Genomic DNA, 55,033 nt, shown 5'->3' on the forward strand with positions numbered 1-55,033 from the left:
GTTCTACTTCCGCACGACCGACGTGACCGGCGCTTGCCAGTTGCCGGACGGTGTGGAGATGGTGATGCCGGGCGACAACGTGAAGATGGTGGTGAGCCTGATCCACCCGATCGCGATGGACGAAGGCTTGCGTTTCGCCATCCGCGAAGGCGGCCGCACCGTCGGCGCCGGCGTGGTGGCCAAGGTCATCAAGTAAGAACCGTTATCCCGGCAGCGAGCTGCCGGGATAACTTCCGCCGTTGATCCGACCTGATGCTCGGATAACGCCGGAGGGGTGGCACGTGGTTTTGCCACCGAACCACTTCCCTGTCGGGAAATTAGCAGATATACTTTGCAGCTCACTTGTCGATCAAAGCTTCGCTTTGACCGATCTACCGCGAAATGAGGCGCAGGACGTGCTTCGAGTTCGCGGGCCGGGATGGCCCATCGCAATGGAACATTTCGCAGGTCCTGCCTGCCGACAATGTCTCGTTGCGCGATGCAGATTCTGTCCAGGCGAGCCGAATAGTGCTCGCCTGGTCTTTTCGAATTGGGGTCGGGAATTTTCACGGCTGCCGATGTGGTGCAAAGGGTTGTGCGAGGCGGTGAGAAGCCGTTTCGTTTCACATTACGTTCTTTAGACAACAGGACACGGTTATGGCGAACCAGAAGATTCGGATTCGGCTGAAGGCGTACGATCATCGATTGATCGACCGCTCGGCCAGCGAGATCGTCGAAACGGCAAAGCGCACGGGTGCCACGGTACTCGGCCCGATTCCGCTTCCGACCAAGATCGAGCGTTACACCATCCTGACGTCGCCGCACGTCGACAAGGATGCACGCGACCAGTACGAGACCCGTACGCACAAGCGTGTGCTCGACATCATCGACCCGAACGACAAGACCGTGGACGCGCTCATGAAGCTTGATCTCGCCGCTGGCGTCGATGTTCAGATCAAGCTCGGTTGAGCGACAGACAGGATACGAAAATGAGTATCGGATTGGTTGGCCGCAAATGCGGCATGAGCCGACTCTTCACTGAAGATGGCCGCTCGATTCCGGTGACGCTGATTGAAGCGACGCCGAATCGCGTGACCCAGTTGAAGACGGACGACAACGATGGCTACAGCGCCGTCCAGGTTTCCGCGGGCAGCAAGCGCGCCAACCTGCTGACGCAGCCGCTGAAAGGCCACTACGCGAAGGCCAAGGTCGAGCCGGGTCGCGGCTTGTGGGAATTCCGCGTGGCTGCCGAGGATCTCGGCAAATACGAAGTGGGCAGCGAGATCAAGGCGGACGACGTGTTCACCGTCGGTCAGATCGTCGATGTCGCCGGCGTGTCGAAGGGCAAGGGCTTCCAGGGCACGATCAAGCGCTGGAATTTCAAGATGGGTGATGCCACCCACGGCAACTCGCTGTCGCATCGTGCGCCGGGCTCCATCGGCCAGCGCCAGACTCCGGGTCGCGTGTTCCCCGGCAAGAAGATGTCCGGCCACATGGGTGCGGTCAACCGCACGCAGCAGGGTCTGGAAGTGGTCAAGGTCGACGCCGAGCGTCATCTGATCGCGGTGAAGGGTGCGGTGCCGGGTGCTACCGGTGGCGACGTCATCATCCGCCCGACGACGAAGAGCTGAGGAGAGACGCCATGGAACTCAATGTTATTGGCGCCAAGTCACTCAACGTGTCGGACGAAGTGTTCGGCGGTGAGTACAAGAAGGCCCTGGTTCACCAGATCGTGGTTGCCTACCAGGCGGCCGGTCGCGCCGGCACCCAGTCGCAGCTGACGCGCGGCGAGATGTCCGGTACCACCAAGAAATTCAAGAAGCAGAAGGGCGGCGGCGCTCGTCACGGTGACTACCGTGCACCGATCTTTGTCGGTGGTGGTCGCGCCTTTGCGGCCAAGCCGCGCAACTACGAACAGAAGGTCAACCGCAAGGCTTACCGTGTCGCGATCCGTTCGATCTTCTCCGAACTGGTTCGCCAGGATCGCCTGAAGATCGTCGAGAGCTTCGGCATCGAGACGCCGAAGACTTCCGCGATGGTCGCCAAGCTGGCCGAGCTGGAAGTGTCCGGTCGCGTGCTGCTGGTGTCGGAAGATGCTTCGGAGTCGGTATTCCTGGCCGCCCGCAACATCCCGTACATCCATGTGCTGGACGTGATGGGCCTGAACCCGGTCAGCCTGGTCGGTTCCGATCATGTGGTGATGACGGTTGACGCCGTGAAGAAAGTCGAGGAGTGGCTGGCATGAACAACGAACGCATTCTCGACACGCTGCGCGCGCCGCACATCTCCGAGAAGTCCGCCCGTCTGGCCGAGCACAACCAGTACGTATTCGTGGTCGCCCCCGCGGCGACCAAGGCCGATGTCCGTGCTGCCGTGGAGAAGCTGTTCGACGTGAAAGTCGAGCAGGTGAACCTCGTCAACACCAAGGGCAAGGTCAAGTCCTTCCGTTTCCGCGCTGGCAGTCGCCAGGGCAAGCGCAAGGCCTATGTGCGTCTTGCCGATGGCCAGACCATCGACGTGTCCGCCAAGGCCTGAGCCAGGAGTTTTGTGAAATGGCATTAATCAACCACAAGCCGACCTCGCCGGGCCGTCGCGACGCCGTCAGCGTTCGCACGGAGGGCCTGCACAAGGGCGCTCCGTACGCGCCGCTGACCGAGTCGCAGTCCCGCACTGGCGGTCGCAATCATCATGGCCGCATCACCGTGCGTCATCGCGGCGGCGGTCACAAGCAGCAGTACCGCATCATCGATTTCAAGCGCGACAAGGAAGGCATCGCCGCCCGTGTCGAGCGCATCGAATACGATCCGAACCGCACCGCCCATATCGCATTGCTGTGCTATGCCGATGGCGAGCGCCGCTACATCATCGCGCCGAAGGGCGTGCAGGTGGACGATCGCCTGCTGTCCGGCCGTGACGCGCCGATCAAGGCCGGCAACTGCCTGCAGCTGCGCAACATCCCGATGGGCAGCACGATCCACTGCATCGAGCTGCGTCCGGGCAAGGGTGCGCAGATCGCCCGCAGCGCAGGCGCTTCGGTGCAGCTGGTGGCGCGCGAGTCCGGCTACGCCACGTTGCGTCTTCGCTCCGGCGAGATGCGCCGCGTCTCGGTTGATTGCCGCGCCACCATCGGCGAAGTCGGCAACGGCGAGCACAGCCTGAAGAAGCTCGGCAAGGCCGGCGCCAAGCGCTGGCTGGGTATTCGCCCGACCGTTCGCGGTGTGGTGATGAACCCGGTCGACCATCCGCACGGCGGTGGTGAAGGCAAGACCTCTGGCGGTCGTCATCCGGTCAGCCCGTGGGGCACGCCGGCGAAGGGTTACAAGACCCGTAACAACAAGCGCACGCAGCAGTTCATCGTGCGTCGTCGTACCAAGTAACAGGAAGCCGACATGCCTCGCTCTTTGAAGAAAGGTCCGTTCGTCGACCTTCACCTCGTAAAGAAGGTGGAAGCTGCGGTTTCCGCCAACAACAAGCGCCCGATCAAGACCTGGTCGCGCCGCTCGATGATCCTGCCGGAAATGGTCGGCTTGACCATCGCCATTCACAACGGCCGTCAGCACGTACCCGTACTGATCAACGAGAACATGGTCGGGCACAAGCTCGGCGAGTTCGCGGTGACTCGTACGTTCAAGGGCCATGTCGGCGACAAGAAGGGCAAGTGATGAGCACTGAAGCCAAAGCGATCCTGCGCGGCGCCCGCATCTCGGCGCAAAAGGCACGCCTGGTGGCTGACCTCGTTCGCGGACTTCCCGTGGGCCGGGCCAGCGACGTGCTCACCTATACCAACAAGAAGGCTGCGCACCTTGTCCGCAAGGTGCTGCTGTCGGCCGTCGCCAACGCCGAGAACAATCTCGGTGCCGATGTCGACGAACTGAAAGTGGCCAGCATCTTCGTCGACGAAGGTCCGGCGATGAAGCGCATGCATGCCCGCGCCAAAGGCCGCGGTTCGCGCATCCTGAAACGCACCAGCCACATCACTGTGGTTGTCGGCAACTGACTGGGGACGTAGACGATGGGTCATAAAGTTCATCCCACCGGTATCCGCCTCGGCATTGCCAAGGACTGGAACTCGAAGTGGTTCGCCAACAAGGGCGATTACGCGAAGTATCTCGTGGCCGACATCAAGGTCCGCGACATGCTGAAGAAGAAGCTCGCTGCAGCCGGCATCTCGAAGATCCAGATCGAGCGTCCGGCCAAGACCGCACGCGTGACGATCCACACCGCCCGTCCGGGCGTGGTGATCGGCAAGAAGGGCGAGGATATCGAGAAGCTGCGCAAGGAAGTCAGCGACATGATGGGCGTTCCGACGCACATCAACGTCAGTGAAGTGCGCAAGCCGGAGCTCGACGCGCAGCTGGTAGCTGAATCGATCGCGCAGCAGCTGGAGCGCCGCATCATGTTCCGCCGCGCGATGAAGCGCTCGGTCGGCAACGCGATGCGCCTGGGCGCGCTGGGCATCAAGATCAACGTGTCCGGTCGTCTGAACGGTGCGGAGATCGCCCGCTCCGAGTGGAGCCGCGAAGGTCGCGTGCCGCTGCATACGCTGCGTGCCGACATCGACTACGGCTTCGCCGAAGCGAGTACCACCTACGGCATCATCGGCATCAAGGTGTGGATCTACAAGGGCGAGATCTTCGATTTGGCTGCAGCCAGCCAGGAGTCGAAGGACGAGCCGTCGCAGCCGCGCCGCGAAGGTGGCGAAGGTCGTCGTAATGATTCGCGTCGCGAGGCCGGTGACGGCCGCCGCGAGCGGACTGCGAAGTAAGGAGAGTTGCCATGTTGCAACCCAAGCGAACCAAATACCGCAAGCAGTTCAAGGGCCGTAACGACGGTCTGGCGCAGTGCTCCAACCTCGTCAGCTTTGGCGAGTATGGCCTGAAGGCGACGACACACGGTGCGCTCACCGCGCGTCAGATCGAAGCCGCACGTCGTTGCATTACCCGCTTCGTCAAGCGTGGCGGCAAGTTGTGGATCCGCGTGTTCCCGGACAAGCCGATCACCAAGAAGCCGATCGAAGTCCGCATGGGCGCGGGCAAGGGCAGTGTCGAGTTCTGGGTCGCTCCGATCCAGCCTGGTCGCATGCTCTATGAAATCGAGGGCGTCGACGAGACGACGGCACGCGAGGCGTTTCGCCTGGCTGCCGCCAAGCTCTCGGTGCAGACCCAGTTTGTTACCCGGGCGGTGATGTGATGGCCAGCAAAGATATCAACAACCAGTCGGCCGATGAGCTGAACCAGCATCTGCTGGATCTGCGCAAGGAGCAGTTCAATCTGCGCATGCAGAAGGGCTCCAGCCAGCTCACCCAGCCGCACCAGCTTCGCCGCGTTCGGCGTGACATCGCCCGCACGAAGTTCGTGCTCGGCAGCAAGAAGTAAGGGACGGCCGACATGAGCGACACTCAGATTCAAGAACAGAAGCAGGCGCGTACCCTCGAGGGCCGCGTCACCAGCAACAAGATGGACAAGACGGTCACCGTGCTGGTCGAGCGCCAGGTCCAGCATTGGCTGCTCGGCAAGATCATCCGCCGTTCGACCAAGCTGCATGCGCAGGACGACCTGGGTGCGAACGAGGGCGACCTCGTGCGTATCGCCGAATGCCGTCCGTTGTCCAAGACCAAACATCACCGCGTGGTTGAAATCATCACGCGCGCCAACGTCTAAGGGAGGGTGCAGCCATGATCCAGATGCAAAGCACGCTTTCCGCAGCGGACAACAGCGGCGCGAAGGAACTGATGTGCATCAAGGTGCTCGGCGGCTCCAAGCGCCGTTACGCCGCGATCGGTGACGTCATCAAGGTCACCGTGAAGGATGCGATTCCCCGCGGCAAGGTCAAGAAGGGCGAGGTGTACAACGCCGTGGTGGTTCGTACCGCCAAGGGTGTGCGCCGTCCCGATGGTTCGCTGATCCGTTTCGACGGCAATGCAGCGGTCCTCCTCAACAACAAGCTCGAGCCGATCGGTACCCGTATTTTCGGGCCGGTTACCCGCGAGCTGCGCAGCGAGAAGTTCATGAAGATCGTCTCGCTCGCACCCGAAGTGCTCTGAGCGGAGATCACAAAATGAACCGTATCCGTAAGGGTGATCAGGTGCTCGTGATCACCGGCAAGAACAAGGGTCAACGCGGCGACGTGCTGCGTGTTGCAGGCGAGCGCGTGTTCGTCTCCAACGTGAATCTGGTGAAGCGTCACACCAAGCCGAACCCGCAGGCCAACCAGGCTGGCGGTATCGTCGAGCGTGAAGCCTCGATCCATCTCTCCAATGTGCAGCTGTTCAACCCCGCCACGAACAAGGGTGAACGCGTCGGCACCAAAACGCTCGAAGATGGGCGCAAGGTCCGCGTGTTCCGTTCGACTGGCGAGGTCGTGGACGCGTAAGGAACACGATCATGACGCGCCTTGAAAATTTTTATAAAGAGCAGGTAGTCGCCAAGCTCACCGAGCAATTCGGCTACCAGAACGTGATGCAGGTTCCCCGCATCACCAAGATCACGCTAAACATGGGCGTGGGCGAAGCTGCGGGCAACAAGAAAGTGCTCGAGAACGCCGTGGCCGACATGGCCAAGATCGCGGGCCAGAAGCCGATCACGACCAAGGCGCGCGTTTCCGTGGCCTCGTTCAAGATCCGCGACGGTTGGCCGATCGGCTGCAAGGTCACCTTGCGCCGTGCCCAGATGTGGGAGTTCATGGACCGCCTGATCAACATCTCGCTGCCGCGCGTGCGCGACTTCCGCGGTGTGTCCGGCAAGGCGTTCGATGGCCGCGGCAACTACAACTTCGGTATCAAGGAACAGATCATCTTCCCTGAAATCGACTTCGACCAGGTTGATGCGCTGCGTGGCATGGATATCTCCATCACCACGACCGCCAAGACCGACGAAGAGGCGAAAGCCTTGCTGGCAGCATTCAGCTTCCCGTTCCGTAACTGATAGGCGTTATCCATGGCCAAGACATCAATGGTGAACCGCGATATCAAGCGGACCAAACTCGTCAAGAAGTACGCCGCCAAGCGTGCCGAACTGAAGGCGATCGTGCTGAGCTCCACTGCTTCCTACGAGGAGAAGATGGGCGCGCAGACCAAGCTGCAGAAGCTTCCGCGTGATGCGAGCCCGTCGCGTCAGCGCACGCGTTGTGCGTTGACCGGTCGCCCGCGTGCGGTCTATGCCAAATTCGGTCTGGGCCGCAACAAGCTGCGTGAAGCCACCATGCGCGGCGACGTGCCGGGTCTGCGCAAGGCCAGCTGGTAATACAAGAACCGGAGTCGTTCCGCGGGGCGCAAGCGCCACGGACGATTCACCAGGTGGCTCCCACGAGCTGCCGTTGATGCGACTACCGCGTCGACATTCGCTAAAACCTGAAAAGGCTGATATAGTCAGCGGTCTGCGCAAGGCAGGCCGATGTTTCTTGTCGGCTCACAATCTGATTGATTTCCGGTTTTATCGGATATCGGTGCACTCTGAAGGATGTTTTCATGAGCATGACTGATCCCATCGCCGATCTGTTCACGCGCGTCCGCAATGCCCAAGCCATGGGCAAGCCGACCGTGCGTATGCCGTCGTCGAAACTGAAGGTGGCGATCGCCGACCTTCTCAAGAACGAGGGCTACATCCTCGACGCCAAGACTTCCGCCGAGGAAGGCAAGCCGGTGCTCGAGATCAAGCTCAAGTATTTCGAGGGCCAGCCGGCCATCGAGCGTATCTCCCGTGTCAGCCGTTCCGGCCTGCGCGTCTATCGCGGCAAGGACGAGTTGCCGAAGGTCCTTGGTGGCCTGGGTATCTCGATCATCTCGACTTCCGCTGGTCTGTTGACCGATGCGCAGGCCCGTGCCAAGGGTCTGGGCGGCGAAGTCATCGGCCAAGTGGCATAAGGAGTCTTTCGATGTCACGTGTAGCCAAACAACCCATTTCCCTGCCGAAGGGCGTCGAGCTGACCGTCAATGACGACCGGATCTCGGTGAAAGGCCCCAAGGGCACCTTGTCCGTGCATCACCTGCCGGGCGTCACCGTTGCGGTCGAGAACGGTGTGGCGAACATCACGCTGGAAGAGGGGTCCGACGACAAGTTCGGCGGCACCGCCCGCGCGCTGCTGGCCAACATGGTCACCGGCGTTTCCACGGGTTACGAGCGCAAGCTCGAGCTGGTCGGCGTCGGTTACCGCGTTTCCATGCAGGGCAAGTCGCTGAACCTGAGCCTGGGCTTCTCGCATCCCGTGGTGTTCGAGGCGCCGGAAGGCATCAGCATCGAAACCCCGACGCAGACCGAGGTCCTTATCAAGGGCGCGGACAAGCAGGCGGTAGGTCAGGTGGCGGCCAAGATTCGCGGTTTCCGTCCGCCGGAACCCTACAAGGGCAAAGGCGTGCGCTATGCCGGCGAGAAGATCACGATGAAGGAAGCCAAGAAGGCTTAATGCGGGTCCCTCCGCGAAGACCGGCCATCCATGGCCGGACTTCGAAAGAGCCCCAGACACAAGTCGATCCGCTTTCAAGGAACTAACGATGAACAAGAACGAAAATCGCCTGCGCCGCGCCAAGTCCACCCGCTCGCATATCCGCAAGCTGGCCGTGGCCCGCCTGTCGGTGCATCGCACCGGTCAGCACATCTACGCGCAGGTGTTCGATGCCTCCGGCGTGAACGTGGTGGCTGCGGCTTCCACCGTGCAGAAGTCGGTCGCCGAAGGCCTCAAGGGCACCAAGAACCTGGCGGCTGCTGCGGCAGTCGGCAAGGCGGTCGCCGAGCGTGCGAAGGCTGCGGGTATCGAGTCGGTGGCATTTGACCGCTCGGGTTTCCGCTACCACGGCCGCATCAAGGCACTGGCCGATGCAGCGCGTGAGGCTGGTCTGAAATTCTGAGCATTACCCGGGTCGGGGCGTTGTCCTGATTCCACAGCGTCACCTACAACTCCAAGCGGCTCAGCCGCAAGCAAAGTCCCGGTTTGCCGGGCACATGGAAAAGAACATGTCTTCTACCGATCGCGAAAATTCCGACGGCCTGCTGGAAAAGTTGATTGCCGTCAACCGTGTGGCCAAGACCGTCAAGGGCGGCCGCCAGATGAGCTTCACTGCACTGACTGTCGTCGGTGATGGCGAGGGCAAGGTCGGCTTTGGTTATGGCAAGGCGCGTGAAGTGCCGGTGGCCATCTCCAAGGCGATGGAGCGTGCCCGCCGCCAGATGGTGAACATCGAACTGAACAACGGCACCCTGTGGTACGCCATCAAGGCGAACCACGGTGCAGCCCGCGTCTACATGCAGCCCGCTTCCGAGGGTACCGGCGTGATTGCCGGCGGTGCCATGCGTGCCGTGCTGGAAGTGGTCGGCGTCAAGAACGTGCTGGCCAAGGCGGTCGGCTCGCGCAACCCGATCAACCTGGTGCGCGCCACCATCAAGGGCCTGCAGGCGGTTGCCTCGCCCAAGAAGATCGCCGCCAAGCGTGGCAAGTCCCTGGAAGAGGTGCTCGGCAATGGCTAAGTCCCAACAAACCGCCGACAAGACCGTGCGCGTGCGCCTGGTCAAGGGCCTGCGCGGCGTGCAGGCGCGTCATCGCCTCAGCGTCAAGGCGCTGGGTCTGGGCAAGATCAACGACGTCCGTGAATTGAAGGACAGCCCGCAGGTTCGTGGCCTGATCAACACGGTCTATTACCTGGTCCGGGTCGAGGAGTAAGCATCATGCGTTTGAATACACTTAAGCCGAACGACGGCTCGCACAAGACGCGTCTGCGCGTCGGCCGCGGTATCGGTTCGGGCATGGGCAAGACGGCGGGCCGCGGACACAAGGGTCAGCATGCTCGCGCCGGTGGTACCCACAAGTTCGGTTTCGAAGGCGGCCAGATGCCGCTGAATCGCCGGATGCCGAAGGTCGGTTTCCGCTCGAAGCTGAAGGTCGGCAGCCAGGAAGTGTTCCTCTACCAGCTGGCCAACCTCAAGGCTGACGTGATCGACGTCGTCGTGCTGCATCAGGCTGGCCTGATCGACAGCCGTGCGAAGAAGGTCAAGGTGGTTCTCAAGGGTGAAATCGGTCGCGCGGTGAAGTTGTCGGGTCTGCTGGCTACCGCCGGCGCCAAGGCAGCCATCGAGGCTGCCGGCGGCAGCGTGGAGTAATCAGGTGGCAGCAGCCAAGGGCAATGCACTCGGCAAGCTCGGCAAGCTGACGGAGCTCCGGCAGCGCATCTTCTTCGTGATCGGTGCGCTGGTGGTGTTCCGGCTTGGTTCGTTCATTCCGGTACCTGGCGTCAATCCGGAGGCGATGACCAGCCTGGTCAACGGCAATGGCCTGATGGACATGTTCAACATGTTCTCGGGTGGCGCGCTGGCACGGTTCTCGGTGTTCGCGCTTGGCGTGATCCCGTACATCTCGGCGTCGATCGTGTTCCAGATGATGGGCTCGGTGGTGCCGAGCCTGCAGGGCCTGCGCAAGGAAGGCGAGGCCGGCAAGCGCAAGATGACGATGTATACGCGCTATGCCACGGTGGCCTTGGCAGCGTTCCAGTCGTTCGGTATTGCGGTGGCGCTGCAGAACCAGGTCGCCGCGGGTGGCGCGCCGGTGGTCTACACGCCGGGCTTCGGTTTCATCATGTCATCCGTGGTCGGGCTTACCGCCGGCACGATGTTCCTGATGTGGCTGGGCGAGCAGATGACCGAGCGTGGCATCGGCAACGGTATTTCGCTGCTGATCTTCGCCGGTATCGTCGCCGGTCTGCCGGGCGCGGTGGTTCACACGCTGGGCATGGCCAACAATGGCGAGTTGACGCTGATCATGTTGCTGATGGTGTTTGGTCTGACACTGGCAGTGACCGCGTTTGTGGTGTTCATGGAACGCGCCCAGCGGCGCATCACGGTGAACTACGCGAGGCGGTCGGGTGGGCAGAAGGCCTACATGAACCAGAGTTCGAACCTGCCGCTGAAGATCAACATGTCGGGCGTGATCCCGCCGATTTTCGCGTCCAGCCTGCTGATGTTCCCGGCAACGGCGATCAGCTGGTTCAGTACCGGTCAGCAGTCGCGCTGGTTGCAGGACTTGACGCAGTCGCTGAGTCCGGGCAATCCGCTTTACGAGATCGTGTTTTCGGTGTTGGTGATCGGTTTTGCATTCTTCTATACGGCGATCGTGTTCAACGCCGACGAAACCGCCGACAACCTCAAGCGGTCGGGTGCGCTGATTCCGGGCATTCGTCCGGGCAAGGCGACGGCCAGCTACATCGATGCGGTGATGACACGTCTGACCGGTGTCGGTGCGTTGTATCTGGTGCTGGTGTGTCTGGTGCCATCGTTCATGCAGCAGGCCTGGCACGTGCCGTTCTATTTCGGTGGCACGTCGCTGCTGATCGTGGTGGTGGTGGTGATGGATTTCACGGCTCAGGTGCAGGCGCATCTGGTCAGTCACCAGTACGAAAGTCTGCTCAAGAAGGCCAATCTCCGTCGCAGCTGAGGCTGTGGTCGATAGGTCACAAGTCGGGGAGTGGCGACACCGCGGTGTCGCAGGGCTTTCCAGTTCGGGTAATTCAGGTTAAAATTGCGCGTTTACCGCGCACGAAACGCATCGGAGAAAGTACATCATGGCGCGCATCGCGGGTGTCAATTTGCCGGTCCAGAAACATGTCTGGGTCGGTCTGCAGAGCATTTACGGTATCGGCCGCAGCCGTGCCAGGAAAGTCTGCGTGGATGCTGGCGTGGTTCCGACCACCCAGATCAAGTCCCTCAGTGAAGGCGAGGTGGAGAAGATCCGCCACGAAATCGGCAAGTACATCGTCGAGGGTGATCTTCGCCGTGAGGTGGGCATGGCCATCAAGCGTTTGATGGACCTGGGTTGCTACCGTGGCTTGCGCCATCGTCGTGGCCTGCCGGTGCGCGGCCAGCGCACGCGTACCAACGCACGTACCCGCAAGGGTCCCCGTCGCGCGATCAAGAAGTAACGGATTCCGAATATGGCTAAGCCGGTTAAAGCAAAGAAGAAGATCAAGCGCGTTGTCACGGATGCCGTGGCCCACGTGCAGGCCTCCTTCAACAACACCATCGTCACCATCACCGATCGTCAGGGCAATGCCTTGTCGTGGGCTACCGCCGGCGGCGCCGGTTTCCGTGGCTCACGCAAGTCGACCCCGTTCGCCGCCCAGGTCGCCGCCGAAAAGGCTGGCCGCGCCGCAGGCGACTACGGCGTGAAGACGGTCGAAGTGCGTATCAAGGGCCCCGGCCCGGGTCGCGAATCGGCCGTGCGCTCGCTGAATGCGCTGGGCTACAAGGTGCTCAACATCATCGACGTCACGCCGATTCCGCACAACGGTTGCCGTCCCCCCAAGAAGCGTCGAGTCTAAGGAGCATACCCATGGCCCGTTATCGTGGAGCTACCTGCAAACTCGCCCGCCGCGAGGGTGCAGATCTCAGCCTGAAGAGCCCGGCGCGCGCGCTGGATTCCAAGTGCAAGCTGGAAAACAAGCCCGGCCAGCATGGCGCGAACAAGCGCATGCGCATGTCCGACTACGCCGTGCAGTTGCGCGAGAAGCAGAAGGTCAAGCGCATCTATGGTGTGCTTGAGCGCCAGTTCAGCAACTACTACACCAAGGCGTCGACCCTCAAGGGCAACACCGGTGAAAACCTGTTGCGCCTGCTCGAGAGCCGCCTGGACAACGTCGTCTATCGCATGGGCTTTGCGGTCACCCGCGCCCAGGCTCGCCAGCTGGTTGCCCACAAGGCGATCCTGGTGAACGGCAAGAAGGTGAACATTCCTTCGTATCAGGTTCGCCCAGGCGACGCGATCGCGCTGACCGAAAAGGCCCGCGCCCAGTTGCGCGTGCAGGAAGCGGCGACCGTGTTCGACACCATGGACCTGCGTCCGATCTGGGTCGAAGTGGATTCCAAGAAGTTCGAAGGTACGTTCAAGTCGGTGCCGGATCGCGGTGATCTGCCGTCCGACATCAATGAAGCATTGATCATCGAGCTTTACTCGAAGTAATTACCGGAGCTCTGCATGGCAGTTTCGTCAACTAGTGTGCTGCGGCCTCGGGGCCTCAGCGTCGAACAGCTCGGAGCCAACCGCGCCAAGGTGGTGGTCGAGCCGCTCGAGCGTGGCTTCGGCCATACCCTGGGCAACGCGCTGCGTCGCGTGCTGCTCTCCTCGATCCCTGGCAGTGCCATCGTCGAGGTTGAAATCGATGGCGTGTTGCATGAATACACCACCCTGGAAGGCCTGCAGGAGGACGTCATCGAAGTCCTGCTCAACCTCAAGGACGTGGCGATTCGTCAGCACACCGGCGATGAAGTCACCCTGACCTTGTCCAAGAAGGGCAAGGGCGTGGTCACGGCCGGCGACATCGTGGTCGACCACTCGGTGGAAATCATCAACCCCGAGCACGTGATCTGCCACCTTACCAAGGACATCGCGCTCAACATGCGCCTGAAGGTGCGTCGTGGCGTCGGCTACCAGCCGGCCAGCACGCGGCAGCATCCGGATGACGAGGCACGTCCGATTGGCCGCTTGCAGCTGGACGCGTCGTTCGCGCCGGTGCTGCGCGTGGCCTACGAAGTGGACGCCGCTCGTGTCGAGCAGCGCACCAACCTCGACAAGCTGGTGCTGGACATCGAGACCAACGGCACCATCGGCGCCGAGGACGCGGTCCGCAAGGCGGCCGAGATCATCAACGACCAGTTGTCGGTGTTCGGTGACTTCTCGCGTCGCGAGAGTGCCACCGACAAGGCGGAGAAGAGCGGTTTCGACCCGTTGCTGCTGCGTCCGATCGACGATCTGGAGCTCACCGTGCGTTCGGCGAACTGCCTGAAGGCCGAGAGCATCTACTACATCGGCGATCTGGTGCAGAAGACCGAAGTCGAGCTGCTGAAGACGCCGAACCTCGGCAAGAAGTCGCTGACGGAAATCAAGGACGTGCTGGGCGGGCGTGGTCTCGCGCTGGGCATGAAGCTTGAGAACTGGCCGCCGCCGGGTCTGTCGCACGGCATGCAGCTGGGTTGATTGCGGTTTCGCGATCACCCGTGATCGCGAGTGGTACCGGTGCACTGGCGAGGTTGAGTTTCGGCTCTCTCGCCAGGCGCCACCAGCGGCCATCATGGTCGCGTTGTTTTTTTTGCGGTCCCTTTTGATCGCTGTGACATTCGGTTGGGCGAGTACGGGTCTGCCTGCTGCGCCAGCCGCCAAAGACGGTCGTCAACGACCGTACTTTCAAACAAGAGTCCGATACAAAAGGCTCCTCATAGCGGGTAACCGCGGGAATCCGGACATACGCGCCGGCTTTTCATAACAACAGACATCCAAAGAGTATCCAGTCATGCGCCATCAAAAATCCGGACGCAAACTCAATCGCACCAGCTCGCATCGCGAAGCCATGTTCAAGAACATGGCCTCGTCGTTGATCAAGCACGAGCTGATCCGTACCACCCTGCCCAAGGCGAAGGAACTTCGTCGTGTGGCGGAGCCGCTGATCACGCTGGGCAAGGTCGATGGCGTTGCCAATCGTCGCCTCGCTTTTGCGCGCCTGCGCGACAGCGAAGCGGTAGGCAAGCTGTTCGTCGAACTGGGGCCCCGTTACAAGGAGCGCCCTGGTGGTTACCTGCGCATCCTCAAGTGCGGCTTCCGCCCGGGCGACAACGCGCCGATGGCGTACGTCGAGCTGGTGGGGCGCCCGCAGGTCGAGGCGGTCGACGCCGAGTAGGGTCGCAACCGGTCTGGTTTTCCATCGCCTCGAAACAGGCGTCCAGACGCCCAGACACAGAAACCCGGCCGGGCAACCTGCCGGGTTTCTGCTTTTTGGCACGGCTCGGGCGGAATGATTTCGCATGGAATGCGATGCGCCTGCTGACAGCGCGCCAGCGAGCAGGTAAGGTCATTGTTCCGCAACGCAGCAATTCGCCATGAATCCATTCCGCTGGTCGTATCGTGTCGGTTTTTTCGTCGGTTTCCTCGTCTGTATCGGCCTGCTCGGGTTTGCCCTGTATGCCGAGTACGAGCTCGGCATGACGCCGTGCCCGTTGTGCATTTTTCAGCGCATCGCATTCCTGGTCATGGGCCTGTTCTTTCTGCTGGGCGCTTTGCATGCACCGCGCTGGCAAGGGCGCTGGGTGTACACGGGCCTGGTTCTGGCCGGCGCCGCAGGTGGGATAGTCACTGCCACGCGCCACTTGTGGCTGCAGACGTTGCCTCCCGACCAGGTGCCGTCGTGCGGCCCGGGGCTTGGCTACATGCTGGACGCGTTTCCGTTCGCGAAGATGCTGAAACTGGTCTTCACCGGCTCCGGCGAATGCGCCAAGGTCGAGCCGATCCTCGGTCTGCCGATGCCGGCCTGGAGCCTGCTCTGGTTTGTCCTGCTGGCCGGATTGGCGATCGTGGTGACGCGCCGCAACGCCCGCACGAATTGAACGCAATCACTGCCATCAAGGCTGCACGATGAACCCCGCTTTGTCCAAGCTTCCCGTTTCCGATTCCTGGGCTCCCGATTCCTGGCAGCAGCGCGTGGCGCTGCAGCAGCCGCGGTACGACGATGCGAGCGAACTGGCCGAGGCCGGCGCGCACCTCGCCCAGCTGCCGCCGCTGGTGACCTCGTGGGAAGTCCTGGCATTGAAGCAGTCCCTGGCCGATGCGCAGGAGGGGCGACGCTTCCTGTTGCAGGGTGGCGATTGCGCGGAGAGTTTTGCCGACTGCACCAGTCCGGTGATCTCCAATCGACTGAAAGTGCTGTTGCAGATGAGCCTGGTGCTGGTGCACGGCATGAAGAAGCCGGTGCTGCGGGTCGGTCGTTTTGCCGGGCAGTACGCGAAGCCGCGTTCTGCCGACAACGAGACGCGCAACGGCGTCAGCCTGCCGAGTTTTCGCGGCGACCTGGTCAACAGCCCGGAATTTACGCCCGCCGCGCGCCGGCCAGATCCACAGCGGATGATCCAGGCGCACGCCCATTCGGCGCTGACGATGAACTTCGTGCGCGCGCTGATCGATGGCGGCTTCGCCGACCTGCATCATCCGGAATACTGGGATCTGGCCTGGGTCGAGCATTCACCGCTGGCAGCGGAATATCGGCAGATGGTTGCCGGCATCGGCGATTCGCTGCGCTTCATGGAAACGCTGGCCGGCCCGATCGCCGGGTTCTCGAAGGTGGATTTCTTCACTTCGCACGAAGCGCTGCTGCTGCACTACGAGCAGGCGCTGACCCGCCAGGTGCCGCGCCATCCCGGCTGGTTCAACCTGTCCACCCACTTCCCCTGGATCGGCATGCGCACGGCGGCGCTGGACGGTGCGCATGTGGAATATTTCCGCGGCATCCGCAACCCGATCGCGGTGAAGGTGGGGCCGACGGTGAACCCGGACCAATTGCTGCCGTTGATCGATGCGCTGAACCCTGACGACGAGCCGGGCCGGCTGACCCTGATCCATCGCATGGGCAACGCCAAGATTGCCGCGGCCTTGCCGCCGTTGCTGGAGGCGGTGAAACGCGAGGGTCGGCGCGTCCTGTGGGTCGCCGATCCGATGCATGGCAACACCGAGAGCACCTCCAACGGCTACAAGACCCGTCGCTTCGACAACATCAGCGGCGAGCTCGACCAGGCGTTCGATATCCACGCCTCGGTCGGTACCCGGCTTGGTGGCGTGCACCTGGAATTGACCGGCGAGGACGTCACCGAATGCATGGGCGGTGCGCGAGACCTGTCCGAGACCGATCTCGATCGGGCCTACAAGTCGATGGTCGATCCGCGACTCAACTATGAGCAGTCGCTGGAATTGGCCATGCTCATCGTGCGCAAGTCCGGTGGCATGGCTTGAACTTGCGCGCGCAGATGTGAGATCGCCCCGATGCCGTGCGGCAGGTTGTCGCGCCGGCATCCAGGGCCGCATCGCGGCGGGACGAAAGGCAGTGGCGGTTCTATAATCGGCGGATGATCACGTCAGCCATGCGGAACCGGCGTTCGCGCCTGCGTGCGGTGCGGTGCCTGGGTTCGTTGCTCGCGCTAAGTCTGGTTGGCTTCGTCGCGATGGCCGCCGACCAGCCATCGACACCCGCCCATCCAGCCATTCCCGACACCTTGCAGCAGCGCATCATCGCCTGCACCACCTGCCACGGCGTACATGGTGAAGGCACGCCGGGCAGCGGTTATTTTCCGCGTCTGGCCGGCAAACCGGCGGCTTATCTGGCGCGCCAGATGCAGGATTTCCAGAATGGCCTGCGCAAGTACGCGCCGATGGAATACACCGTGCGCCAACTCAGTCCCGCCTACATGCAGGAAATCGCCGAGTACTTCGCGACACAACAAGTGCCCTACAGTCGCTCGCCATTGCCGCCGGTTCCCGCGACGGCGTTGCAACGCGGCGAACAGCTGATCAGCAAGGGCGATCCCGCGCGCAGGATCCCCGCCTGCGCCAGTTGCCACGGCAACCAGCTCACCGGCGTGGAGCCATCCACGCCGGGCCTCGTCGGCTTGCCGTATGACTACATCAGCGCGCAACTGGGCTCGTGGCGGACGCATACCCGTGCGACGCTGGCACCCGACTGCATGGCTGTCGTCGCCAATCGGTTGACCGATTCGGACATCACGGCAGTGGCCGCGGCGCTGGCCAGTCGCCAGTTGCCGGCCGACACGCACGCGCAGGCCGCAGGATCGGTGACGCCACCGTTGCCTTGCGGCGTACTGGGTGCGACGGGAGATACACCATGAAATGGTTGCGTCGGCTGTCGCTGCTGATCGTGGTGCTGATCGTGCTGGTGCTGGGCTGGGTGCTGTTCGGTCGCAGCGGCCGTGAACCCACCCCTCCCGGCACGAGCAAGGTCACCGCCACCACCCTGCACGATCCGGCACTGATCGCCAAGGGTGAATACCTGGCGACGGTCGGCGACTGCGCCGGCTGCCACACCGCGCAAGGTGGCGCGCGTTACGCCGGCGGTCGTTCGCTGGCTACGCCATTCGGCGACATTCCCGTACCCAACATCACGCCCGATCGCGAAACCGGCCTGGGCGACTGGAGCTTCGAGAACTTCTGGCAGGCGCTGCATGCCGGCAAGGGCCGTCACGGCGAGTTGCTGTATCCGGCGTTCTCGTACACCTCGTATACCAAGGTCGACCACGACGATGCGCTGGCGATTTTCGCCTTCCTGCAATCGTTGCCGCCGGTGCACCAGCCGGCCAAGCCCACCTTGTTGAAATTTCCTTACAGCGTGCGCAAGAGCCTGGTGGCATGGCGCGCGCTGTATTTCACGGAAGGCGAATTCCAGCCGGACCCGGCACAGTCGCCGCAATGGAATCGCGGTGCCTACCTGGTACAGGGGCTGGGCCATTGCAATGAGTGTCACGCTGCACGCGATTCGCTCGGCGGAACCCCGCCGGATGTGCACCTGACCGGTGGTCAGATCCCGATGCAGAACTGGTACGCGCCGGACCTGAGTACCCGCCAGAACGGCGGTCTGCAGGGCTGGCGCGAACAGGACATCGTCGATCTTCTGAAAACCGGTCAGTCGGCCAGGGGTGTGGCGTTCGGCCCGATGGCCGGGGTGGTGGCCAACAGCACCCAGCACATGACCGATGACGACCTGCGGGCGATCGCGACCTACCTGGGCTCGCTGCCGCCGCGCGCATTGCCGGTGGCAGAAACCCAGCTGTTCAATGCCGACGCGATCGTCCGCGGCGGCGGGAAGATCTACGCGCAGCATTGCGAGCAATGCCATGGCAAGGACGGCAACGGCGTCGCCGGCGTGTATCCACCGCTCAACGGCAACAGCTCGGTGACCGAACCGACCGGCATCAATGCGACCCGGATGATCCTGCTGGGCGGATTTGCCCCGCTTACCGCCAGCCATCCGCGCCCGTACTCGATGCCGCCGTTCGCGCAGCAGCTGAGCGACGTCGAGGTGTCGGCCGTGGCCAGCTACATCCGGCGGTCGTGGGCGAACCAGGCTTCCGTCGTGCGCCCGGACGACGTCAGCAAGTACAGGCATACGCCGATCGATTGATCGGGATTCGGGATTCGGGATTCGCGGCGGTGTCGCCCGCCGGTGCGGTACCTACCTGTCGCGGGTAGCGATGCGATACAGCTCGGCCAGTGCCAGCCACGGCGCGAGGTTCCAGTGCCCGCGGGCCTGCCCCGATGGCGACGGCAGCACGAACAGCTGCGTGTCGCCAATGGCGCTGTCCTGCAGGCCGTAATTCACCGGGTGGCCGATCGCGATGCGCGCTGCGTTCTTGCTGGTAAAGGCGAGCAGGCGCGGACCATGCCGTTCGATCCTCGCGATCAGGGCGGCTGCGTCGAAGGCTTGGCGCGGCAGCTCGCGGTCGTTGCCGCTGTGATGCTTGGCCAGGTCGGTGAGGCCGATCCCGTAGCTGGGCAGTTGCGGAAATTCCGCCGGCGTCAGCTGGCGCGGAGTCAGGCCGGCCTCGAACAGCGCACGCCAGAACAGGTTGCCGGGATGGGCGTAGTAGGCGCGCTCGGCGGCCGAACGCTTGCCCGCGGCGGTGCCGCAGAACACCAGGGCGAGGCCGGGTTGCAGCACGTCGGGCAGGATGTGGGCCTCAGTGTGAGGCGGCATGGTCGTCCAGCAGGAAATCGGTGAACTGGAAACGTCCTTCGCGCAAGACCGATTCGCCGCGCCGCAGTTTCAACGGCTGGCGGAACAACGGGCCGGCATGGCTCAGGGTGTGGAACTCGCCGCGTTCGCCGCAGGGGTCGACGCCCGCCGGCAGCGCGTCGAGCAGGGCGGCGTCATAGTCGCGGCCGCAATAGTCGGCGTCGAGTTGCTGGGTGTCGACGCAGCAAAGCACGGCGCGATGGCCTTCGCTGACAAAGCGGCGTGAAAGTGCCGCGGTGTCCTCGCCCCACAGCGGGAACACCGCGCGCCAGTTTTCGCGGCCAAGCTGGCGCACGCGGTAATCGCGCACGTCCTCCAGGAACAGGTCGCCGAACGCGCAGTGGCGAATCCCCGGCCAACGCATCCGTGCCTCGACCAGCGCCTGCGCGTGGGCCGCCTCATAGGCCTCGTTGCTGCCGGGCCAGTCCAGCATCACCTCGACCAGCGGCAGCTCCAGCGCGGCGGCCTGCGCCAGCAGCACGTCGCGCGGCGTGCCGTGCATGGCTACGCGCTGGTAGTTGCGGTTGACCGTGGTGAGCAGGCCGACGACCTGCCATTGCGGGTCGGCGAGCAGGCGCTGCAGTGCCAGCAGGCAATCCTTGCCGCCGCTCCAGGCCAGCAAAATCGGGTTGGTCATTCAGGTACCTGTGGTGTCATTCGATCCGTTCACGATAACGCGGCCGCTGGCCGTGGCCCGCAGCTTGCCGGTTTGGGCGTCGCCAGTCACCTGTGGCGGCCGGTGAAATCCATGTGCGCCGCCCGGCGACCTTCGCGCCGACGCAGCCAGGGATGTGATCCCGCGAAATGCTTCATCGACAGGTCGCGCCTGCAGCCGCTATAAAGATGGTTAATTTCGGGGGGCAGGCAGTGAGCGAAGAAATCCTGATCAACGTAACCCCGCGCGAGACGCGGGTGGGCGTGGTCGAGAACGGCATGTTGCAAGAGGTGCATGTCGAGCGGGCCTCCCGGCGTGGCTATGTGGGCAACGTCTACAAGGGCCGGGTGCAGCGCGTGATGCCCGGCATGCAGGCAGTGTTCGTGGAGATCGGGCTGGAGCGCGCGGCTTTCCTGCATGCCTCGGACATCGTGCGGCCACCATCGGCGGAGGCCGCCGAATCGAATGGCAACGGCCACGGCAACGGGCATGTTCCCTCGATCAGCGAACTGGTCCACGAAGGCCAGGAAATCGTGGTGCAGGTGGTCAAGGACCCGATCAGCACCAAGGGTGCGCGGCTGTCGGCGCACCTGTCGATTCCCTCGCGCTACCTGGTGCTGTTGCCGTACGCGCGCACCCTGGGCATTTCCGCGCGGATCGAGGACGAGGTCGAGCGCCAGCGGCTGAAAGACGTGCTGACCCCGCTGATCGGCGATGACGTACCTGGCAGCAGCCGGCTCGGCTACATCGTGCGCACCAACGCCGAAGGCCAGAGCGCCGAGGCGCTGGCGTTCGACGTCGCCTATCTGACCAAGGTGTGGCGCGTGGTGCAGGAAAACATCGCCAAATCGAAAGTGGGCGAGCGCGTCTACGAGGAATTGTCGCTGCCGTTGCGCAGCCTGCGCGACATGCTCAACGACGACATCGAGAAGGTGCGGGTGGATTCACGCGAGACTTTCGAGCAAGTCACGAAATTCGTGCACAAGTTCATGCCGCAGCTGGACGATCGCATCGAGCACTACGATGGCGAGCGGCCGATCTTCGATCTGTACGGGGTCGAGGACGAGATGCAGCGCGCGCTCAGGAAAGAGGTGCCGCTGAAATCCGGTGGCTACCTGATCGTCGACCAGACCGAGGCAATGACCACGATCGACGTCAACACCGGCGCCTACCTCGGCACCCGCAACCTGGAGGAAACGGTCTACCGCACCAACCTGGAGGCGGCCCAGGCGGCGGCGCGCCAGCTGCGCCTGCGCAACCTCGGCGGCATCATCATCATCGACTTCATCGACATGAACGATGAGGAGCACAAGCGCCAGGTCTTGCGCATGCTGAACAAGGGCCTGGCGCGCGATCACGCCAAGACCACGGTGTACCCGTTGTCGGCGCTGGGGCTGGTCGAGATGACCCGCAAGCGCACCACCGAAAGCCTCGCGCGCCAGTTGTGCGAACCGTGCGCGACCTGCAACGGTCGTGGCGTGCTGAAGACCGCGGAAACGGTGACCTACGAGATCTTCCGCGAGATCACCCGCGCGGTACGCCAGTTCAACGCCGAGAAGTTGCTGGTGATGGCGAACCCGCTGGTGGTCAACCGCATCCTGGAAGAGGAATCCGGTGCGGTCGCCGAACTGGAAGAGTTCATCTCCAAAAGCATACGCTTCCAAGCTGAAGAGCATTATTCGCAGGAACAGTTCGATGTCGTCTTGCTGTAAGCCCGGCCTGGATCGCCGCGCGTGAACATGGTGTGGCAGCGCAGGTTGCATCGTTGCGCCCGCGCATCGGGCTGGACGGCCGGCGTACTGGTGATCCTGCTCGCCGTGATGGCGGCACTGGCCCAGTTGCTGCTGCCGTTGCTGGCGCGCCATCCGGCCTGGATCGCCGCGCAGCTCAGCCAGCGTTTGCAGCGACCGGTCAGCTTCGACTCGATGGAGGGGCGCTGGACCACCTCCGGGCCGTTGTTCGTGATGCACGGGGTGGCCATCGGCGCGGCGGCCGGGGAAAGCGGCACCGTGCTGCAGTTGCCCGAGTCCGAGCTGAAGCTCGACTTCGGCGGCTGGCTGCTGCCGTCGCGGCACCTGCTCAACCTGCACGTGCGCGGCCTGCAGCTGGATCTGCTGCACGACGCCGGTGGCTGGCACGTCAACGGCATCGGCACGGCCGGCGGCAACGCGCGGCAACCGTTGTCGCTGGGCCGGCTGTCGGCCGATCTGTGGCTGGAAGACCTGCGTGTGGTGGTTACCGACGCCACCTTGGGCAAGCGTTACGCGCTGCTGTCCAGACAGTTGCGGCTGAGCCACCAGAGTGGCCGGATCCGTTTCGGCGGCATGCTGCAGCGCGAAGGCGCAAGCGCTGCCGTGCGCATGGCCGGCCGCTTCCGCGATGACGGCAGCGCGGGCCAGGTATGGGTCAGCGTCGATGGCGCCGAACTGAAGCCGCTGCTCGACGGCATCGATATGGGCGGCTATACGGTCGGCAACGGCAGTGGCCAGCTGAGCGCCTGGCTGGACTGGCGCAAAGGTCGGCTGACCCGCAGCCTGGTCCATGTCGACCTGGACACGCTTTCGGTGAGCGCACCCGCTGGCGGTACAGCTACGGTGGCGGCGCTGCACGGGCTGGCCGGGGTGCGGCAGATTCCCGACGGCTACGACGTGCGCTGGGCCGGCGACGATGGCAGCGCACTGGCGCTGAGCCTGCATCGCCCGGGCACACCCCGGGCAAGCGTGGGCGTCGCTGCACGCGAGTTGCAACTGGCACCGCTGCTGCCATGGCTGGCGCTGAAGCCGGATCTGTCGCCAGCGCTGGCGCAATGGCTGGGCAGCGGACATCCGCGCGGCGACCTGAGCCGGGTCGCGCTGCGGTGGAGCCGTGCCGAAGGCCTCCAGTCCGTCGATGTGGCTTTCGATGGTCTGGCAATCGACCCGATCGGCAAGCTGCCCGGCGTGAACAGCCTGCATGGCGAGTTGCGCGGCGATGCCGAAGCGCTGTCGCTGGAGCTGCCGGCGCAAGCCGCCACGCTGCAATTCCCGCGCGCGTTCCGGCAGCCGTTCGTGCTGTCGAAACTGGCCGGCATGCTGGCGTTCTGGCCGCAAGACGGCGACTGGCACATCGGCGTGGACACGCTGGACTTTGCCGGTGCCGGCTATGCCGGCCAGACCCGCGGTGAGGTGGTACTGCCCGCCCAGGGCGGACATCCGTTCGTGGACATGTACGCCTCGCTCGACCATGCCGACGTGGTCGCCGCCAAGCTGTTCTGGCCGATCGGTTCGATGTCGCCGGCCACCATCGCCTGGCTGGACCGCAGTTTGGTGGCCGGCCAGCTCGACCAGGCGCAAGTGCTGGTGCGTGGCGACCTCGGCGACTGGCCGTTCCGGCACAACGAAGGCCGCTTCGAGGCGCGCGCGGCGATCAGCGGCCTCACCCTGGACTACGGCAAGGACTGGCCGCAAGCCACGGGGATCGACGCGGTGGCCAGCTTCGTCGACAACGGCATGCTGGTCGAGGCCAGCGGTGGCCAGTCGCTGGGCGTGAAGGTGGACAAGGCGGTGGCGCTGATCCCGGATTTCCACGACAGCCTGCTCGACATCAACGTGCAAGGCGCCGGCAGTGGCGCGAGCCTGCTGGAGTTTGCGCGCAACAGCCCGGTCGCCAGCCACGTGGCCGACACACTGGCCAAGCTGAAGCTTGGCGGCAACGGCACGTTCGAGTTCCATCTGGCGCTGCCGCTGAAGGACGCCCGCGACGCGCAGCTGAGTGGCAGCGCCACGCTGAAAGACGCCGACCTCAGCGCGCCGGCCTGGAACCTCCAGCTCGACAAGCTCAACGGCCCGCTGCAGTTCGACCTGCACGGCCTGCGGGCGGGCCCGCTCGATGCGGGCTTCCGCGGCCAGCCGTCGAAGCTGCAACTGGCGATCGCCGGCGCCACCGGCGACCCGGCCATGATCCTCTCGGCCAAATTGCAGGGCAGCTACCGCATGGCCGAACTGACGCAGGGCTACCCGTCGCTGGACTGGATCGGCAAGCTCGCCGACGGGCGCAGCGCGTTCGACATCGGCTTCACCATCGCGCACGTGGCCGGCAGCGATGCGCTGGCGCAGACCCTCAGCGTCGATTCGTCGCTGGAAGGCATCGCACTGGACTTGCCGGCACCGCTGCACAAGCCGGCGCCAACCAGCCTGCCGCTGCACCTGACGATGAGCCTGCCGGTCGGCGGCAGCGATCTGCAGCTCGGGCTGGGCGACGTCATGCGCGGCCACCTGCGCCTGTCCGACGGGCCGCAGCATCCGCTGGCCGGTACGCTGGCGTTCGGCAATCAGATGCCCGAGGCATTGCCGCCGCGCGACCTGCGCATCCGCGGCCACGCCAGCCAGCTCGACGTCACCGGCTGGGTGCAGCGTACGGTGGCCGCCGGTGGCGGCAACGGCCCGGGACTGGAAAGCCTCGACGCCAGCACCGATCAGGCCGAATGGTTCGGCCGCCCGCTCGGCGCGCTCAAGCTGCGCGCTGCGCCACAGACGGACGTGCTCAGCGTGGACGTGGATGGCGCCGCCATGGCCGGCAACTTCAGCGTGCCGACCAGCGAGCTGAACAAGCGCGGCGTCACCGCGCGGTTGCAGCGGCTGTACTGGCCGAAAGCCCCCGCGGCGCCAGCCGGCGATCATCCCGCCAAGCCGTCCGTCGGCGCCGCGGCCGCGGCTGCCGTGCCGCTGCACGATCCGGCCAACACCGGCATCAATCCGGCAGCGTTGCCGCCGTTCCACCTGTGGGTGGGCGACCTGCGCCTGGGTGACGCGAAACTTGGCGAAGCCCGCCTGGAAACCTGGCCGACCGCCGATGGCCTGCACATCGAGCAGTTGCGTGCACTGTCCAGCCGTGTGCAGATCAACGCCAGCGGCGACTGGAACGGCAGCGCCAGCAACAGCCGCACGCACATGAAGATCAGCTTCGCCGCCGAGGATCTGGGCACGATGCTGGGCGCATTCGGTTTCGACGGACTGGTCAATGGCGGCAAGACGCGCGACCAGCTCGACGCCAGCTGGCCCGGCGCGCCCAGCGACCTGTCGCTGGCCACCATGGACGGCACCTTGGGCATTCACGTCAGCGACGGCCGTATCCCCGAAGCGACCTCGCCCGGCATGGGTCGCCTGCTTGGCCTGGTCTCGCTGGCCGAGTTGCCGCGCCGACTCACCCTCGACTTCGGCGACGTGTTCGGCAAGGGCCTGGCGTTCGATTCGATCGCCGGCGACTTTCACCTCGCCGACGGCAACGCCACCACCGACAACCTGGTGATCGCCGGCCCGGCGGCAAACATCGGCATCAGCGGCCGCACCGGCCTGCGCGCGCGCGACTACGACCAGCAGATGGTGGTGGTGCCGCATGTCGGCAACAGCCTGCCGCTGGTCGGCGCGGTGGTCGGCGGCCCGATCGGCGCGGCGGCCGGCTTTGCCGTGCAGGGCCTGCTCGGCAAGGGATTGAACCAGGCCGCCAGCGCGCGCTACCGGATCACCGGCAGCTGGGACGATCCGGTGATCACCCTGGTCGAAAAGCGCGGCAGCGCCCTGGCGCCGGCGACGCCATTGCTCAACCCTGCGTCCGCGTCGTCGTCTGCCAACCTGCCGGCCCTGTCCATGCCGGCGACGGCCGGCAGTACCCGGGCGCCGGCCGCGGCCAGTTCGACCCGGCCATGACCGGTACCGGTCAGTAGCGCTCCGGCCCCTTCGGCGCTGGCGCTGCTTCCGCCGACTTGGTGCGGCCGCGGAACGGAAACAATTGCTGCTTCACGAAACCGTCGGGCATGTAGTCGCCGACCACGCCGTAGAGCTCCGGAAACTTCTTCGTCGACTTCACCGCGGTGCCGAACAGGTAGTCGAGGAACGCATAGTGCGCGGCGTAGTTTTTGTCGATCGCCTCGTCGTCGGAGGCGTGGTGCCAGTGGTGGAAGTCCGGCGTCACCAGCACGTATTTCAACGGTCCCCACGGCAGGTGCACGTTGGCGTGGTTGAACACCGCCTGGAAACCCACGATCAGGATGTAACCGTTCATCGCTGCCTCGGAAAAGCCGAGGATGTACAGCGGCGCCAGCACGCACACGCGGGTGGCGATCAGCTCCAGCATGTGCTGGCGCGAGCCGGCCAGCCAGTCCATCGTCTTCACGCTGTGGTGCACCGCGTGGAAGCGCCACAGGAAGGGCACCTCGTGATACGCACGGTGCGTCCAGTATTGCGCCAGGTCGGCCACCAGCACGCACAGCAGCAGCTGCGGCAGGAACGGGATGTCGCGTACGGCCTGCTGGAAGTTGCTGCTGACCAGCCAGCCGAACAGATGGTGCAGCAGGAAGTTCACCGTGAGCAGCGCCAGCCCCACGATGAAATGGTTCACCGCAAAATGCTTCAGGTCGGTCTGCCATTCCTTGCGGAAGATCGCCTGGCCCCGGTACAGCGGAAACAGCTTCTCGATCACCACGAAGATCAGCGTCGAGCCGAGCAGGTCGAGGATGAACCAGTCCAGCCCGAGGTATGGCGTGTGGTCGGGAAACTCGCCCACCGGCACGCGCGAGCCGCCCAGCGCCACCGCGGCGATCACCAGCGCGAACGCCACGATGTTGAGGTTGCGCTGGCGGCCAAGGATCACGTTGCCCAGCGAGATGCCGCCGGCCACCAGCAGTCCGATCAGCAGCACCTGGCGCAGCACGTCCACCGAATATTTGTGGCGAAGATCCGGCGTGGTCAGGTATTGCGGAAAGTGGAAGGCGAGCACCGCCAGCAGGCAGAGAAAGCCCAGCGACAGGGCGATCACGCCACTGAGCTTGCCCAGCCCCGGCTTCAACTCGCCGTCGCGATGCAGGAGCTCGCGGGTTTCCGCCACCGGCGCCTTCACGGCACGTTCGATGGCTTCGCGGGCAGCTCCGCGTTTCGACTGTTCGCTCATGGGTGATCCTTCACGTCAGGCGCCGGCTGGCACTGCCCGCATGGTACCGCGCCCGGACTTTAAAGCTGTCGGCGCCAGCCCCATGTGGGATAGTTCCGGATCGACCGCAGACAAGCTGATACCCCATGGATTCATTGATCGCCCTCGCCGAAAGCAAGCTGTTGTCCCCCGGCGGCATCGCCACCGGCGACCTCGACCGTGTGTTCACCCAGCTGATGGGCCCGTCGATCGACGCCGCCGACCTGTACTTCCAGCATTCGCGCAGCGAGTCGTGGACGCTGGAGGAAGGCATCGTCAAGGACGGCAGCCACTCGATCGAGCAGGGCGTTGGCGTGCGCGCCATGTCCGGCGAAAAGACTGGCTTTGCCTATTCCGACGAGATCGTGCTGCCGCAATTGCTGGAGGCATCGAAAGCCGCGCGCGCCATCGCCCACGACGGCAATGGCGCCGGTCGGCCGCTGGCGCTGCACAACGCCCGCGCGCTGTATCCGGCGATCGATCCGGTCGAAAGCCTGCCCAACCCCGACAAGATCGCCCTGCTGCGCGAGGTCGACGCGTACGCGCGCTCACGCGACCCGCGCATCAAGCAGGTCATCGTCAGCCTCGCCGCGACCATGGACACCATCCTGATCGCCGCCTCCGACGGCACCCTGGCCGCCGACGTGCGCCCGCTGGTGCGCATCAACATCCAGGTGATCGCCGAGCAGAACGGCCGGCGCGAGCAGGGTTACTCCGGCGGCGGCGGCCGCTACGGCTATCGCGAGCTGATCGAGAACGGCCGCGCGCTGGCGTTCGCCGACGAAGCGGTACGCCAGGCGCTGGTCAACCTGGATTCGGTCGACGCGCCGGCCGGCCAGATGACCGTGGTGCTCGGCCCCGGCTGGCCAGGCGTGCTGCTGCACGAGGCGATCGGCCACGGCCTGGAAGGCGACTTCAACCGCAAGGGCAGCTCCGCGTTCTCCGGCCGCATCGGCCAGCGCGTGGCGGCGAAGGGCGTCACCATCGTCGACGACGGCACCCTGGTTGGCCGCCGCGGTTCGCTCAGCATCGACGACGAAGGCACGCCGACCGAATGCACCACCCTGATCGAGGATGGCATTCTAAAAGGCTATATGCAGGACAAGCTCAACGCCCGCCTGATGGGCATGGCGCCGACCGGCAACGGCCGCCGCGAGTCGTTCACTGCGCTGCCGATGCCGCGCATGACCAATACCTACATGCGGGCCGGCCAGCACGACCCGGCCGAGATCATCCGCTCGGTGAAGAAGGGCCTGTACGCGCCGAACTTCGGCGGCGGCCAGGTCGACATCACCAACGGCAAGTTCACCTTCTCCGCCAGCGAGGCGTACCTGATCGAGGACGGCAAGATCACGCGTCCGGTGAAGGGAGCCACGTTGATTGGCTCAGGTCCGGATGTGCTCAACCGCGTCTCGATGATCGGCAACGACCTGGCGCTGGACGAAGGCGTGGGCGTGTGCGGCAAGGACGGGCAGAGCGTGCCCGTCGGCGTGGGCCAGCCGACGCTGAAGATCGACTCGATGACGGTGGGCGGCACCGCGTCGTAGCCGCGCGGGTCTGTTCGTTCGCCGGCGGCATGATTCCGCGGGTTCGAAAGTATTTGCGCGTCGGCGCATGGCGACCGTGGTGGCGACCTGCCGCGGCGAAACGGCGCCGCGCCGTTCATCGGATTACTTGATCGAAGTCAACACGTCGTGCATCCATCAGCTCAGGCTGGCGACATTCTTCCCGGCGACGGAGTGGATGCGCATGAACGGTCATTGCAAGGGCCACGCTGGTGGCCGGTTCGTGTCCATGCGCCTGCTGCGGCGCTGGGCGTTGCTGGCGGTGCTGGCGTGGCTGGCGGTCGTGCCCACCCTGGCGCTGGCATTGCCCTCGTACGCACGGCAAACCCAACTCGCCTGCGTGGCGTGTCACGTCGGTGCCTTCGGGCCGGAGCTCACCGCGTTCGGGCGACAGTTCAAGCTGATGGGCTACACCATGAAGGTCGGCGACGCGAAGGAGTTGCCGCTGTCGGCGATGCTGGTGGAGTCGTTCACGCATACGCAGAAGGCTCAGACCGATGCTCCCGCCAAGGGCTTCGGCAGCAACGACAACACCGAGCTGCAGCAGGCCTCGGTGTTCCTCGCCGGGCGGCTGAGCGAGCACATCGGCGTCTTCGCCCAGGCCACCTATTCCGAAAACGGCCGGCTGCTTGGCTGGGACAACGTGGACCTGCGTTACGCGCGCATGTTCAGCCGCGGCCGCCACACCGGTATCTGGGGTGTCACGATCAACAACAACCCCACCGTCAGCGATGTGTTCAACACCGCGCCGGCGTGGATGTACCCATACATGTCGGCGGACCTGGCGCCAGGCGCTCCGGCCCAGCCGATGCTGTTCGGCGGCTTGGGTGGTCAGGTGATCGGCGCCAGTGCCTACGTGCAACTGGACGGCGCCTGGCACCTGGAGGCCGGCGGCTATCGCTCGCTGTCGCCGGCGTTCCTGCGCCACGTCAATGCGGACTACGACGGCCGCCTGAGCGGGATCACGCCATACGCGCGGGCGGCCTACACCTGGAGCCTGCCCAAGGGCGACCTCACCGTCGGTGGCTTCTTGCTGAGCATGCGCCGCGGCCTGGCCGGCACCAACCTCGCCGGCGACGCGGTACCCGTGGCCGGGCCAACGGACCGCTTTCGCGATGTCGGGCTGGACTCCAGCTACCGATACGTCAATGCCGACCACAGCTTCACCGCGGGCGCACTGTACGTGCACGAGCAGCAACGCCTGGACGCCACCTACGCCGACGGCGGCGCCGATCATCTGCACAACAGCCTGCAGGCGTTCAACCTCAAGGTCAGTTACTGGTACCGGCAGACCTATGGTGTGACCCTGGCATCGTTCATCGATAACGGCAGCAACGACATCACCCTGTACGGCAACAACGGCTCGCCGGATACCCGCGGTGAATCCATCGAGCTCAACTACGCGCCGTTCGGCCAGCCCACTTCGTGGCGACAGCCCTGGGTCAACGTGCGGTTGGGCCTGCAGTACACCTACTTCACGCGCTTCAGCGGACTGGTGCACAACATCGACGGGGCAGGGCGCAACGCCAGTGCCAACAACACGCTCTACTTTTACGTGTGGCTGGCGATCTGAACCGCGGCGTCGCGCCCGTGCACCGAAGCGCAGCAAACTCGCCGCCGGCAGGAAGATCCATTCGCCCCGGGTGAAGTCGCAGGCGTTTGCTGCGACACGACCTTGTGCGCGGCAGCCTCGGCTGCATCCGGAGCGAAGGGTTGGAGACAGGCCAGGGGGCGCCGCCCGTGGACAGGTCTGGCGTACGCGCAGCAAGTCGGGTTCGGATGTGGCGGCGGATTAGTCGCCAGTTCCTGCGATTACGTAATGTATTGCGAATCAATTATTTGATTCCATTTTTTTGACGGGCGCACGGATCATTGGAAGCCGCGGCGTGTTAGCGTCGAACGCTGGCGCGGTCGGGAATTTGTCCGGGGGGACCCACGGCCGCGTCATGGGATTCCGGCCCGTTGGCGACCGGGATTTTTCTGTTCGCACCATCAATTCGGGGATGAACCATGCAGATGAAGAAGACTTCGCTGTGCTTGGCGATGGGGGCAATCTGGGCGCTGGCGTCCACGGTCGCAACGGCGGCCGGCGTCGATGCAACCTGGAGAACGACGTCCACACACGCCCACGTGCCGGCCGCGTCGGTGAACATGGGTGACCTGGTGGCATTCGACATGCCGCTGCACGTGCAGGTGGCGTTGAAGATCCAGAACAAGGGCGCGCTCGACGATTTCATCGCCGCTGCGCACAACCCGGCCAGCCCGCTGTTCCGCGCCAAGCTGCAGGCGGGCGATGTGGCCGCGAATTTCCTGCCGAGCCAGGCGCAGGCGCAGGCCGTGGCCGATTACCTGAGTCGGTCCGGCTTCACCAACGTCAGCGTCTCCGCCAACCGCCTGCTGGTTTCGGCGGACGGTACCGCCACCAACGCGAAGGCGGCGTTCGGTACGCGTTTCGTCAAGACTACCGATGAACACGGTCGCGCCGCGTACGCCAACATCGACGATGCCAAGGTGCCGGCCGCGCTGGCGGATGTCGTGCTGTCGGTGAGTGGTCTGCAAACCGTATCGCATCCGCACACCATGATCGTTGCGGCCTCCTCCCAGGGGCGCGTGGAGAAGGGCAAGCCGGGCGGTGGCGGCGGTGCTACCTTGGTGGGTCACAACCCGACCACCTTCGCGAGCATCTACGGCGCTGGTGGCACACCCACGGCTTCCACCATCACCGTGGGCATCATCAGCGACGGCGACATGACGCAGCCGCTGAAGGATCTCAACCAGTTCACCACCACCAACGGCCTGCCTGCGGTGAACACCCAGGTGGTGACCGTGGGTACGCCGGGTACGGATACCAGCGGTACGCCCGAATGGGATCTGGACAGCCAGGATATCGTCGGTATGTCCGGCGGCGTCGGCAAGCTGATCTTCTACGCCGCCAATTCGCTGACCAACAGCGCGCTCACCGCAGCGTTCAACAAGGTGGTCAGCGACAACCAGGCTCAGGTCATCAACGTGTCGCTCGGCGAGTGCGAGACCAGCGCCTATCAGGACGGCTCGATGGCGGCGGACGACCAGATCTTCGCTCTGGGTGTGGCGCAGGGGCAGACGTTCTCCATCTCCACCGGCGACTCCGGCTCGAACGAGTGCACCAAGAAGCCGACCGGCACCACGCCGAGCTATCCGGCCAGTTCGCCGTATGTGGTGGCGGTGAGCGGCACCTCCCTGAGCACCGGCACGTCGAACAGCTGGGTGAGCGAGACGCTGTGGAGCGGTGCAGGCGGCAGTCCCAGCACGGTGGAGGCGAAACCGAGCTGGCAGACACAGGGCGGCGGCACTACCCGCGACGTGGCCGACGTGGCTTTCGATGCCGACCCGAATTCGGGCGCCATCATCATCGTCAACGGCAGCAACGCACAGTACGGCGGCACTAGCCTGGCGGCGCCGCTGTTCGCCGCCACCTGGGCCCGCATGCTGGCGGCCCATCCGGGTCTGGGCTTCGCGGCACCGCACCTGTACACCGTGTCCACCGCCAGCTATCACGACATCACCTCCGGCAGCAATGGCGGCGAGACCGCGACGGTCGGCTGGGACTACGCCAGCGGATTCGGCAGCAGCATCGTTAGTGCGTTGAACGCGGGGCTGTAGCTCCCGCGATGCGTCGCGCGGGCGTCCGCCGAGAGGAGGGCGCCCGCGTTGTATTTGGCCCATGTGCAATTGCTGTGCGGCCGGTCGACCCCGCCTCACCGCAGCACAGCGGCCCTGGCTGGAGCAGCGGGCCATCCCGGCCCGCACCCGGTACTCAACCGCTGCGCGGTTGCGAGAGCTGGAGGGCTCTTGGCGTTGGATGGAAAATCCGCCTAGGGGTGAGTGCCTGCTTTCGGTCAGACATTGCCGCGATGACTCACGAAGCCGTAAAGATGTTTGTGGAGAAAGGAGCCCAAAGCATTTTTGATGCGGGCGCCCAAGCCATCATTGGGCCAGGTAGAAATCCATGGGGATAAGCTCGATGGCCCATCCGCATTCTTCGCCCAGCGTGGCGGCCGGGTGCATGGATGCGATGCGCAGCGCCTCGTCGCGGCTGTCCGCCTCGATGATGAACAGTCCGCCCACCACTTCCTTCGACTCGGCGTAAGGCCCATCGGTGACCTGCGTCTTGCCGTTGCGCGGGCGAAGCGTCCTCCAGCTGTCCAGGTCGCCAAGCGACGCGGAAACCAGAACCTTGCCGGTAGCGCGCATCTTCTCGTCCAATGCCGGGCATTGGCTCACCAAATCCTTGACATCGCCTGGCTCCATCGCGGCGAATTTTTCGGGGGTGAAGTAGGCCAGGCCGAGGTATTTCATGGGAGATCCTTTGGGTGGGAATGCACTGACGACGAAGCTGATGATCGGAAATCGACAATACTCCGGGAGAGTTTGCAGCGGGTCTCGGCCATTCTGTCCGTTTGGGGTCGATAGCCGTCAGCATCCGCAGGCGCTGCACCAAGACCATGGGGCATCGCGGAAGTAGTGGTTCCGGACAACTGGCTGATGGGTGAAAAACGAACTGGCACGAAGAGGTGTTTGCGCCGCTCGTCACGACGACAACAGCCCTGCGGAGTCGACCGAAATGTCTCCCCGGACTTGGTGGGCATGGCGAGGGCATGGCTGCCCGGGTTGAGACAACGCAGGAGCGGTTGCCCGATGCCCGGCAAGCGCCAGGCGGGGTGTCGTTTTCTCTTGGGTACTTCTCTGTTGGAAAAGCCAAAGAGAAGTGCCTCGGCTGCCGAAGGCAGACCAAAGCTCTTGCTTTCAACCTCACAACTCCCAGGAGCCCGCGAGCGGGCTCCTGCGGATATCGGGTTGCGGGCGTCAGCCCTCGGCCGAATCGTCCGACTGCGCCAGATCCTTCAACAACTGGAAAATTTCCCGATAGGCCTTTGGCGGCTTGTTCGGCGTGTCCTTCTCCACGCGCGCCTGCCGTACCAGCGACCGCAAATGCTGGCGATCGACCTGCGGATGCTCGGCGATCAGTTCGGACAATGCCGCTTCATCCTCGGCAATCAACCGGTCACGCATTGCTTCGAGGCGATGCATCGCGGCGGTTTCCTGGCGCTGCTTGTCGCGGTTCTCGCCGAGTTCGGCGCGCACCGCGGCGAAGTCCTCGTCGCCGTAGCGGCGCATGACCTTGGCGAGGAAGGCCAGCTGGCGCTTCTTCGCGCCGTGGGAAGGGGTGCGGCGGGTGACGTCGATCTCGTGGCGCACGTCGTCCGGAAGCGCCAGCTTGGCCAGCCGGCTCGGTTGCAGGTCGACCAGTTGTTGCGCCAGTGTCAGGACGGCCAGGGCTTCGCGGCGCTTCTGGGTGCGGCTGGGGCCGTAGTCTTCTTCGTCGAGTTCGGTCTGGTTGCGGCTGCGGCTCGGGCTCACGGTATTCAATTCCAGGAATGGGGCGGTGATCAGCTGTGTCGATCGTCGTTGGCGGGATCGGCCTGCTCCAGTGCGAAGCGGGCGATCGGTTCGCCGTCCAGTTCGATGGTCTCGCTGAACATCGCGGCGGGGCGTACCCACAGGCCGTGATCGCCGTAGAGCGCCTGGTAGACCACCAGCGGTTCCATCGTTTCGCTGTGGTGTGCAGTGCCCAGCACGCGGTAGCGCTGACCCTTGTAGTGGCGATAGATGCCGGCGGTGGGTTGCATGGCGTTCTCCGCAGCTCTTTTCATTTCGCCGCCGCGCCCCCACGTTTTGGGGTCGGCGGTCGCGAACCGCTTATTCTACCCGTCTATTTCCCAGGAAACCCCAACCGTGAGCGAAGTTGCCATCAGCCAGGACCGCAACCTGCCGGATCGTAGTCAGGATGAACTCGATCGACTGGCGGAGCTGGCCGAGGACGTGATCCGCCGCGCCCGCGCCGCCGGTGCCAGCCAGGCCGAGGTGGCGGCGAGCATCGACACGGGCTTGAGCGTGAACGTGCGCCTGGGCGAGGTGGAGACGGTGGAGCACACCCGCGACCGCGGTTTCGGGCTTACCGTGTACTTCGGCCAACGCAAGGGCTCGGCCAGCACCGCCGACCTGCACCCGGACTCGATCCAGGCCACGCTGGAGCAGGCCTGCGCGATCGCGCGCTTCACCGAGGCTGATCCAGCCGCGGGACTGGCCGATGCGGCGCGCATGGCAGTGTCATTCCCCGACCTGGACCTGTGGCATCCGTGGGACATCGACACCACACGCGCGATCGAGCTGGGCATCGCCATCGAGGCGGCCGGCCGCGCGCATGCGGGCATCAGCAATTCCGACGGCGCAAGCGTGCAGGCCGGGCAGGGGCTGTCGGTGTACGCGAACTCGCATGGCTTCGTCGGACGCGAGCGCGGCACGCGGCATTCGCTGTCGCTGGCGCTGATCGCCGGCGACGAGGACGGCATGCAGCGCGACTACTGGTACGACAGCGTGCGCGCCGCCGGCGATTTCATCAGCGCGCAGGCGCTCGGCGACAAGGCAGCCGAACGCACGCTGGCGCGCATGGGCGCGCGCGGCCTGTCGACGCGGCAGTGCCCGGTGCTGTTCGCGCCGGAGCTGGCGCGCGGGTTGATCGGTCACCTGCTCGGCGCGGTCAGCGGCGGCGCGCTGTATCGCCAGGCCAGCTTCCTGCTCGACCATGTCGGCAAGCCGGTGATGCCGGCTTGGCTCAACATCAATGAAAAGCCGCGGCTGCCGCGTGGCCAGGGTTCGGGCAATTTCGATGCGGAGGGCGTGGCCACGCGCGACAGTGCGTTGATCGAAGGCGGTGTGCTTGCGCGTTACGTGCTGGGCAGCTATTCGGCGCGCAAGCTCGGGCTGGAGTCGACCGGCAACGCCGGTGGCATCCACAACCTGGTCGTGGAGCCGGGCGCGGCCGACGGCGAGCGCACCGATTTCGAAGGCATGCTGCAACGCCTGGGCAGCGGCCTGCTGGTGACCGAGGTGATGGGACAGGGCGTGTCCACCGTCACCGGCGATTATTCGCGCGGTGCGGCCGGCTTCTGGGTCGAGAACGGCCAGGTCGCTTATCCGGTGGAAGGGATCACCATCGCGGCGAACCTGCGCGAGATGTTCGCCGGCATCGTCGCGGTGGGCACGGATATCGACCCACGCTCGCACATCCTCACCGGTTCGATCCTTCTGGAGCGGATGACGGTGGCCGGCGAATAGCTGCGTTTTTTTGCGAATGCGGAAGCGCACACCGCATCGGGTTTTGGAGGCTCTGCGTGCGATGCCGTCGCTTGTGCCTTCGCAGGGTGGGCAGTCCCTGCCCTGCGAAAAGCAGGGGCATCCTCACGCATCAGGCATCAATAGCCCGCCGCTTTCCCGGCCGGGCGGCGAGGATCGTTGGCGCCTTCCAGCAAGCCGGTCTTCGGATCGATCATGATGGCCTCGTCGGCGCCAATCGCCCCGACCGCCTTGAAGGTGTGGCCCATCGCTTCGAGCGTTTTCTGTGACTGCGGCGCAAGCAGTCCCGCCTCGGCGTAAACGACTTCCGGGTACCACTGGTGGTGCATGCGTGGCGCGTCGATCGACTGCTGCGGGTTCATGCCGAAGTCGATCACGTTGACGATGCTTTCCATGGTGGTCGAGATGATGGTGGCGCTGCCTGGGCTGCCGGTCAGCATGAGGCGACCGGGCGAATCGACGACGCCGGCGCAAATTACTGCGGAAAAGCGGGCCAAGGCTTGCTAGCATCATCCCGACCGGCAATGGGCCGGTGCTTGTCGCCGCACTTTCGACTTAAGGAGATACGCATGAGCGTTCCACCCGAGTCTGTCATCCCGCCCCCGCCGGACGATTCGTCGCTGCACGGGGCTCCCCCGGCCGATCAGCGGCAGTGGGCGATGTTCGCGCATCTGTCCGCGCTGCTCGGCGCCATCCTGACCGGCGCTTTCGGTGGCGGCTGGGGTTGCTTCATCGGCCCGCTGATCATCTGGCTGGTAAAGAAAGACACCATGCCGTTCGTCGACGATCAGGGCAAGGAAGCGCTGAACTTCAACATCACCGTGGCCATCGCGTTCGTGATCCTGTTGCTGCTGACGGTGATGACGCTCGGCATCGGCCTGGTCATCGCGATACCGCTGTGGATCATCATCGGCATCGCCTGGCTGGTGTTCACGATCATCGCGGCGATCAAGGCGAACGAAGGCGTGCGTTACCGCTATCCGTTCACGTTGCGTCTGATCAAGTAGCACGCTGCAATCGGTAGGAGCCCACTCGTGGGCGATGCTTCTTGCGTTTGCTCATGAAGAGCATCGCCCACGAGTGGGCTCCTACATTCTTGTGTGCGGGAACGGCGCGGCGAGGTTAGTGCTTCCGGCTGGCCGAGTAGTGCGCCAGTTCCTGCAGCAGGGCGGCTGGCCGGCCCAGCGGCGCGATCGCGGCGAGTGCGTCGTCGGTCAGCTCGGCCAGCCGCGCGCGCGAGGCGTCGAGGCCGATGATCGAGGGGAAGGTGGGCTTGTCGGCAGCGGCGTCCTTGCCGGCGGTCTTGCCGATCACCGCCGATTCGCCTTCCACGTCGAGGAGGTCGTCGCGCACCTGGAAGGCCAGCCCGACCGCATTGGCATAGCGATCGAGCGCTTGCAGCGTATCGGCATCGGCACCGCTGATGAGCGCCCCCAGTTGCACCGAGGCGCGGATCAGGGCGCCGGTCTTGCAGGCGTGCATGTGCTCGAGTTCGGCCAGTGTCAGTTTGCGGCCGACGGCCGCGAGGTCGAGCGCCTGTCCGCCGGCCATGCCTTCGGCGCCGCAGGCGCGACCCAGTGCGCGCAGCATCGCCATGCCGGTGGCGGCGTCGATCCGCTGCGTCGCGTCGTCTGCCAGCAACTCGAACGCCAGCGCCTGCAGTGCATCGCCGGCCAGGATCGCCATCGCCTCGCCGAACACGATGTGGCAGGTCGGACGGCCGCGGCGCAGCGCATCGTCGTCCATCGCGGGCAGGTCGTCGTGCACCAGCGAGTAGGCATGGATCAGCTCCACGGCGCAGGCCGCCGGATCGAGTTGGGGACCATCCTGGCCGAGCGCCTGCGCTGTTGCGTAGACCAGCAGCGGGCGCAACCGCTTGCCGCCGCCAAGCACGGCGTAGCGCATGGCACGGTGGAGCTCGGGGGGAGAGTGCTCGGCTTGCGGCAGGCTGGTGCTCAATGCCTGTTCGGCACGAGCCACCAATGCCTGCAGCGCCGGACCCAGTTCAGAGTTCGGGTTCAAACGGTTGGGCGTTGTCGGGGGCATCGGGATCCAGCAGCAGGCGCACGCGCAGTTCGGCTTGTTGCAGCGACTGCTGGCAGTGGCGGAACAGCCCGATGCCGCGCTCGAACGAAGCCAGTGATTCGTCGAGGCTCAGCTCACCACCTTCCATCTTCGCGACCAGTTGCTCCAGCTCGTCGAGCGAGTGTTCGAAGTCGACGACGGGCGGGGTTTTGCCGGGTGCGGGAACGGTCTTGGCCATGACCCGCAACGCTAACGCAGCGACCGTCCGGAATCAATCTGCGCGTGGGGTTTGCGCGATGTGGATCAGCGTCCCGGACGCCACCGCGGTCGTGCGCCGGCCTGCCGGAAAATGGCGGCGCCACGCGCGCTGATCCAGCGTTCGGCCACCGCCACCAGCTCATCGTCGGCATACAGCAGCGGACAGACGGCGCGCTGCCACGGCGGCATCGATGCCTGCTGGAACAGGTCGCGCAGTTCGCGCGTGTGTGCATTGCCGTCGGGCTTGATGCGTTCGCCGCCGCGACGCAGGCGCAAGTTCAATGGCTCGGCCAGCCGGGCGCCATCCGGTGCCAGCGACAATATGCCGCCGTCGGGCAAGGCGATGGGCTCGCCGCGCCAGGGTACTTGCCAGTCAGCATCCACGTCTTGCCCGGGCGGCAGTGCCCACAACCGGCCTTTCCAGACATGCAGCTCGGCACCGGTCCAGCGGATGCATGGCAGCCGCCCGGCGCGGGCCTTGCATTGACGTTCGATCTGCCGGCGCTGGGCGGTGGTGGGCGCGGGCAGGCCGCGCGCATGCAGCCAGTGGTCGAGCATCGGTTCGCGCAGCGCCCTGGCCAGCGCCAGCCAGCCATCGGCGTCCAGGCTGCCGCTGGCGGGATCGTGCAGGACATCGAACGCAGCCAGCCATTGCGTACGCAGGCTGTCGGCGGCGGCGCGGCAGAGCATGGCGCTGTGCAGGATCGAATCCACCGCCTGCGGCCAATGTTGTTTCAGCCGGGGCAAGATTTCATGGCGCAGCTGGTTGCGCGCCAGTCGCGTATCGGCGTTGGAGGGATCGTCGATGCAATCGAGCCGGTGCGTTTCCACGTAGTCACGCAGCTGCTGGCGCGACAGGGTCAGCAACGGACGCCAGAGCTGACCACGGCCGAACGGACGCAGCAGGTGCATGCCGCCCAGGGCATCGGGCCCGGCGCCGCGCAGCAGTTTCAGCAATACGGTCTCGGCCTGGTCGTCGCGATGATGGCCGAGCAGCAGCCACTCGTCATCGTGCAGTGCCTCGGCGAGTGCACCGTAGCGCGCATTGCGGGCGGCTGCCTCCAGCCCGATTCCGTCGCGCCTGTCGACCTGCACACGAAGCACGTCGCACGGTACCGCCAGAGTGAAGCAGAAGCGTCGACAATGTTCTGCCCACTGCCCGCTGTCGGCCTGCAGGCCGTGATCGACGTGCAGCGCGCGCAGGCCGCGCGCACGCGCGTCGGGCAGTTGCGCGAGCGCGTGCAACAGCGCGCTGGAATCGGGTCCGCCGCTGAGTGACACGCACAACGCCGCGGGCGGTGCTGCCATCAGTGCGGCGAGCAGGTGCTGGTGCAGCGGGTCGCTCACTTCGAAGCGCTCATTTCTTCGGGGCGCGAGGTCGCACGTAAATGTGTTTGCCGTTGCCGATGTGGCGCTCCTCGGTATCGAACAGGCCGATGCCCTTGATCAGTCCGCTGAGCTTGGCGTAGCCGTAGTTGCGCGAATCGAAATCGGGCGACTGCTTGTTGATGATGCTGCCGATCGGACCCAGCCCGGCCCAGCCGGTATCGTCCGAAGCCGCTTCGATGGCGCCGCGCAGCAGGTTCATCAGGTGCGTATCGCCACGCAATTCTTTCGCTGAGCGCTGCTTGGGTGCGGCCTCGGTCTCGGCCTCGGTGGTGCCGGCCAGTACCTCGGTATAGATGAACTTGTCGCAGGCGGTGCGAAACGGTTCGGGCGTCTTGCGCTCGCCGAAACCGTAAACGGTCAACCCCGATTCGCGGATGCGCGAGGCTAGCCGGGTGAAATCGCTGTCGCTGGAGACGATGCAGAAACCGTCGAAGCGCCCGACGTACAACAGGTCCATCGCATCGATGATCATCGCCGAGTCGGTGGCGTTCTTGCCCACGGTGTAGCGGAATTGCTGGATCGGCTGGATCGAGAGGCGCAGCAGCACGTCCTTCCAGCCGTTGAGGTCGGGCTTGGTCCAGTCGCCATAGATGCGCTTGACGTGCGCGGTGCCGTACTTGGCGATCTCGGCCAGCAGCCCTTCGACGATCGCCGGGCGGGCGTTGTCGGCATCGATCAGGACGGCGAGCTTGGTGGTGTCGTGGGCCATGGCGAAATCCGACGGAGAGGATGGACCGATGGTAGCGCTGGGCGCAGGCTGATTGGGGCACCCATGGGAACGGCTTCAGCCGCGACGCTTTTCGGTTGCCTGAAAAGCATCGCAGCTGAAGCCGCTCCCACAGGAAGAATCGGAGTCGCGTTACTCCTGATACGCCCCGTAGCTGCGCAGACGCTTGTAGCGCTGCTCCAGCAGGTCGGCGATCGGCATGGCTTCCAGCTCGTCGAGCTGCTTCAGCAGCACGGCTTTCAATCGGATCGCCATCGAGCGTGGATTGCGGTGGGCGCCGCCGAGCGGTTCGCGCACCAGCTTGTCGACCAGGCCCAGTTCGAGCAGGCGCGGCGCGGTCATGCCGAGCGCTTCGGCGGCGTCCTTGACCTTGTCCGGGCTCTTCCACAGGATCGAGGCACAGCCTTCGGGCGAGATCACCGAATAGGTCGAGTACTGCAGCATGTTGGTGCGGTCGCCCACGCCGATCGCCAGTGCCCCGCCGGAACCGCCTTCGCCGATCACGGTGCACACGATCGGCACCTTCAGCTCGGCCATCTCCAGCAGGTTGCGCGCGATCGCCTCGCTCTGGCCGCGTTCCTCGGCGCCGACGCCGGGGTAGGCACCGGGGGTGTCGATCAGGGTCAGCAGGGGCAGGCCGAAACGCTCGGCCATCTTCATCAGGCGCAGCGCCTTGCGGTAGCCTTCGGGGCGCGGCATGCCGAAGTTGCGACGCACCTTGTCCTTGGTGTTGCGGCCTTTCTGGTGGCCGATGATCACCACCGGCCGGCCGTTGATGCGGCCGAGACCGCCGACGATGGCGGCGTCTTCCGCGTACATGCGGTCGCCGGCCAGTTCGTGGAATTCCTCGCAGATCACGCCGATGTAGTCGAGCGTGTACGGGCGCGCCGGGTGGCGCGACAGCTGGGTGGTCTGCCACGAGTTGAGGTTGCGGAAGATCTCGGCGGTCTTGACCTTCAGCTTCTCGCGCAGGCGACCGACTTCCTCGTCGATGTTGAACGCCTGGCCGCTGCTGGCGTGGCGAAGCTCTTCGATCTTCGCGTCCAGTTCGGCAATGGGTTGTTCGAAATCGAGGAAGTTTGGGTTCATTCGTGGCATATCGGAGCACAGAAGCGGCTCAGTATACCGTTACGCAAGAAAAGACGAGAACGCTGCCGTATGGCTGCGGAGGGCGCCGAAAGCCTGCCGTGAGCCGGGTGATTGCGCTATCGTCCGCCCCATCAAGCTGCCTGACGGAATCCGACCATGCCGAACCCGCCGTCCATCGACAACGCCAAACTCGACCGCATCGTGGCCGAGGCACGGCGCAACGCCGAGCAACGCGAGCTGGGCTATCGCGAGCGGGCGTTGAAGATGTATCCGTGGATCTGCGGCCGCTGCGCGCGCGAGTTCACCCGCGCGAACCTGCAGGAACTGACCGTGCACCACCGCAACCACGACCACGACTACAACCCGCCCGACGGCAGCAACTGGGAGCTGCTGTGCGTGTATTGCCACGACAACGAGCACTCGCGGCATATCGACCATGTGCGCGGCGGGGTGATGGCGGTGGATGACGCGCCTGCGGCCACCGGGAATCCGTTTGCCGACCTGAAGGCGATGATGGAGCGTGGCAAAAAAGCGTAGGGGCACGAATGCGTCGTGGGAGCGGTTGAAGCCGCTCCCACGGATGCGCAAGTTCAATCCTGCTGCTTGACGATGCGCAGCCTTGCGGCCTGTACGCCCGGCAGGGCGCGGACGCTGCGCAGCAGGTCGGGGATGGCGTCGACGCGCCAGGCTTCGCCGAGTTCGAGGTCGGCCTGGGCGTTGCGGTTGCGGTAGCCGTGCAGGGTCACGCTGGCACGGCCGCCGCGGTAGCCGGCCAGTGCGTGTTGCAGCTGGCCGACGAAGTCGGGGCCGATGCCGTTCAATTTCAGTTGCAGCAGGCGTGCGTGTTTGCGGCAGGCGTCGGCCAGTGACATAGCGCTGCGTGCGCGCAGCTGGAAACCGCCGCCGGAGAAGTCGTCGATGCGCAGGCCGCCATCGACGATCAGCATCTGGTCGCGGGTGAGCAGCGGTGCGATCTGCTGGTACAGCTCGCCGAAGAAGCTCACCTCGATGATGCCGCTGCCGTCTTCCAGCCGCACGAAGGCGTCGCTGTCGCCGCGCTTGCGCACGGCGGTGACCATGCCGGCGACGGTCCATGGCGTGTCGGGGCCGCGGCGGAAACGGTTGTTGTCGCCGTCGTCGTTCTTGCGCGGCTTCGGCGGCTGGTAACGGTCGACGATCTCGCCGAGCGGGCAAGTCGACAACTGTGCCAGCTCGTCCTTCCACGGATCGGTGGGATGGCCGGACAGATAGTGACCGAGGGTGTCGCGCTCGCCCTGCAGCTTCTGCTCCAGCGGCCATTCCGGCACGGTCGGCAGGTCGATCTTCAGTACCGGCGTGGTGCTGCCCATGGCGGCGCCGAACATGTCGTTCTGGCCGGACTGCTTGTCGCGCAGATGTTGTTCGGCGGCCTTGATCGCATCGGGCAACTGCAGCATCAGGCTGGCGCGGTTTGCCGCCAGCGCGTCCAGCGCGCCGGCCATGATCAACGCTTCCAGCACGCGGCGGTTGAGCTTGGTGGGATCGACGCGGCGGCAGAAGTCGGCCAGGTCGGTGTACTTGCCGTGGGCGCGTTCGGCCACGATCGCTTCGCAGGCACCCTGGCCGACACCCTTGATCGCGCCGAGGCCGTACTGGATCGTGCGAGCGCCCTGGCGCGACGCGGCAGACAACGTGTCCGGTTCGACCGCGACGAACATGTACTCGGACGCGTTGACGTCCGGCGGCTGCACGGTGATGCCGATGGCGCGCGATTCGTCGAGGAAGGTCACCACCTTGTCGGTGTTGTCCATGTCCGAGGAGATCGTCGCGGCCATGAATTCGGCCGGGTAATGCGCCTTCAGCCAGGCGGTCTGGTAGGAGACCAGCGCATAAGCGGCGGCGTGCGACTTGTTGAAGCCGTAGCCGGCGAATTTCTCCATCAGGTCGAAGATCGAGTCGGCCTTCTCGCCAGTCAGGCCATCCTTCGCCGCACCCTCGCGGAACTTGGCGCGCTCCTTCGCCATCTCCTCGAGCTTCTTCTTGCCCATCGCGCGGCGCAGCAGGTCGGCGCCGCCGAGCGAGTAGCCGCCCACGATCTGCGCCATCTGCATCACCTGCTCCTGGTAGACCATGATGCCGTAGGTCTCTTTCAGGATCGGCTCGACGCGCGGGTCGGGATACTCCACTTCCTCGCGGCCGTGCTTGCGCGCCACGAAGCTGGGGATCAGGTCCATCGGGCCGGGGCGGTACAGCGCGACCAGCGCGATGATGTCCTCGAAGCGGTCGGGTTTCGCGTCCTTCAGCATGCGCTGCATGCCGGAGGATTCGAGCTGGAATACGGCGACGGTCTGCGCCTTCTTCAGCAGCTCGTACGGCGCCGGGTCGTCCAGCGGCAACGCCGAGATGTCCAGCGCTGCCTCGCCGGTCTTCGCGCGGCGCGCGTTGATCGCCTTCACTGCCCAGTCGATGATGGTCAGTGTGCGCAGGCCGAGGAAGTCGAACTTCACCAGGCCGACGGCCTCGACGTCGTCCTTGTCGTACTGGGTCACCACGCCGCCGCCGCCGGCTTCGCAGTACAGCGGCGCGAAATCGGTCAGCGGGCTCGGCGCGATCACCACGCCGCCGGCATGCTTGCCGGCGTTGCGGGTGAGGTTTTCCAGGCTCAGCGCCAGGTCGATCAGCGCGCGCGCTTCTTCGTCCTGTTCGTAGGTTTCGCAGAATTCCTTGACGACGCGGTCGGTCTCTTTCTTCGATTTTTCCGAACGACCCAGCGCGTCGGAAAGCGTCAGGTCGAGCGGTCGCGGCGGCACCATCTTGGCCAGCCGGTCGACCTGGCCGTACGGCATGCTGAGCACGCGGCCGGAGTCGCGCAGCACCGCCTTGGCCGCCATCGAGCCGTAGGTGATGATCTGGCTGACGCGGTCGCGGCCGTACTTGCGCGCCACGTAGTCGATCACCTCGTCGCGGCGGTCCATGCAGAAGTCGATGTCGAAGTCGGGCATCGACACGCGTTCGGGGTTGAGGAAGCGCTCGAACAGCAGGTTGAATTGCAGCGGATCGAGGTCGGTGATCTTCAGCGCCCAGGCGACCAGCGAACCGGCACCGGAACCGCGGCCTGGACCGACCGGGATGCCGTTCTGTTTGCCCCAGTTGATGAAGTCCGCCACGATCAGGAAGTAGCCGGGGAAGCCCATCTCGATGATGACGTCGAGCTCGCGTTCCAGCCGTGCCTCGTAGTCGGCCAGGGTGTGGTCGGCGGCCAGCGGCGCACTGGCCAGTCGTTCGCGCAGGCCCTGCCGCGAGAGTTCGCGGATGTGGCTGTTGAGGTCGTGCCCGTCGGGCACCGGGAAGTCGGGCAGGTAGTAAGTGCCGAACTTCAGCTCCAGCGTGCAGCGCTTGGCCAGCTCGACGGTGTTTTCCAGCGCCTCGGGAAGATCCGCGAACAGCGCGGCCATTTCCTCGGGCGTCTTCAGGTATTGCTGGTCGCTGTATTCGCGCGGGCGTTTCGGATCGGCCAGCACGCGGCCCTGGTTGATGCACACGCGTGCCTCGTGTGCACCGAAGTCGTCCTGCTTGAGAAAGCGCACGTCGTTGCTGGCCAGTACCGGCAAACCGAGTTCGGCGGCCAGCGCCAGCGCGGCGGTGTTCCAGTTTTCCTCACCATCGCGGCCGCAGCGGGTCAACTCCAGGTACAGCCGATCCGGGAACAATCGCGTCAACGGGCGCAGCTTCGTCAGTGCCGCATCGATGCCCTGGTTCGTCGCGATGCGCCCGACTTCGCTGTCGCGGCCGAGGAGGGCGATCAGGCCACTGGTGGCGTCGGGCGTCAGCCACGACGCATCGACCAGTGCGTGGCCGCCGTGCTGGCCCTCCTGCCACGCGCGCGAGACCAGGCGCGAGAGATTCAGGTAGCCGTCGCGGTCCTGGCACAGCAGGGCAAGTCGCCATGGACGCGGGTCGTCCAGCGCGGAGATCCGCAAGTCGCAGCCGCCGATCGGCTTGATCCCGGCCGCGTTGCAGGCTTTGTAGAACTTCACCAGCGCGAACATGTTGCTGTCGTCGGTCAGCGCCACGGCCGGGATGCCGTCGCGCACGCAGGCGGCGACCAGCGCCTTGATGCGGATGGTCGAATCGACCAGCGAATATTCGCTGTGCAGGTGCAGGTGGGTGTAACGGACGGTCATGCAGGTTTACACGGTGAGTCCGTGCAGGCTAACCGGCGTCCGGCACAGCGGCAAGATTGACTTCGGCGGTCATTGCGCGAACCGTTGCACGTCAACGTGCAAGCCCTGGTTTGCCGGGTCATCGACTCCGCTGGCGTTGCGCACGCGGATATCGCGCATGACTCCTGCGTTTCGTTCGGCAAGTCTCCGATTGCCTGGCGACGAGCGCTGCGGATGCCCGTCGCCGGACCGATGCCATCAGGCCGTGATGGCTGCCCCGCTGTCAGCGAATGTGGAAACGTTCGCCTTCGTCCTCGCGGGCCACGTAGTGGTCGAGGCTGCGTACCGCGAGCGGGAGCAGGTTGTAGTCGGAGTGCGTCAAGCCGTCTTCATCGACCACAGCCGATTCAGCAACTGGCGGGGTGTTGTTGGCTGCCGGCATCACGGGCTCGGCGAGTGGCTGTTTGTTGGGGATCATCATGGCACGACTCCCTGGGTTCTCTGTGAGGCGCCGGCCGGGTCAGGGTGAGGACTGGCCGGTATTTCTGGCGCGTCCCTGCTGACGTTGTTCCTGTAGCGAATGATGCGCCTGCGCGAGGAAAAGTTGCATAGACGAATGGGCTAGATGGCAAATCTCATCTGCCTTGCGATGGCGGCGGCGCGGATGCGGGGTGCGATCAGAAAAGGGTCATCTGATCGAGCATGAGCCGCACCGGCGCGAAGCTGCGCCGATGTTGTGCACACGGGCCCAGGTGCTGCAGTGCGTCCAGGTGCATTGGCGTGGCATAGCCCTTGTGGGAGGCGAAGCCATAGCCGGGATACATCGCATCCATGCTCACCATCAGGCGGTCGCGGCTGACCTTGGCCAGGATCGAGGCGGCGCTGATGGCGGGCTCCAGCGCGTCGCCGCCGATGATTGCGCGGCCCCGGCAGGGGAGATCCTTCGGCAACTGGTTGCCGTCGATCCATGCTTCGTGGGCCGCCATGGGCAACCCGCGCAAGGCGCGGCTCATGCCGGCCATGGTGGCCTGGAAAATATTGATGCGATCGATCTCCTCCACGTCGATCAGCACCACGCAATAAGCCAGCGCGCATTCGATGATCTGCGGATACAACGCCTCGCGTTTGGCCTCGCTGAGTTTCTTGGAATCGTCGAGTCCGGCGATCGGCCGCGCCGGATCGAGGATCACCGCGGCCACCGCCAGTGGCCCGGCCAGCGGACCGCGCCCGGCTTCGTCCACCCCGGCCATGAGCACGCTGCTTGCGTTGGCCTCCTCTCCCCCCCGGAGAGAGGATCGATGTGAGTGACGTTTGCCCGCGAGAAGCTCAGTCATCGGCCTGCTCGCGAGCGTCGATCAACTCCGCTATCGCTGCCGCGGCAAGATCGCCGGCATGACCTTCGAGTCCGCCGCGCAGGGCGTGATGCAATTGCTCGAACGCGGCGACGATGTGGCCGCGGCGTTCGCTGTCGCGGAACAGCGCCAGGGTGGCGGCGGCCAGGTTCTCGGCGGTGCATTGGTCCTGCATCAGCTCGGGCACCAGCAGGTCGTCGCCGAGGCCGCTGGCGCGTGCCAGGATGTTGGGCAGCGCGTAGACATCGGTTTTCAGCATCTTCAGCGCACGGGCGATGTGATAGCTGAGCGGGGCAACCCGATAGCCAACCACCATCGGGCGCTTGGCCAGCATCGCCTCCAGCGTGGCGGTGCCGGAGGCAAGCATCACGATGTCGGCGGCCAGCATCGCCTCGTGGGCATGGCCGTCCAGCAGCAGCGGCGCGCTCTCGTTGCGTGGGACGTTTGCCAGCAGCTGCCGCAGCCTGGCGAGCACCCGCGGGTTGGCGGCCGGGATCACGATGCGCAGGCCAGGCACGGCCGCGGCCACGCGTATCGCAGCATCGATGAAGACCTGCCCGAGCAGGGCCAGCTCGGACAGGCGGCTGCCGGGCAGTACGGCCAGCACCGGTGCCTGCTGCGGCAACTGCAGTGCATCGCGTGCGCCGACGCGATCGGACACCAGGGCGAAGCGGTCGGCCAGCGGATGGCCGACGAAACGGGCGTCGATGCCATGCTTCGCGTAGATCGCCGGCTCCATCGGGAACAAGCACAGTATGCGATGGGCGCTGCGGCCGATCTTTTCAGCGCGTTTTTCGCGCCAGGCCCAGACCGACGGACTGACGTAGTGCACGGTGAGCAGGCCAGCCTGTTTCAGGCGCTGTTCCACGCCGAGGTTGAAGTCGGGTGCGTCGATGCCGATCACGACGGCGGGCTTCGCCTCACGCAGCCGGGTGACCAGCGCCTTGCGCAGGCGCAGCAGCCGCGGCAGATGGCTGATCACTTCGCTGAAGCCGAACAGCGAGAGCTCGCGGATGTCGTACCAGGACTCGAAGCCTTCGCCTTGCATGCGGGCGCCGCCGATGCCGACGAAACGCGCCTGCGGGTAGCGCTGGCGCAGCGCGATGACCAGGTCGGCGCCGAGCTGGTCGCCGGAGTCTTCGCCGGCGAGGATGGCGATCAGGGGACTGCCGGAGGCGTCGGTGTTTTGCATGTCGCCTCCCGTGGAAACCAGAGCAGAGCTCAAGGTCGATTTCGCGATAAGCGCGATGCGCTTATCGCGCCAGCGAGCGTTCGCTGTGATCGAGGAAGTCCAGCATCGCGCGCACGTCAGAGCTTTCGCGTGCCTGCTCGGCGAGTTTTTCGCGCGCTTCGGGCAGCGACAGACCGGCCATGTACAGGGTGCGGTAGGCGCGCTTGATCGCGGCGATGCGCACGGCGTCGAAGCCGCGGCGCTTCAACCCTTCGCTGTTGATGCCGCGGGGGCGACCCCGTTGTTCGTTGGCCATCGTCACGAACGGTGGCACGTCGTGGCCGACCAGACAGCCCATGCCGATGAACGCGTGGGCGCCTACCTTGCAGAACTGGTGCACGCCGGAATAGCCGGAAAGGATGGTCCAGTCGCCGATTTCCACGTGTCCGGCCAGTGCCGAGTAATTGGAGAACACGACGTTGTTGCCGATCTGGCAGTCGTGTGCGACGTGCACGTAGGCCAGCACCCAGTTGTCGTTGCCGATGCGGGTAATGCCACCGCCGTCGCCGGTGCCGCGGTTGATGGTGGCGAATTCGCGGATCAGGTTGCGGTCGCCGATCACCAGCTCGGTGCGTTCGCCTGCGAACTTCTTGTCCTGCGGCGCACCGCCAAGCGAGGCGAATTGGGTGATGCGGTTGTCGCGGCCGATCCGGGTGGGTCCTTCGATCACCACATGCGGGCCGATCACCGTGCCGTCGCCGATTTCCACCTCTGCACCGATCACGCTGTAGGCGCCGATGCTGACGTTGTTGCCGATGACGGCGGAAGGATCGATCTGTGCCGTGGGGTGGATCGAAGCGGGCTGGATCATTTGTCGGCCCTCGCGGCGCACATCAGCTCGCAACTGGCCACTTCCTTGCCATCGACCAGAGTGCGCGCGATGAACAGGCCCATGCCGCGGACCAGTCGCTTCTGGGTCACCTCGAGGCGCAACTGGTCACCGGGAACCACCGGTGCACTGAAGCGTGCATTGTCCACCTTGACCAGATAGAACAGCGGGTTGCCCTTGTCGCCGTTGATGCGGCGGCTGATCTGGGTCAGCAGGCCTGCGCTTTGCGCCATCGCCTCGACGATCAGCACGCCGGGCATCACCGGGTGGCCGGGAAAGTGCCCGTTGAAGAACGGCTCGTTGATGGTCACGTTCTTCAATGCGACCACGCTGACATTCGGTACGATCTCGATCACCCGGTCGACCAGCAGGAACGGGTAGCGGTGCGGCAGCAGGTCCTGGATCTGCTCCACATTGATCGGCAATGGCATGACGCCTTTTTTCTCACTCATTGTTGCTGCCCTTCTCCAGCGCCGACAACCGGCGCGCGTACTCGTCCAGATGCTTGAAGCGCGCCGCATTCTTCCGCCACTGACGGTTCTCCTGCAGTGGCACGCCGGATGAATATTCGCCAGGCTCGCGGATCGAATGCGTAACCAGGCTCTTGGCGGTAATGGTAACCCGGTCAGCCAGTTCGAGATGGCCGAGCACGCCGGCGTTGCCGCCGATCATGCAGTAGCGGCCGATCTTCGCGCTGCCGGCCACCGCGGCGCAGCCTGCCATCGCGGTATGCGCGCCGACGTGCACGTTGTGGGCGATCTGGATCTGGTTGTCCAGGCGCACGTCTTCTTCCAGCACGGTATCGTCCAGCGCGCCGCGGTCGATCGTGGTGTTGGCGCCGATCTCGCAGTCGTCGCCGATGCGCACGCCGCCGAGTTGCGGCAGCTTGATCCAGTGGTCCTTGTCGAAGGCGAGGCCGAAACCGTCCGAGCCGATCACCGCGCCCGGGTGCACCAGTACCCGCTTGCCGAGAGTGACGCGGGTGACCAGGGTGACCCTGCCAACCAGGCGGGATTGCGCACCGACGGTGCAGTCGTCACCGATGATGCAGTGCGGGCCCAGTACGGCATCGTCCTCCACCACCGCACGATCGCCGATCACACAGCACGCGCCGATGCTGGCGCGGACGCTGATGCGCGCACTGGCGGCGACCACCGCACTGGGGTGGATGCCGGCTGGCGCCGCGGGCAGGCGTTCGAACAGGGCGGCGATGAGCGCATAGCTGACGTACGGGTCGGCGGCAATCAGCGCAGGGACCGGGCAACTGGCGAGATCGCCCTCGCGCAGTACCACAGCGCCGGCGCGCGTGTCGGCCAGTTGGGCGGTGTACTTGCTGTTGGAGAGGAAGCTCAGCTGACCGGGGCCGGCGCCGGCCAGGGTGCCGACACCGTCGATGACACGCGCCCCGTCACCCTTGAAGGTCAGACCGAATCGCTCGGCCAGCTCGGCCACGGTGTAGTTGACTGTGCTCATGCTTGCTCCCGGGTCTGCCAGTCATTGTAGAGGGTGGCGGCGCACGGCGCAGCGCGCCAGCGCAGCAAAAGAAAGCGCGGCATGGCCGCGCTTTCCGGTGCTTTCCCGGCTTCTGGGTGATCGCGCCGGCTGACCAGTGCGCGCGGATCAGTCCACCCTGATCAGAACTGGCTGCCGAAGGTGAACTGGATGCGTTCCTCGTAGTGACTGTCGCCCGGCTGCGAGCGGAACGGCGTGGCCAGGCTGATGATCAGCGGCCCGATCGGCGCCTGCCAATGCAGCGAGATGCCGGCCGACGCACGCAGCGTGCTGGCATTGAAGCTCTGGTAGTCCTTGTAGACGTTGCCGGCATCCACGAACAGCGACACGCGTGCGGTATTGGTATTTTTCAGGAACGGCAGCGGCAGGTACAACTCGGCCGTACCGAGCACCTTGAACGCGCCGCCGATCGGCTGCGCGTAATAACCGCCGAGGCACGACCCGTTGGCTGCCGGCGCGCTGCCGTCAATGCAGACACGCGGCCCCAGCGTGTCGTCCTGGAAGCCGCGCACGTCACGTACGCCGCCAGAGCGGAAGTTCTGCCAGAACGGGAAATCCTGGCGCATGTCGGTGAGGACATGCGTGGGGTCCTGCGCCAGGGCGGCGACTTTCAGGGCGTCGAAATCCGCGTCGCTGATGCCGTTCTTGCCAAAGGTCTTGCCGTAGCCGAGCTGGCCGTCCAGGTACAGCACGAAACCCTTGCCGATCGGCCAGTAGTGATTCGCTTCCGCGGTCAGTTTCCAGTACTGCACGGTGGAGCCGGGCAGGGCGACGTCGGCCGAGGCGGAGATCAATCCACCACGGGTCGGAGCCCAGTAACCGTTGCGGGTATCGTGGTTCCAGCCCAGCGTGCCGGTCCATGAGTGGATGGTCTTGTTGCCGATCTGGTTCTGGTAATCCATCAGCGATCGCGGACTGTAGCCGGGGACCAGGTTGACCTTGTTGCTGCTGACGCCCAGGCCCACGCGTACGCCGTCGGTCTCGGTGATCGGGATGCCGAGGTAGCTGGCGAAGCTTTTCGTGCTGGTGGCGTAGTTGGCGTAATCGGTATTGCCGAAATCGGCCTTCGAGTAGCTGGCGTTGTAGCCGATGCCGATGCCGCTGTCGGTCAGGTACGGGTTGTAGTAGTTGGTCGAGAAGCGGGTGTAGTAGCTGCTGCGTTCGCCACTGATCGAGAAGCTGTCGCCGCTGCCGAACAGGTTGTTCTGCGACACCGAGGCATTCAGGATCATGCCGGAGTACTGCGAATAACCCACACCGAACTGCAGGCTGCCGGCGGACTGCTCGACGACCTTGACGGTGACGTCGACCTTGTCCTGCGTTCCGGGCACCAGCTTCTTGTCGATATCCACGGTCTTGAAATAACCCAGCCGTTGCAGGCGGATCTTCGAGCGGTCGATCGCCGCCTGCGAATACCAGGACCCCTCCAGCTGCCGCATCTCGCGGCGCAACACGCCGTCTTCGGTGCGGGTATTGCCCTGGAACACCACCCTGCGCACGTAAACGCGCTGACCCGGCTCGATGAACAGGGTCAGGTCGACGGTGCGCTTGTCCTTGTCCAGCTTCGGGATCGGCGTGACCTTGGCGTAGGCATAGCCGATGTTCGCCAGGATCGCCTTTATCGACTTCGTGCTTGCCTCGATCGCGGCACGGTTGAAGGTGTCGCCGTCCTTGACGAACACCAGCTGGCGCAGCGTGGACTCAGGCAGGATCAGCGTGCCGAGCAGCTTGACGTCGGCGATCTTGTAGATTTCGCCTTCCTTGATGCTGGCGTCGATGTACATCGCGCGCTTGTCGGGGGCGATCGACACCTGGGTGGAATCGACACCGAAATCGGCATAGCCGCGATCCATGTAGTAGGACTGCAGTTTCTCCAGGTCGCCGGAGAGCTTTTCGCGCGAATACTGGTCGTCCTTCGAATACCACGACATCAGGTTGCTGGTGTCCGACTCGAAATCCTTGCGGATCTGCTTGTCGCTGAACGCATGGTTGCCAAGGATGTTCAGCTCCTTGATCTTGGCTGCCTTGCCTTCGCGGATCTCGATCTCGACCGCGACGCGGTTGCGATCGAGCTTGGTCACGTGCGGGTCGACCGACACGTTGTACTTGCCGCGGTTGTAGTACTGCCGGATCAGTTCCTGCTGCACGTTGTCCAGCGCCAGCCGGTCGAAAGTCTCGCCCTCGGACAGGCCGATGTCTTTCAGGCCCTTCTTCAGGTCGTCCGTCTTGATGTCCTTGTTGCCGCGCAGGGTCAGTTTCGCGATCGACGGGCGCTCGACCACCTTGATCACCAGGATGTCGCCTTCGCGATCGAACTCCACGTCGCTGAAGAACTTGGTCTGGTAAAGCGCGCGAATGGCCCGCTGGGCTTCCTCGTTGGTCAACCGCTCGCCCTTGTTGACGGGCAGGTAGTTGTAAACGGTACCGGCGGAAATGCGGCTGAGACCGTCGATGCGGATGTCCGACACCACGAACGGGTCGAATGCAAACGCATTGGCGGAGAGGGAGGCAAGCAGGATCAGCGCGGCGATACGCTTCATCGTCGATTCCGTAGGGTTATTTCGATGGGGCGACCAGTGCGGCCGCCCCGATCAACATATGAGGCAGGGACAGGCCCTGCCTCGAAAGAAAATCCGTACTCCGCAGGAGCACTTCGTGTGACACATCAGGGCGCCGGGCCGCAAATGGCGCTGACTGAAGTGTCATTGGCATGCTGCCGGCGCCGGTCATCCGTGTCACGACAGCAGCATGCGGTGGATGTCGTTGTAGAACGCCAGCCCCATCAAGCCGAACAGCAACGCCATGCCGATGTACTGGCCGACGACCATCGTCTGTTCGCTGACCGGGCTGCCTTTGATCAATTCGACAAGATAATACAGCAGGTGCCCGCCATCCAGAATCGGGATCGGCAAAAGGTTGAGTATGCCCAGACTCAACGACACCAGCGCCAGGAACTGCAGGAACCACGGCAGCCCCATGTTGGCCGACGCATTGGCCACTTCGGCAATGCCGATGACGCCGGACAGGTTTCTGGTCGAGGCTTCGCCGGTGAGCATCTTGCCGAGCATGCCGAACGTCTGCGTGGTGTTGCGCCAGGTGGTGCCGAGCGAAGCCTGCAGCGCCCTCAGCGGACCGTAGTGGATGGTGGCCGGCTCGGCCGGTGGGGCAGCGACGCCCATCACCCATTTCGGTGGCTGGCCTTCCAGCGACTCCCACCTTGCGGTGACATGAAGTTGCAGCGGCTGGCCTGCGCGTTCGACGACGATGGCCAGCTGCGGCGACTTGATCGCGGCGGCCTGTACCTTCTTGCCGAAGGCGATGAAATCGCTGACTGGCTGGCCATTGACGCTGACGATCCGATCGCCACCCTGCATGCCGGCCAATGCTGCCGGTTGCCCGGCCATGACCGTGGCGGCGACGGCCGGTGGCGGTGCCAGTTGCAGCCCCAGTATGCCCAGATACTGGCCTACGTCCTGGCCGGGCGGCAGCTCGTTCAGCGGCAGCACCAGTTGCCGCTGAACGCCATCGCTGCCGCGTACGGTCAGCGGCAGCGGCTTGCGTCCGAGCAAGGCATTGGCCACCGCATCCATCGAATCGGTAAAGGTCGGGATCGCTCGGCCATCGATGCTGAGGATGCGATCGCCCGGCTGGATGCCGGCCTTGGCTGCAAGGCTGTGCGGCGTGGCGGTAACCACCGGGGCCACGTCAGGGCGTCCCAACATGAACATCAGCCAGAACGCGACCACGGTGAAGATCAGGTTGAAGCCCGGCCCGGCAGCCACGATGGCGATGCGTTTCCACACCGACTTGCCGGTGAACTCCTGATCGCGCAGGGCCGGGTCGACTTCGCCCTCGCGTGCATCGAGCATCTTGACGTAACCGCCCAGCGGGATGGCGGCGATCCAGTATTCGGTGCCGTCGCGGCCCACGCGCTTCCAGATCGCCTTGCCGAAGCCGACCGAAAAGCGCAGCACCTTGACCCCGCAACGACGCGCGACCCAGTAGTGGCCGAATTCATGAAAGGTCACCAGCACGCCCAGCGTGACCAGCAACCAGAACACCGGGCCGAAGAAGGAAGTCATCAAGTGTCGTAAGTCGAAGTCATCAGGGCAAGAATATCAGCAAGCATTGCGCAGCACGCGGCGGGCCGCCTCCCGGGCAATACGGTCGCGTTCACAAAGAGACCCAACATCGACCACGGCTTGGGCCGGCAGTTCCGCAAGCACCGCTTCCACGACATCGGCGATCGACAGGAACGGCAGCGCGCCGGCCAGGAAGGCCTCTACCGCCACCTCGTTGGCGGCATTCAGCACGGCCGGCGCATCACCACCGGCGCGCAATGCCTGAAACGCGAGCGCCAGGCAGCGGAACGTGGCCAGGTCCGGTTGTTCGAACTGCAGTGGCGCGCAGGCGGACAGATCCAGCGACGGCACGCCCGAGTCGACCCGTTCCGGCCAGGCCAGCGCATGTGCGATCGCGGTGCGCATGTCCGGATTGCCCAACTGGGCCAGCACCGAGCCGTCAACGTACTCGACCATCGAATGCACCAGGCTCTGCGGGTGCACCACCACGTCGATGGCATCGGCCGGCGCGCCGAACAGGTGGTGCGCCTCGATGACTTCCAG

61 protein-coding genes and 1 pseudogene (1 of these 62 cut by a window edge) are annotated in these 55,033 nt (G+C 64.8%); 40 read left to right on the forward strand and 22 right to left on the reverse strand.

Translation table 11 applies throughout. The annotated features are described in order from the left end of the window. From CIW53_RS08005 to CIW53_RS08160, 32 genes and pseudogenes are all read left to right on the forward strand, one after another. Positions 1–196: pseudogene (locus tag CIW53_RS08005) on the forward strand (elongation factor Tu); the annotation flags it as partial. Positions 197–636: 440 nt separating this feature from the next. After that, positions 637–948 (forward strand): 30S ribosomal protein S10, encoded by a 312-nt coding sequence (gene rpsJ / locus CIW53_RS08010; RefSeq protein ID WP_068095401.1) that lies wholly within the window; start codon positions 637–639, stop codon positions 946–948. A gap of 20 nt (positions 949–968) precedes the next feature. Continuing rightward, positions 969–1,610 (forward strand): 50S ribosomal protein L3, encoded by a 642-nt coding sequence (rplC, locus tag CIW53_RS08015; RefSeq protein WP_149364209.1) that lies wholly within the window; start codon positions 969–971, stop codon positions 1,608–1,610. 11 nt (positions 1,611–1,621) lie between these two features. Continuing rightward, the gene (gene rplD / locus CIW53_RS08020) at positions 1,622–2,224 is read left to right on the forward strand and encodes a 50S ribosomal protein L4 (RefSeq protein ID WP_149364210.1); all 603 of its coding nucleotides are present in this window, start codon (positions 1,622–1,624) and stop codon (positions 2,222–2,224) included. Continuing rightward, positions 2,221–2,514: a 50S ribosomal protein L23 gene (rplW, locus tag CIW53_RS08025; RefSeq protein WP_007082176.1), complete on the forward strand. Its 294-nt coding sequence runs from the start codon at positions 2,221–2,223 to the stop codon at positions 2,512–2,514. The genes rplD and rplW overlap by 4 nt, the downstream gene beginning before the upstream one ends. Before the next feature lie 17 nt (positions 2,515–2,531). Continuing rightward, positions 2,532–3,356: a 50S ribosomal protein L2 gene (gene rplB, locus CIW53_RS08030; RefSeq protein ID WP_149364211.1), complete on the forward strand. Its 825-nt coding sequence runs from the start codon at positions 2,532–2,534 to the stop codon at positions 3,354–3,356. Positions 3,357–3,368: 12 nt separating this feature from the next. Next, positions 3,369–3,641 (forward strand): 30S ribosomal protein S19, encoded by a 273-nt coding sequence (gene rpsS / locus CIW53_RS08035; protein ID WP_007082178.1) that lies wholly within the window; start codon positions 3,369–3,371, stop codon positions 3,639–3,641. Next, positions 3,641–3,976 (forward strand): 50S ribosomal protein L22, encoded by a 336-nt coding sequence (rplV, locus tag CIW53_RS08040; protein WP_077442337.1) that lies wholly within the window; start codon positions 3,641–3,643, stop codon positions 3,974–3,976. The genes rpsS and rplV overlap by 1 nt, the downstream gene beginning before the upstream one ends. Before the next feature lie 15 nt (positions 3,977–3,991). Then, entirely contained in the window at positions 3,992–4,744 is a 753-nt protein-coding gene (rpsC, locus tag CIW53_RS08045) for a 30S ribosomal protein S3 (protein WP_149364212.1), read from the forward strand. Positions 4,745–4,755: 11 nt separating this feature from the next. Continuing rightward, positions 4,756–5,169: a 50S ribosomal protein L16 gene (gene rplP / locus CIW53_RS08050; RefSeq protein WP_007808195.1), complete on the forward strand. Its 414-nt coding sequence runs from the start codon at positions 4,756–4,758 to the stop codon at positions 5,167–5,169. Continuing rightward, positions 5,169–5,354 carry a 50S ribosomal protein L29 gene (rpmC, locus tag CIW53_RS08055; RefSeq protein WP_149364213.1) on the forward strand — a complete coding sequence of 62 codons (186 nt, stop codon included), beginning with the start codon at positions 5,169–5,171 and terminating at the stop codon, positions 5,352–5,354. The genes rplP and rpmC overlap by 1 nt, the downstream gene beginning before the upstream one ends. Before the next feature lie 12 nt (positions 5,355–5,366). Then, positions 5,367–5,639 (forward strand): 30S ribosomal protein S17, encoded by a 273-nt coding sequence (gene rpsQ / locus CIW53_RS08060; protein ID WP_149364214.1) that lies wholly within the window; start codon positions 5,367–5,369, stop codon positions 5,637–5,639. 14 nt (positions 5,640–5,653) lie between these two features. After that, positions 5,654–6,022 (forward strand): 50S ribosomal protein L14, encoded by a 369-nt coding sequence (gene rplN, locus CIW53_RS08065; protein WP_007513359.1) that lies wholly within the window; start codon positions 5,654–5,656, stop codon positions 6,020–6,022. 14 nt (positions 6,023–6,036) lie between these two features. Next, complete coding sequence (rplX, locus tag CIW53_RS08070; RefSeq protein ID WP_077442341.1) at positions 6,037–6,351, forward strand: 50S ribosomal protein L24; 315 nt, start codon at positions 6,037–6,039, stop codon at positions 6,349–6,351. An 8-nt stretch (positions 6,352–6,359) separates the two neighbouring features. Next, entirely contained in the window at positions 6,360–6,902 is a 543-nt protein-coding gene (gene rplE / locus CIW53_RS08075; protein WP_172969630.1) for a 50S ribosomal protein L5, read from the forward strand. 12 nt (positions 6,903–6,914) lie between these two features. Further along, positions 6,915–7,220 (forward strand): 30S ribosomal protein S14, encoded by a 306-nt coding sequence (rpsN, locus tag CIW53_RS08080; RefSeq protein ID WP_149364216.1) that lies wholly within the window; start codon positions 6,915–6,917, stop codon positions 7,218–7,220. 224 nt (positions 7,221–7,444) lie between these two features. After that, the gene (gene rpsH / locus CIW53_RS08085) at positions 7,445–7,840 is read left to right on the forward strand and encodes a 30S ribosomal protein S8 (protein ID WP_007808190.1); all 396 of its coding nucleotides are present in this window, start codon (positions 7,445–7,447) and stop codon (positions 7,838–7,840) included. A gap of 11 nt (positions 7,841–7,851) precedes the next feature. Continuing rightward, entirely contained in the window at positions 7,852–8,379 is a 528-nt protein-coding gene (gene rplF, locus CIW53_RS08090; protein ID WP_149364217.1) for a 50S ribosomal protein L6, read from the forward strand. 88 nt (positions 8,380–8,467) lie between these two features. Then, complete coding sequence (gene rplR, locus CIW53_RS08095) at positions 8,468–8,821, forward strand: 50S ribosomal protein L18 (protein WP_149364218.1); 354 nt, start codon at positions 8,468–8,470, stop codon at positions 8,819–8,821. Between the two features lie 106 nt (positions 8,822–8,927). Continuing rightward, the gene (rpsE, locus tag CIW53_RS08100; RefSeq protein ID WP_149364219.1) at positions 8,928–9,437 is read left to right on the forward strand and encodes a 30S ribosomal protein S5; all 510 of its coding nucleotides are present in this window, start codon (positions 8,928–8,930) and stop codon (positions 9,435–9,437) included. Beyond that, entirely contained in the window at positions 9,430–9,630 is a 201-nt protein-coding gene (gene rpmD, locus CIW53_RS08105) for a 50S ribosomal protein L30 (RefSeq protein WP_068095376.1), read from the forward strand. The genes rpsE and rpmD overlap by 8 nt, the downstream gene beginning before the upstream one ends. Before the next feature lie 5 nt (positions 9,631–9,635). Further along, positions 9,636–10,067: a 50S ribosomal protein L15 gene (gene rplO / locus CIW53_RS08110; RefSeq protein ID WP_149364220.1), complete on the forward strand. Its 432-nt coding sequence runs from the start codon at positions 9,636–9,638 to the stop codon at positions 10,065–10,067. Positions 10,068–10,071: 4 nt separating this feature from the next. Then, positions 10,072–11,394, forward strand: coding sequence for a preprotein translocase subunit SecY (secY, locus tag CIW53_RS08115; protein ID WP_149364221.1), 1,323 nt, complete (start codon positions 10,072–10,074; stop codon positions 11,392–11,394). 127 nt (positions 11,395–11,521) lie between these two features. Continuing rightward, the gene (rpsM, locus tag CIW53_RS08120; RefSeq protein WP_149364222.1) at positions 11,522–11,878 is read left to right on the forward strand and encodes a 30S ribosomal protein S13; all 357 of its coding nucleotides are present in this window, start codon (positions 11,522–11,524) and stop codon (positions 11,876–11,878) included. Between the two features lie 12 nt (positions 11,879–11,890). Continuing rightward, on the forward strand, positions 11,891–12,277 hold the full coding sequence (gene rpsK / locus CIW53_RS08125) for a 30S ribosomal protein S11 (RefSeq protein ID WP_113723938.1): 387 nt from the start codon (positions 11,891–11,893) through the stop codon (positions 12,275–12,277). A gap of 11 nt (positions 12,278–12,288) precedes the next feature. After that, the gene (rpsD, locus tag CIW53_RS08130; RefSeq protein WP_149364223.1) at positions 12,289–12,915 is read left to right on the forward strand and encodes a 30S ribosomal protein S4; all 627 of its coding nucleotides are present in this window, start codon (positions 12,289–12,291) and stop codon (positions 12,913–12,915) included. 15 nt (positions 12,916–12,930) lie between these two features. Continuing rightward, complete coding sequence (gene rpoA / locus CIW53_RS08135) at positions 12,931–13,929, forward strand: DNA-directed RNA polymerase subunit alpha (protein WP_056714883.1); 999 nt, start codon at positions 12,931–12,933, stop codon at positions 13,927–13,929. Between the two features lie 313 nt (positions 13,930–14,242). Then, positions 14,243–14,626, forward strand: a complete 384-nt coding sequence (rplQ, locus tag CIW53_RS08140) for a 50S ribosomal protein L17 (protein WP_149364224.1) — start codon at positions 14,243–14,245, stop codon at positions 14,624–14,626. Between the two features lie 199 nt (positions 14,627–14,825). After that, on the forward strand, positions 14,826–15,329 hold the full coding sequence (locus CIW53_RS08145) for a disulfide bond formation protein B (protein ID WP_149364225.1): 504 nt from the start codon (positions 14,826–14,828) through the stop codon (positions 15,327–15,329). Between the two features lie 28 nt (positions 15,330–15,357). Beyond that, on the forward strand, positions 15,358–16,725 hold the full coding sequence (locus CIW53_RS08150; protein ID WP_149364226.1) for a 3-deoxy-7-phosphoheptulonate synthase class II: 1,368 nt from the start codon (positions 15,358–15,360) through the stop codon (positions 16,723–16,725). A gap of 128 nt (positions 16,726–16,853) precedes the next feature. Then, positions 16,854–17,615, forward strand: a complete 762-nt coding sequence (locus CIW53_RS08155) for a c-type cytochrome (protein ID WP_149364227.1) — start codon at positions 16,854–16,856, stop codon at positions 17,613–17,615. Further along, a complete protein-coding gene (locus tag CIW53_RS08160) occupies positions 17,612–18,904 on the forward strand; it encodes a cytochrome c (RefSeq protein ID WP_149364228.1) in 1,293 nt (430 codons plus the stop codon). The genes CIW53_RS08155 and CIW53_RS08160 overlap by 4 nt, the downstream gene beginning before the upstream one ends. A 51-nt stretch (positions 18,905–18,955) precedes the next feature. On the opposite strand, the gene CIW53_RS08165 is transcribed toward CIW53_RS08160, so the two are convergent. After that, positions 18,956–19,477, reverse strand: a complete 522-nt coding sequence (locus CIW53_RS08165) for a mismatch-specific DNA-glycosylase (RefSeq protein WP_149364229.1) — start codon at positions 19,475–19,477, stop codon at positions 18,956–18,958. Then, complete coding sequence (locus CIW53_RS08170; RefSeq protein WP_149364230.1) at positions 19,461–20,153, reverse strand: ATP-binding protein; 693 nt, start codon at positions 20,151–20,153, stop codon at positions 19,461–19,463. Before CIW53_RS08170 ends, CIW53_RS08165 begins: the two co-directional genes overlap by 17 nt. A 230-nt stretch (positions 20,154–20,383) precedes the next feature. On the opposite strand from CIW53_RS08170, the gene rng reads away from it, so the two are divergent. Both rng and CIW53_RS08180 read left to right on the forward strand, forming a co-directional pair. Continuing rightward, positions 20,384–21,883, forward strand: a complete 1,500-nt coding sequence (gene rng, locus CIW53_RS08175; RefSeq protein WP_149364231.1) for a ribonuclease G — start codon at positions 20,384–20,386, stop codon at positions 21,881–21,883. 27 nt (positions 21,884–21,910) lie between these two features. Further along, on the forward strand, positions 21,911–25,855 hold the full coding sequence (locus CIW53_RS08180; RefSeq protein WP_242451842.1) for a YhdP family protein: 3,945 nt from the start codon (positions 21,911–21,913) through the stop codon (positions 25,853–25,855). Between the two features lie 10 nt (positions 25,856–25,865). Here the strand turns inward: CIW53_RS08180 and CIW53_RS08185 are convergent, their stop codons facing one another. Further along, positions 25,866–27,095, reverse strand: coding sequence for a sterol desaturase family protein (locus CIW53_RS08185; protein WP_149364233.1), 1,230 nt, complete (start codon positions 27,093–27,095; stop codon positions 25,866–25,868). Between the two features lie 125 nt (positions 27,096–27,220). Here CIW53_RS08185 and tldD point away from each other — a divergent pair, with 125 nt between their 5' ends. The 3 genes from tldD (at position 27,221) to CIW53_RS08200 (ending at position 32,320) form a co-directional block, all read left to right on the forward strand. Continuing rightward, positions 27,221–28,660 (forward strand): metalloprotease TldD, encoded by a 1,440-nt coding sequence (tldD, locus tag CIW53_RS08190; protein WP_149364234.1) that lies wholly within the window; start codon positions 27,221–27,223, stop codon positions 28,658–28,660. Positions 28,661–28,862: 202 nt separating this feature from the next. After that, positions 28,863–30,251: a cytochrome C gene (locus tag CIW53_RS08195; protein ID WP_242451827.1), complete on the forward strand. Its 1,389-nt coding sequence runs from the start codon at positions 28,863–28,865 to the stop codon at positions 30,249–30,251. A gap of 437 nt (positions 30,252–30,688) precedes the next feature. Then, positions 30,689–32,320: a S53 family peptidase gene (locus CIW53_RS08200; RefSeq protein ID WP_149364235.1), complete on the forward strand. Its 1,632-nt coding sequence runs from the start codon at positions 30,689–30,691 to the stop codon at positions 32,318–32,320. Between the two features lie 324 nt (positions 32,321–32,644). On the opposite strand, the gene CIW53_RS08205 is transcribed toward CIW53_RS08200, so the two are convergent. From CIW53_RS08205 to CIW53_RS08215, 3 genes are all read right to left on the reverse strand, one after another. Further along, positions 32,645–33,016: a YciI family protein gene (locus tag CIW53_RS08205; RefSeq protein WP_149364236.1), complete on the reverse strand. Its 372-nt coding sequence runs from the start codon at positions 33,014–33,016 to the stop codon at positions 32,645–32,647. Between the two features lie 507 nt (positions 33,017–33,523). After that, a complete protein-coding gene (gene yjgA / locus CIW53_RS08210) occupies positions 33,524–34,078 on the reverse strand; it encodes a ribosome biogenesis factor YjgA (protein WP_149364237.1) in 555 nt (184 codons plus the stop codon). Positions 34,079–34,107: 29 nt separating this feature from the next. Further along, entirely contained in the window at positions 34,108–34,347 is a 240-nt protein-coding gene (locus CIW53_RS08215; RefSeq protein ID WP_149364238.1) for a DUF1653 domain-containing protein, read from the reverse strand. A gap of 106 nt (positions 34,348–34,453) precedes the next feature. Here CIW53_RS08215 and pmbA point away from each other — a divergent pair, with 106 nt between their 5' ends. Then, a complete protein-coding gene (gene pmbA / locus CIW53_RS08220) occupies positions 34,454–35,836 on the forward strand; it encodes a metalloprotease PmbA (protein WP_149364239.1) in 1,383 nt (460 codons plus the stop codon). Positions 35,837–35,973: 137 nt separating this feature from the next. Here the strand turns inward: pmbA and CIW53_RS08225 are convergent, their stop codons facing one another. Continuing rightward, positions 35,974–36,351, reverse strand: a complete 378-nt coding sequence (locus tag CIW53_RS08225; RefSeq protein WP_277949628.1) for a gamma-glutamyltransferase — start codon at positions 36,349–36,351, stop codon at positions 35,974–35,976. Positions 36,352–36,423: 72 nt separating this feature from the next. On the opposite strand from CIW53_RS08225, the gene CIW53_RS08230 reads away from it, so the two are divergent. Continuing rightward, on the forward strand, positions 36,424–36,861 hold the full coding sequence (locus CIW53_RS08230; RefSeq protein WP_149364241.1) for a DUF4870 domain-containing protein: 438 nt from the start codon (positions 36,424–36,426) through the stop codon (positions 36,859–36,861). Positions 36,862–36,976: 115 nt separating this feature from the next. Here the strand turns inward: CIW53_RS08230 and CIW53_RS08235 are convergent, their stop codons facing one another. The 5 genes from CIW53_RS08235 to CIW53_RS08255 all read right to left on the reverse strand — a co-directional run bounded on the left by CIW53_RS08235 (position 36,977) and on the right by CIW53_RS08255 (position 41,342). Beyond that, positions 36,977–37,876 carry a polyprenyl synthetase family protein gene (locus CIW53_RS08235; protein ID WP_149364242.1) on the reverse strand — a complete coding sequence of 300 codons (900 nt, stop codon included), beginning with the start codon at positions 37,874–37,876 and terminating at the stop codon, positions 36,977–36,979. Continuing rightward, positions 37,860–38,117, reverse strand: coding sequence for an exodeoxyribonuclease VII small subunit (locus CIW53_RS08240; RefSeq protein ID WP_149364243.1), 258 nt, complete (start codon positions 38,115–38,117; stop codon positions 37,860–37,862). Before CIW53_RS08240 ends, CIW53_RS08235 begins: the two co-directional genes overlap by 17 nt. Before the next feature lie 65 nt (positions 38,118–38,182). Further along, entirely contained in the window at positions 38,183–39,484 is a 1,302-nt protein-coding gene (gene tilS, locus CIW53_RS08245; RefSeq protein ID WP_149364244.1) for a tRNA lysidine(34) synthetase TilS, read from the reverse strand. Positions 39,485–39,494: 10 nt separating this feature from the next. After that, complete coding sequence (locus CIW53_RS08250) at positions 39,495–40,235, reverse strand: NYN domain-containing protein (RefSeq protein ID WP_149364245.1); 741 nt, start codon at positions 40,233–40,235, stop codon at positions 39,495–39,497. A gap of 150 nt (positions 40,236–40,385) precedes the next feature. Continuing rightward, positions 40,386–41,342, reverse strand: coding sequence for an acetyl-CoA carboxylase carboxyltransferase subunit alpha (locus CIW53_RS08255; RefSeq protein WP_149364246.1), 957 nt, complete (start codon positions 41,340–41,342; stop codon positions 40,386–40,388). A 156-nt stretch (positions 41,343–41,498) separates the two neighbouring features. On the opposite strand from CIW53_RS08255, the gene CIW53_RS08260 reads away from it, so the two are divergent. Next, positions 41,499–41,879: a YajD family HNH nuclease gene (locus CIW53_RS08260; RefSeq protein WP_149364247.1), complete on the forward strand. Its 381-nt coding sequence runs from the start codon at positions 41,499–41,501 to the stop codon at positions 41,877–41,879. A gap of 53 nt (positions 41,880–41,932) precedes the next feature. Here CIW53_RS08260 and dnaE read toward each other — a convergent pair whose 3' ends face one another. The 10 genes from dnaE to CIW53_RS08310 form a co-directional block, all read right to left on the reverse strand. Further along, the gene (gene dnaE / locus CIW53_RS08265) at positions 41,933–45,505 is read right to left on the reverse strand and encodes a DNA polymerase III subunit alpha (protein ID WP_149364248.1); all 3,573 of its coding nucleotides are present in this window, start codon (positions 45,503–45,505) and stop codon (positions 41,933–41,935) included. Positions 45,506–45,767: 262 nt separating this feature from the next. Then, on the reverse strand, positions 45,768–45,965 hold the full coding sequence (locus CIW53_RS08270) for a hypothetical protein (RefSeq protein WP_149364249.1): 198 nt from the start codon (positions 45,963–45,965) through the stop codon (positions 45,768–45,770). A 196-nt stretch (positions 45,966–46,161) separates the two neighbouring features. Further along, on the reverse strand, positions 46,162–46,734 hold the full coding sequence (gene rnhB / locus CIW53_RS08275; RefSeq protein WP_242451828.1) for a ribonuclease HII: 573 nt from the start codon (positions 46,732–46,734) through the stop codon (positions 46,162–46,164). 76 nt (positions 46,735–46,810) lie between these two features. Next, positions 46,811–48,028 (reverse strand): lipid-A-disaccharide synthase, encoded by a 1,218-nt coding sequence (gene lpxB, locus CIW53_RS08280; RefSeq protein WP_149364251.1) that lies wholly within the window; start codon positions 48,026–48,028, stop codon positions 46,811–46,813. 61 nt (positions 48,029–48,089) lie between these two features. Then, the gene (gene lpxA, locus CIW53_RS08285; RefSeq protein ID WP_149364252.1) at positions 48,090–48,878 is read right to left on the reverse strand and encodes an acyl-ACP--UDP-N-acetylglucosamine O-acyltransferase; all 789 of its coding nucleotides are present in this window, start codon (positions 48,876–48,878) and stop codon (positions 48,090–48,092) included. Continuing rightward, positions 48,875–49,348: a 3-hydroxyacyl-ACP dehydratase FabZ gene (fabZ, locus tag CIW53_RS08290; RefSeq protein WP_149364253.1), complete on the reverse strand. Its 474-nt coding sequence runs from the start codon at positions 49,346–49,348 to the stop codon at positions 48,875–48,877. Before fabZ ends, lpxA begins: the two co-directional genes overlap by 4 nt. Continuing rightward, positions 49,341–50,369, reverse strand: coding sequence for a UDP-3-O-(3-hydroxymyristoyl)glucosamine N-acyltransferase (gene lpxD, locus CIW53_RS08295; protein WP_149364254.1), 1,029 nt, complete (start codon positions 50,367–50,369; stop codon positions 49,341–49,343). The genes fabZ and lpxD overlap by 8 nt, the downstream gene beginning before the upstream one ends. 161 nt (positions 50,370–50,530) lie before the next feature. Further along, positions 50,531–52,948, reverse strand: a complete 2,418-nt coding sequence (gene bamA / locus CIW53_RS08300; RefSeq protein ID WP_149364255.1) for an outer membrane protein assembly factor BamA — start codon at positions 52,946–52,948, stop codon at positions 50,531–50,533. 195 nt (positions 52,949–53,143) lie between these two features. Next, positions 53,144–54,490 (reverse strand): RIP metalloprotease RseP, encoded by a 1,347-nt coding sequence (rseP, locus tag CIW53_RS08305; RefSeq protein ID WP_149364256.1) that lies wholly within the window; start codon positions 54,488–54,490, stop codon positions 53,144–53,146. A gap of 36 nt (positions 54,491–54,526) precedes the next feature. Further along, positions 54,527–55,033, reverse strand: partial view of a 1-deoxy-D-xylulose-5-phosphate reductoisomerase gene (locus tag CIW53_RS08310; protein WP_149364257.1) — the end only. The gene runs 669 nt beyond the window's last position; 507 of the gene's 1,176 nt are visible here — the last part of the coding sequence; the start codon falls outside the window, past its right edge; its stop codon occupies positions 54,527–54,529.

It is taken from the genome of Rhodanobacter sp. T12-5, assembly GCF_008329435.1.
Taxonomy (GTDB): Bacteria; Pseudomonadota; Gammaproteobacteria; order Xanthomonadales; family Rhodanobacteraceae; genus Rhodanobacter.

Excerpts from the sequence above, each read along its gene's own strand:
- rpsJ (WP_068095401.1), top strand. The coding sequence starts at position 637 with ATGGCGAACCAGAAGATTCGGATTCGGCTGAAGGCGTACGATCATCGA.
- rplC (WP_149364209.1), top strand. The coding sequence starts at position 969 with ATGAGTATCGGATTGGTTGGCCGCAAATGCGGCATGAGCCGACTCTTC.
- rplD (WP_149364210.1), top strand. The coding sequence starts at position 1,622 with ATGGAACTCAATGTTATTGGCGCCAAGTCACTCAACGTGTCGGACGAA.
- rplW (WP_007082176.1), top strand. The coding sequence starts at position 2,221 with ATGAACAACGAACGCATTCTCGACACGCTGCGCGCGCCGCACATCTCC.
- rplB (WP_149364211.1), top strand. The coding sequence starts at position 2,532 with ATGGCATTAATCAACCACAAGCCGACCTCGCCGGGCCGTCGCGACGCC.
- rpsS (WP_007082178.1), top strand. The coding sequence starts at position 3,369 with ATGCCTCGCTCTTTGAAGAAAGGTCCGTTCGTCGACCTTCACCTCGTA.
- rplV (WP_077442337.1), top strand. The coding sequence starts at position 3,641 with ATGAGCACTGAAGCCAAAGCGATCCTGCGCGGCGCCCGCATCTCGGCG.
- rpsC (WP_149364212.1), top strand. The coding sequence starts at position 3,992 with ATGGGTCATAAAGTTCATCCCACCGGTATCCGCCTCGGCATTGCCAAG.
- rplP (WP_007808195.1), top strand. The coding sequence starts at position 4,756 with ATGTTGCAACCCAAGCGAACCAAATACCGCAAGCAGTTCAAGGGCCGT.
- rpmC (WP_149364213.1), top strand. The coding sequence starts at position 5,169 with ATGGCCAGCAAAGATATCAACAACCAGTCGGCCGATGAGCTGAACCAG.
- rpsQ (WP_149364214.1), top strand. The coding sequence starts at position 5,367 with ATGAGCGACACTCAGATTCAAGAACAGAAGCAGGCGCGTACCCTCGAG.
- rplN (WP_007513359.1), top strand. The coding sequence starts at position 5,654 with ATGATCCAGATGCAAAGCACGCTTTCCGCAGCGGACAACAGCGGCGCG.
- rplX (WP_077442341.1), top strand. The coding sequence starts at position 6,037 with ATGAACCGTATCCGTAAGGGTGATCAGGTGCTCGTGATCACCGGCAAG.
- rpsN (WP_149364216.1), top strand. The coding sequence starts at position 6,915 with ATGGCCAAGACATCAATGGTGAACCGCGATATCAAGCGGACCAAACTC.
- rpsH (WP_007808190.1), top strand. The coding sequence starts at position 7,445 with ATGAGCATGACTGATCCCATCGCCGATCTGTTCACGCGCGTCCGCAAT.
- rplF (WP_149364217.1), top strand. The coding sequence starts at position 7,852 with ATGTCACGTGTAGCCAAACAACCCATTTCCCTGCCGAAGGGCGTCGAG.
- rplR (WP_149364218.1), top strand. The coding sequence starts at position 8,468 with ATGAACAAGAACGAAAATCGCCTGCGCCGCGCCAAGTCCACCCGCTCG.
- rpsE (WP_149364219.1), top strand. The coding sequence starts at position 8,928 with ATGTCTTCTACCGATCGCGAAAATTCCGACGGCCTGCTGGAAAAGTTG.
- rpmD (WP_068095376.1), top strand. The coding sequence starts at position 9,430 with ATGGCTAAGTCCCAACAAACCGCCGACAAGACCGTGCGCGTGCGCCTG.
- rplO (WP_149364220.1), top strand. The coding sequence starts at position 9,636 with ATGCGTTTGAATACACTTAAGCCGAACGACGGCTCGCACAAGACGCGT.
- rpsM (WP_149364222.1), top strand. The coding sequence starts at position 11,522 with ATGGCGCGCATCGCGGGTGTCAATTTGCCGGTCCAGAAACATGTCTGG.
- rpsK (WP_113723938.1), top strand. The coding sequence starts at position 11,891 with ATGGCTAAGCCGGTTAAAGCAAAGAAGAAGATCAAGCGCGTTGTCACG.
- rpsD (WP_149364223.1), top strand. The coding sequence starts at position 12,289 with ATGGCCCGTTATCGTGGAGCTACCTGCAAACTCGCCCGCCGCGAGGGT.
- rpoA (WP_056714883.1), top strand. The coding sequence starts at position 12,931 with ATGGCAGTTTCGTCAACTAGTGTGCTGCGGCCTCGGGGCCTCAGCGTC.
- rplQ (WP_149364224.1), top strand. The coding sequence starts at position 14,243 with ATGCGCCATCAAAAATCCGGACGCAAACTCAATCGCACCAGCTCGCAT.
- CIW53_RS08145 (WP_149364225.1), top strand. The coding sequence starts at position 14,826 with ATGAATCCATTCCGCTGGTCGTATCGTGTCGGTTTTTTCGTCGGTTTC.
- CIW53_RS08150 (WP_149364226.1), top strand. The coding sequence starts at position 15,358 with ATGAACCCCGCTTTGTCCAAGCTTCCCGTTTCCGATTCCTGGGCTCCC.
- CIW53_RS08155 (WP_149364227.1), top strand. The coding sequence starts at position 16,854 with ATGCGGAACCGGCGTTCGCGCCTGCGTGCGGTGCGGTGCCTGGGTTCG.
- CIW53_RS08160 (WP_149364228.1), top strand. The coding sequence starts at position 17,612 with ATGAAATGGTTGCGTCGGCTGTCGCTGCTGATCGTGGTGCTGATCGTG.
- CIW53_RS08165 (WP_149364229.1), bottom strand. The coding sequence starts at position 19,477 with ATGCCGCCTCACACTGAGGCCCACATCCTGCCCGACGTGCTGCAACCC.
- CIW53_RS08170 (WP_149364230.1), bottom strand. The coding sequence starts at position 20,153 with ATGACCAACCCGATTTTGCTGGCCTGGAGCGGCGGCAAGGATTGCCTG.
- CIW53_RS08180 (WP_242451842.1), top strand. The coding sequence starts at position 21,911 with ATGGTGTGGCAGCGCAGGTTGCATCGTTGCGCCCGCGCATCGGGCTGG.
- CIW53_RS08185 (WP_149364233.1), bottom strand. The coding sequence starts at position 27,095 with ATGAGCGAACAGTCGAAACGCGGAGCTGCCCGCGAAGCCATCGAACGT.
- tldD (WP_149364234.1), top strand. The coding sequence starts at position 27,221 with ATGGATTCATTGATCGCCCTCGCCGAAAGCAAGCTGTTGTCCCCCGGC.
- CIW53_RS08195 (WP_242451827.1), top strand. The coding sequence starts at position 28,863 with ATGAACGGTCATTGCAAGGGCCACGCTGGTGGCCGGTTCGTGTCCATG.
- CIW53_RS08200 (WP_149364235.1), top strand. The coding sequence starts at position 30,689 with ATGCAGATGAAGAAGACTTCGCTGTGCTTGGCGATGGGGGCAATCTGG.
- CIW53_RS08205 (WP_149364236.1), bottom strand. The coding sequence starts at position 33,016 with ATGAAATACCTCGGCCTGGCCTACTTCACCCCCGAAAAATTCGCCGCG.
- CIW53_RS08215 (WP_149364238.1), bottom strand. The coding sequence starts at position 34,347 with ATGCAACCCACCGCCGGCATCTATCGCCACTACAAGGGTCAGCGCTAC.
- CIW53_RS08230 (WP_149364241.1), top strand. The coding sequence starts at position 36,424 with ATGAGCGTTCCACCCGAGTCTGTCATCCCGCCCCCGCCGGACGATTCG.
- CIW53_RS08240 (WP_149364243.1), bottom strand. The coding sequence starts at position 38,117 with ATGGCCAAGACCGTTCCCGCACCCGGCAAAACCCCGCCCGTCGTCGAC.
- CIW53_RS08250 (WP_149364245.1), bottom strand. The coding sequence starts at position 40,235 with ATGGCCCACGACACCACCAAGCTCGCCGTCCTGATCGATGCCGACAAC.
- CIW53_RS08255 (WP_149364246.1), bottom strand. The coding sequence starts at position 41,342 with ATGAACCCAAACTTCCTCGATTTCGAACAACCCATTGCCGAACTGGAC.
- CIW53_RS08260 (WP_149364247.1), top strand. The coding sequence starts at position 41,499 with ATGCCGAACCCGCCGTCCATCGACAACGCCAAACTCGACCGCATCGTG.
- dnaE (WP_149364248.1), bottom strand. The coding sequence starts at position 45,505 with ATGACCGTCCGTTACACCCACCTGCACCTGCACAGCGAATATTCGCTG.
- CIW53_RS08270 (WP_149364249.1), bottom strand. The coding sequence starts at position 45,965 with ATGATGATCCCCAACAAACAGCCACTCGCCGAGCCCGTGATGCCGGCA.
- rnhB (WP_242451828.1), bottom strand. The coding sequence starts at position 46,734 with ATGGCCGGGGTGGACGAAGCCGGGCGCGGTCCGCTGGCCGGGCCACTG.
- lpxB (WP_149364251.1), bottom strand. The coding sequence starts at position 48,028 with ATGCAAAACACCGACGCCTCCGGCAGTCCCCTGATCGCCATCCTCGCC.
- lpxA (WP_149364252.1), bottom strand. The coding sequence starts at position 48,878 with ATGATCCAGCCCGCTTCGATCCACCCCACGGCACAGATCGATCCTTCC.
- fabZ (WP_149364253.1), bottom strand. The coding sequence starts at position 49,348 with ATGAGTGAGAAAAAAGGCGTCATGCCATTGCCGATCAATGTGGAGCAG.
- lpxD (WP_149364254.1), bottom strand. The coding sequence starts at position 50,369 with ATGAGCACAGTCAACTACACCGTGGCCGAGCTGGCCGAGCGATTCGGT.
- bamA (WP_149364255.1), bottom strand. The coding sequence starts at position 52,948 with ATGAAGCGTATCGCCGCGCTGATCCTGCTTGCCTCCCTCTCCGCCAAT.
- rseP (WP_149364256.1), bottom strand. The coding sequence starts at position 54,490 with ATGACTTCCTTCTTCGGCCCGGTGTTCTGGTTGCTGGTCACGCTGGGC.